52 protein-coding genes (1 of these 52 cut by a window edge) are annotated in these 57480 nt (G+C 60.4%); 25 read left to right on the forward strand and 27 right to left on the reverse strand.

Features of this window, described 5'->3' with window-relative positions; translation table 11 throughout:
• Positions 1 to 121: 121 nt before the first annotated feature.
• Positions 122 to 634 carry a glycine cleavage system protein R gene (locus tag LJX92_RS24505; protein WP_078822494.1) on the reverse strand — a complete coding sequence of 171 codons (513 nt, stop codon included), beginning with the start codon at positions 632 to 634 and terminating at the stop codon, positions 122 to 124.
• Between the two features lie 267 nt (positions 635 to 901).
• Between LJX92_RS24505 and LJX92_RS24510 the strand changes: the two genes are divergently transcribed.
• On the forward strand, positions 902 to 3079 hold the full coding sequence (locus LJX92_RS24510) for a malate synthase G (protein WP_228309050.1): 2178 nt from the start codon (positions 902 to 904) through the stop codon (positions 3077 to 3079).
• 162 nt (positions 3080 to 3241) lie between these two features.
• On the opposite strand, the gene LJX92_RS24515 is transcribed toward LJX92_RS24510, so the two are convergent.
• Positions 3242 to 3688, reverse strand: coding sequence for a response regulator (locus tag LJX92_RS24515; protein ID WP_032879104.1), 447 nt, complete (start codon positions 3686 to 3688; stop codon positions 3242 to 3244).
• Between the two features lie 245 nt (positions 3689 to 3933).
• Here LJX92_RS24515 and LJX92_RS24520 point away from each other — a divergent pair, with 245 nt between their 5' ends.
• The 8 genes from LJX92_RS24520 to LJX92_RS24555 all read left to right on the forward strand — a co-directional run bounded on the left by LJX92_RS24520 (position 3934) and on the right by LJX92_RS24555 (position 12919).
• On the forward strand, positions 3934 to 5856 hold the full coding sequence (locus tag LJX92_RS24520; RefSeq protein ID WP_323134845.1) for a putative nucleotidyltransferase substrate binding domain-containing protein: 1923 nt from the start codon (positions 3934 to 3936) through the stop codon (positions 5854 to 5856).
• Entirely contained in the window at positions 5853 to 6560 is a 708-nt protein-coding gene (locus LJX92_RS24525; protein WP_223019031.1) for a PolC-type DNA polymerase III, read from the forward strand. The genes LJX92_RS24520 and LJX92_RS24525 overlap by 4 nt, the downstream gene beginning before the upstream one ends.
• Positions 6561 to 6660: 100 nt before the next feature.
• Positions 6661 to 7179, forward strand: a complete 519-nt coding sequence (locus tag LJX92_RS24530) for an RNA polymerase sigma factor (protein ID WP_228309052.1) — start codon at positions 6661 to 6663, stop codon at positions 7177 to 7179.
• Positions 7176 to 8144 carry a FecR domain-containing protein gene (locus LJX92_RS24535; protein ID WP_103735250.1) on the forward strand — a complete coding sequence of 323 codons (969 nt, stop codon included), beginning with the start codon at positions 7176 to 7178 and terminating at the stop codon, positions 8142 to 8144. Before LJX92_RS24530 ends, LJX92_RS24535 begins: the two co-directional genes overlap by 4 nt.
• 207 nt (positions 8145 to 8351) lie before the next feature.
• On the forward strand, positions 8352 to 10781 hold the full coding sequence (locus LJX92_RS24540) for a TonB-dependent siderophore receptor (protein WP_228309053.1): 2430 nt from the start codon (positions 8352 to 8354) through the stop codon (positions 10779 to 10781).
• A 63-nt stretch (positions 10782 to 10844) separates the two neighbouring features.
• A complete protein-coding gene (locus LJX92_RS24545; protein ID WP_228309054.1) occupies positions 10845 to 11948 on the forward strand; it encodes a PepSY-associated TM helix domain-containing protein in 1104 nt (367 codons plus the stop codon).
• Positions 11945 to 12127: a DUF4175 domain-containing protein gene (locus LJX92_RS24550; RefSeq protein WP_228309055.1), complete on the forward strand. Its 183-nt coding sequence runs from the start codon at positions 11945 to 11947 to the stop codon at positions 12125 to 12127. Before LJX92_RS24545 ends, LJX92_RS24550 begins: the two co-directional genes overlap by 4 nt.
• 162 nt (positions 12128 to 12289) lie before the next feature.
• Complete coding sequence (locus tag LJX92_RS24555; protein WP_032879098.1) at positions 12290 to 12919, forward strand: glutathione S-transferase family protein; 630 nt, start codon at positions 12290 to 12292, stop codon at positions 12917 to 12919.
• 186 nt (positions 12920 to 13105) lie between these two features.
• Here LJX92_RS24555 and creD read toward each other — a convergent pair whose 3' ends face one another.
• The 4 genes from creD to LJX92_RS24575 are packed head-to-tail and all read right to left on the reverse strand — an operon-like array spanning position 13106 to position 17124.
• Positions 13106 to 14455: a cell envelope integrity protein CreD gene (creD, locus tag LJX92_RS24560; RefSeq protein WP_032879097.1), complete on the reverse strand. Its 1350-nt coding sequence runs from the start codon at positions 14453 to 14455 to the stop codon at positions 13106 to 13108.
• 52 nt (positions 14456 to 14507) lie between these two features.
• Positions 14508 to 15947 carry a two-component system sensor histidine kinase CreC gene (creC, locus tag LJX92_RS24565; protein WP_103735254.1) on the reverse strand — a complete coding sequence of 480 codons (1440 nt, stop codon included), beginning with the start codon at positions 15945 to 15947 and terminating at the stop codon, positions 14508 to 14510.
• Positions 15947 to 16615 carry a two-component system response regulator CreB gene (gene creB / locus LJX92_RS24570; protein ID WP_078822503.1) on the reverse strand — a complete coding sequence of 223 codons (669 nt, stop codon included), beginning with the start codon at positions 16613 to 16615 and terminating at the stop codon, positions 15947 to 15949. The genes creC and creB overlap by 1 nt, the downstream gene beginning before the upstream one ends.
• An 8-nt stretch (positions 16616 to 16623) precedes the next feature.
• Positions 16624 to 17124 carry an ATP-dependent zinc protease gene (locus LJX92_RS24575; protein ID WP_005792112.1) on the reverse strand — a complete coding sequence of 167 codons (501 nt, stop codon included), beginning with the start codon at positions 17122 to 17124 and terminating at the stop codon, positions 16624 to 16626.
• A gap of 173 nt (positions 17125 to 17297) precedes the next feature.
• Between LJX92_RS24575 and LJX92_RS24580 the strand changes: the two genes are divergently transcribed.
• Positions 17298 to 18206, forward strand: coding sequence for an acyltransferase (locus LJX92_RS24580; protein WP_228309056.1), 909 nt, complete (start codon positions 17298 to 17300; stop codon positions 18204 to 18206).
• Positions 18207 to 18298: 92 nt separating this feature from the next.
• Here the strand turns inward: LJX92_RS24580 and LJX92_RS24585 are convergent, their stop codons facing one another.
• Entirely contained in the window at positions 18299 to 19399 is a 1101-nt protein-coding gene (locus LJX92_RS24585; RefSeq protein ID WP_228309057.1) for a hypothetical protein, read from the reverse strand.
• A gap of 194 nt (positions 19400 to 19593) precedes the next feature.
• The gene (locus LJX92_RS24590; protein WP_032879089.1) at positions 19594 to 20166 is read right to left on the reverse strand and encodes a DUF2780 domain-containing protein; all 573 of its coding nucleotides are present in this window, start codon (positions 20164 to 20166) and stop codon (positions 19594 to 19596) included.
• Between the two features lie 136 nt (positions 20167 to 20302).
• On the opposite strand from LJX92_RS24590, the gene LJX92_RS24595 reads away from it, so the two are divergent.
• Complete coding sequence (locus tag LJX92_RS24595) at positions 20303 to 20761, forward strand: anti-sigma factor domain-containing protein (RefSeq protein WP_005792120.1); 459 nt, start codon at positions 20303 to 20305, stop codon at positions 20759 to 20761.
• A gap of 202 nt (positions 20762 to 20963) precedes the next feature.
• Here the strand turns inward: LJX92_RS24595 and fdhA are convergent, their stop codons facing one another.
• From fdhA to LJX92_RS24635, 8 genes are all read right to left on the reverse strand, one after another.
• Positions 20964 to 22163 (reverse strand): formaldehyde dehydrogenase, glutathione-independent, encoded by a 1200-nt coding sequence (gene fdhA, locus LJX92_RS24600; protein WP_005792122.1) that lies wholly within the window; start codon positions 22161 to 22163, stop codon positions 20964 to 20966.
• Positions 22164 to 22349: 186 nt separating this feature from the next.
• Entirely contained in the window at positions 22350 to 23207 is an 858-nt protein-coding gene (purU, locus tag LJX92_RS24605) for a formyltetrahydrofolate deformylase (protein WP_005792124.1), read from the reverse strand.
• Between the two features lie 10 nt (positions 23208 to 23217).
• Complete coding sequence (locus tag LJX92_RS24610; RefSeq protein WP_032879088.1) at positions 23218 to 23850, reverse strand: sarcosine oxidase subunit gamma; 633 nt, start codon at positions 23848 to 23850, stop codon at positions 23218 to 23220.
• A gap of 130 nt (positions 23851 to 23980) precedes the next feature.
• Positions 23981 to 26998 carry a sarcosine oxidase subunit alpha gene (locus LJX92_RS24615; RefSeq protein ID WP_032879087.1) on the reverse strand — a complete coding sequence of 1006 codons (3018 nt, stop codon included), beginning with the start codon at positions 26996 to 26998 and terminating at the stop codon, positions 23981 to 23983.
• Complete coding sequence (locus LJX92_RS24620; protein WP_027605979.1) at positions 26995 to 27297, reverse strand: sarcosine oxidase subunit delta; 303 nt, start codon at positions 27295 to 27297, stop codon at positions 26995 to 26997. The genes LJX92_RS24615 and LJX92_RS24620 overlap by 4 nt, the downstream gene beginning before the upstream one ends.
• Before the next feature lie 15 nt (positions 27298 to 27312).
• The gene (locus tag LJX92_RS24625; RefSeq protein ID WP_003176546.1) at positions 27313 to 28563 is read right to left on the reverse strand and encodes a sarcosine oxidase subunit beta; all 1251 of its coding nucleotides are present in this window, start codon (positions 28561 to 28563) and stop codon (positions 27313 to 27315) included.
• A gap of 22 nt (positions 28564 to 28585) precedes the next feature.
• Positions 28586 to 29839: a serine hydroxymethyltransferase gene (gene glyA, locus LJX92_RS24630; RefSeq protein ID WP_032879086.1), complete on the reverse strand. Its 1254-nt coding sequence runs from the start codon at positions 29837 to 29839 to the stop codon at positions 28586 to 28588.
• 235 nt (positions 29840 to 30074) lie between these two features.
• On the reverse strand, positions 30075 to 30803 hold the full coding sequence (locus LJX92_RS24635; RefSeq protein ID WP_228309058.1) for a TraX family protein: 729 nt from the start codon (positions 30801 to 30803) through the stop codon (positions 30075 to 30077).
• 90 nt (positions 30804 to 30893) lie between these two features.
• Here LJX92_RS24635 and LJX92_RS24640 point away from each other — a divergent pair, with 90 nt between their 5' ends.
• A complete protein-coding gene (locus tag LJX92_RS24640; protein WP_032879081.1) occupies positions 30894 to 31934 on the forward strand; it encodes a threonine aldolase family protein in 1041 nt (346 codons plus the stop codon).
• 193 nt (positions 31935 to 32127) lie between these two features.
• Complete coding sequence (locus tag LJX92_RS24645; RefSeq protein ID WP_032879079.1) at positions 32128 to 32328, forward strand: hypothetical protein; 201 nt, start codon at positions 32128 to 32130, stop codon at positions 32326 to 32328.
• A 94-nt stretch (positions 32329 to 32422) separates the two neighbouring features.
• On the opposite strand, the gene gbcB is transcribed toward LJX92_RS24645, so the two are convergent.
• Positions 32423 to 33523 carry a glycine-betaine demethylase subunit GbcB gene (gene gbcB / locus LJX92_RS24650; RefSeq protein WP_032879077.1) on the reverse strand — a complete coding sequence of 367 codons (1101 nt, stop codon included), beginning with the start codon at positions 33521 to 33523 and terminating at the stop codon, positions 32423 to 32425.
• A gap of 281 nt (positions 33524 to 33804) precedes the next feature.
• On the opposite strand from gbcB, the gene gbcA reads away from it, so the two are divergent.
• The gene (gene gbcA / locus LJX92_RS24655; RefSeq protein ID WP_032879076.1) at positions 33805 to 35100 is read left to right on the forward strand and encodes a glycine-betaine demethylase subunit GbcA; all 1296 of its coding nucleotides are present in this window, start codon (positions 33805 to 33807) and stop codon (positions 35098 to 35100) included.
• Positions 35101 to 35878: 778 nt separating this feature from the next.
• Here the strand turns inward: gbcA and LJX92_RS24660 are convergent.
• The 6 genes from LJX92_RS24660 to LJX92_RS24685 form a co-directional block, all read right to left on the reverse strand.
• Complete coding sequence (locus LJX92_RS24660; protein WP_005792147.1) at positions 35879 to 36649, reverse strand: electron transfer flavoprotein subunit beta; 771 nt, start codon at positions 36647 to 36649, stop codon at positions 35879 to 35881.
• A 10-nt stretch (positions 36650 to 36659) separates the two neighbouring features.
• Entirely contained in the window at positions 36660 to 37880 is a 1221-nt protein-coding gene (locus LJX92_RS24665) for an electron transfer flavoprotein subunit alpha/FixB family protein (RefSeq protein WP_032879074.1), read from the reverse strand.
• Entirely contained in the window at positions 37880 to 39820 is a 1941-nt protein-coding gene (gene dgcB / locus LJX92_RS24670; RefSeq protein ID WP_148854077.1) for a dimethylglycine demethylation protein DgcB, read from the reverse strand. The genes LJX92_RS24665 and dgcB overlap by 1 nt, the downstream gene beginning before the upstream one ends.
• Positions 39821 to 39994: 174 nt before the next feature.
• Positions 39995 to 42055, reverse strand: a complete 2061-nt coding sequence (dgcA, locus tag LJX92_RS24675; RefSeq protein ID WP_032879068.1) for a dimethylglycine demethylation protein DgcA — start codon at positions 42053 to 42055, stop codon at positions 39995 to 39997.
• Between the two features lie 15 nt (positions 42056 to 42070).
• Positions 42071 to 42601 (reverse strand): DUF5943 domain-containing protein, encoded by a 531-nt coding sequence (locus tag LJX92_RS24680; RefSeq protein ID WP_005792152.1) that lies wholly within the window; start codon positions 42599 to 42601, stop codon positions 42071 to 42073.
• A 52-nt stretch (positions 42602 to 42653) separates the two neighbouring features.
• Positions 42654 to 43631 (reverse strand): dipeptidase, encoded by a 978-nt coding sequence (locus LJX92_RS24685; protein ID WP_005792153.1) that lies wholly within the window; start codon positions 43629 to 43631, stop codon positions 42654 to 42656.
• Between the two features lie 218 nt (positions 43632 to 43849).
• Here LJX92_RS24685 and LJX92_RS24690 point away from each other — a divergent pair, with 218 nt between their 5' ends.
• From LJX92_RS24690 to LJX92_RS24700, 3 genes are all read left to right on the forward strand, one after another.
• Positions 43850 to 44251: a lysozyme inhibitor LprI family protein gene (locus tag LJX92_RS24690; RefSeq protein ID WP_005792155.1), complete on the forward strand. Its 402-nt coding sequence runs from the start codon at positions 43850 to 43852 to the stop codon at positions 44249 to 44251.
• A 94-nt stretch (positions 44252 to 44345) separates the two neighbouring features.
• The gene (locus LJX92_RS24695) at positions 44346 to 44960 is read left to right on the forward strand and encodes a hypothetical protein (protein ID WP_032879060.1); all 615 of its coding nucleotides are present in this window, start codon (positions 44346 to 44348) and stop codon (positions 44958 to 44960) included.
• Between the two features lie 37 nt (positions 44961 to 44997).
• A complete protein-coding gene (locus LJX92_RS24700) occupies positions 44998 to 45414 on the forward strand; it encodes a DUF3010 family protein (protein WP_148854078.1) in 417 nt (138 codons plus the stop codon).
• 31 nt (positions 45415 to 45445) lie between these two features.
• On the opposite strand, the gene LJX92_RS24705 is transcribed toward LJX92_RS24700, so the two are convergent.
• Entirely contained in the window at positions 45446 to 46624 is a 1179-nt protein-coding gene (locus LJX92_RS24705; protein ID WP_228309059.1) for an ATP-binding protein, read from the reverse strand.
• 68 nt (positions 46625 to 46692) lie between these two features.
• Entirely contained in the window at positions 46693 to 47637 is a 945-nt protein-coding gene (locus tag LJX92_RS24710) for a GlxA family transcriptional regulator (protein ID WP_005792161.1), read from the reverse strand.
• A gap of 193 nt (positions 47638 to 47830) precedes the next feature.
• Here LJX92_RS24710 and LJX92_RS24715 point away from each other — a divergent pair, with 193 nt between their 5' ends.
• The 5 genes from LJX92_RS24715 (at position 47831) to LJX92_RS24735 (ending at position 51736) form a co-directional block, all read left to right on the forward strand.
• Complete coding sequence (locus tag LJX92_RS24715) at positions 47831 to 48775, forward strand: choline ABC transporter substrate-binding protein (RefSeq protein ID WP_032879054.1); 945 nt, start codon at positions 47831 to 47833, stop codon at positions 48773 to 48775.
• A gap of 73 nt (positions 48776 to 48848) precedes the next feature.
• Positions 48849 to 49736, forward strand: a complete 888-nt coding sequence (locus LJX92_RS24720) for a 3-keto-5-aminohexanoate cleavage protein (RefSeq protein ID WP_078822523.1) — start codon at positions 48849 to 48851, stop codon at positions 49734 to 49736.
• Positions 49737 to 49777: 41 nt separating this feature from the next.
• Positions 49778 to 50743 (forward strand): L-carnitine dehydrogenase, encoded by a 966-nt coding sequence (locus LJX92_RS24725; RefSeq protein WP_078822524.1) that lies wholly within the window; start codon positions 49778 to 49780, stop codon positions 50741 to 50743.
• Between the two features lie 12 nt (positions 50744 to 50755).
• Positions 50756 to 51247 carry a thioesterase family protein gene (locus LJX92_RS24730; RefSeq protein ID WP_032879049.1) on the forward strand — a complete coding sequence of 164 codons (492 nt, stop codon included), beginning with the start codon at positions 50756 to 50758 and terminating at the stop codon, positions 51245 to 51247.
• Positions 51248 to 51472: 225 nt separating this feature from the next.
• On the forward strand, positions 51473 to 51736 hold the full coding sequence (locus LJX92_RS24735; protein ID WP_032879047.1) for a hypothetical protein: 264 nt from the start codon (positions 51473 to 51475) through the stop codon (positions 51734 to 51736).
• Between the two features lie 88 nt (positions 51737 to 51824).
• Here LJX92_RS24735 and LJX92_RS24740 read toward each other — a convergent pair whose 3' ends face one another.
• Both LJX92_RS24740 and LJX92_RS24745 read right to left on the reverse strand, forming a co-directional pair.
• Positions 51825 to 52928, reverse strand: a complete 1104-nt coding sequence (locus LJX92_RS24740; RefSeq protein ID WP_005792167.1) for a GlxA family transcriptional regulator — start codon at positions 52926 to 52928, stop codon at positions 51825 to 51827.
• Positions 52929 to 53373: 445 nt separating this feature from the next.
• Positions 53374 to 54750, reverse strand: a complete 1377-nt coding sequence (locus LJX92_RS24745; protein ID WP_032879045.1) for an L-serine ammonia-lyase — start codon at positions 54748 to 54750, stop codon at positions 53374 to 53376.
• A 416-nt stretch (positions 54751 to 55166) separates the two neighbouring features.
• Here LJX92_RS24745 and LJX92_RS24750 point away from each other — a divergent pair, with 416 nt between their 5' ends.
• The 3 genes from LJX92_RS24750 to choV form a co-directional block, all read left to right on the forward strand.
• Positions 55167 to 56114 (forward strand): choline ABC transporter substrate-binding protein, encoded by a 948-nt coding sequence (locus LJX92_RS24750; protein ID WP_032879044.1) that lies wholly within the window; start codon positions 55167 to 55169, stop codon positions 56112 to 56114.
• 69 nt (positions 56115 to 56183) lie between these two features.
• Positions 56184 to 57029 (forward strand): choline ABC transporter permease subunit, encoded by an 846-nt coding sequence (gene choW / locus LJX92_RS24755; RefSeq protein ID WP_003194913.1) that lies wholly within the window; start codon positions 56184 to 56186, stop codon positions 57027 to 57029.
• Positions 57026 to 57480, forward strand: partial view of a choline ABC transporter ATP-binding protein gene (gene choV, locus LJX92_RS24760; RefSeq protein ID WP_005792170.1) — the start only. It continues 724 nt past the right edge of the window; only the first 455 of its 1179 coding nucleotides appear in the window; the start codon lies at positions 57026 to 57028; its stop codon lies off the right edge, out of view. The genes choW and choV overlap by 4 nt, the downstream gene beginning before the upstream one ends.

Raw genomic sequence — 57480 nt, forward strand, 5'->3', positions numbered from 1 at the left:
CTTGAAACTGCTCGTTTTTTGCTCAGCTGACGGAGAAGTCCGGCCGACGTGGCCTGGCGCCGGGTCTCTACAGGTTATCCACAGGCCCATGCAAGATTTCCATGCATAACCTTGTGGGTGGTTATTCCTCGTTGCGCAGTTCCACCATCAAGTCGTCGGCCAAGGTCTCAAGCGATTCCTGCAAGCGCTCCAGAGACAACGTAGACGGCACCTGCAACAAAGCCTCGGCGTTGAACAACGGGTCCCCGCTCATGGGCGCCGGGCGTACATCGGTACTCAAGCGCTCCACGTTGACACCCTGCTGGCTCAACAGCGCAGTAATCTCGCGCACGATGCCCGAGCGGTCATTGCCCACCAGCGTCATCACAATCGATTTGGACACTGCCGCCTGCCCTGTACTGCCCTCGCCCACCAGCACGCGTATGCCGTGTGAGGATAAGTCTTCCAGCGCGCCCACCAGTGCCTGACGTTGCTCCGTCGGCACGCTGACCCGCAGGATCCCGGCAAACTGCCCAGCCATGTGGGCCATGCGGCTTTCCAGCCAGTTACCACCGTGGGCGGCAATGTTCTGCGCGATGCGTTCAACCAGGCCGGGTTTGTCGGCGGCGATAATTGTGAGTACAAGATGGTCCATGGCGAAGCCCTCTGGAATTCAATCTACAAGGTGGACCCGGGAGCCCTCGAAAACAAATCGTGTACCATTTTTATATTTATCTGGAACAATCCAATAGTTTTTTGAGAACATCCGGTTCTCCGCTGTGACCGTACGACCAAAGTGGGTCGCTAAACGACGTATTTAGTCTAATTTTCACAACCGCAAGTCATCATGTAGTATGCCCAACCGTGCACTACATAATGAAAATCTGAAAAAGCGCATAAGCTCCGCAGAGTGAGGCAAGCAATGACTGAACACGTTCAAGTCGGTGGCCTGCAGGTCGCCAAAGTCCTGTTCGACTTCGTGAACAACGAAGCCATTCCCGGTACCGGCATTACTGCCGACCAGTTCTGGGCCGGTGCCGACAAGGTCATCCACGACCTGGCACCGAAGAACAAAGCCCTACTCGCCAAACGCGACGATTTCCAGGCGCGGATCGATACCTGGCACCAGACTCACGCCGGCCAGGCCCACGACCCGGTGGCCTACAAAGCCTTCCTGCAAGACATCGGATACCTGCTGCCAGAAGCCGCAGACTTTGAGGCCTCGACGCAAAACGTCGACGACGAAATCGCGCGCATGGCCGGCCCGCAACTGGTGGTGCCGGTGATGAATGCGCGCTTCGCCCTCAACGCCTCGAATGCGCGCTGGGGCTCGCTGTATGACGCGTTGTACGGCACCGACGCCATCAGCGAAGCCAACGGCGCCGAAAAGGGCAAGGGCTACAACAAGGTGCGTGGCGACAAGGTCATCGCCTTCGCCCGCGCCTTCCTCGACGAAGCCGCACCGCTGAGCGCGGGCAGCCACGTCGATTCCACCGGCTACAAGATCGTCGACGGCAAGCTGATCGTGAGCCTCAAAGGCGGCAGCAACAGCGGCCTGCGTGACGATGCCCAGTTGATCGGTTTCCAGGGCCCCGCGGCCGAGCCGATTGCGCTCCTGTTCAAACACAACGGCCTGCACTTCGAGTTGCAGATCGACGCCAGCACTCCGGTCGGCCAGACCGATGCCGCCGGCGTCAAAGACGTGCTGATGGAAGCCGCGCTGACCACCATCATGGACTGCGAAGACTCCGTTGCCGCCGTGGATGCCGATGACAAGGTGGTGATCTACCGCAACTGGCTCGGGCTGATGAAGGGCGACCTGGCCGAAGAAGTGGCCAAGGGCGGCAAGACCTTTACTCGTACCATGAACCCTGATCGCGCCTACACCGGCATCGACGGTAACGACGTGACCCTGCACGGCCGTTCGCTGTTGTTCGTGCGCAACGTTGGCCACCTGATGACCATCGATGCGATCCTCGATAAAGACGGCAACGAAGTGCCCGAAGGCATCCTCGACGGCCTGATCACCAGCCTGGCGGCGATCCACAGCCTCAATGGCAACAACACGCGCAAGAACAGCCGCACAGGTTCGGTGTACATCGTCAAACCGAAGATGCACGGCCCGGAAGAAGCCGCGTTCACCAACGAGCTGTTCGGTCGCATCGAAGAGGTGCTGAACCTGGCGCATAATACGCTCAAAGTCGGGATCATGGACGAGGAGCGCCGTACCACGGTCAACCTCAAGGCCTGCATCAAGGCCGCCAGCGAGCGCGTGGTGTTTATCAACACCGGCTTCCTCGACCGTACCGGCGACGAAATCCACACGTCAATGGAAGCCGGCGCGATGGTGCGCAAGGCCGCCATGAAGGCGGAAAAATGGATCGGCGCCTACGAAAACTGGAACGTCGATATCGGCTTGAGCACCGGCCTGCAAGGCCGTGCACAAATCGGTAAAGGCATGTGGGCCATGCCCGACCTGATGGCGGCGATGCTTGAGCAGAAAATCGCCCATCCATTGGCCGGTGCCAACACCGCCTGGGTACCGTCGCCGACCGCTGCGGCGCTACACGCGTTGCACTATCACAAGGTCGACGTATTTGCCCGCCAGGCCGAACTGGCCAAGCGCGAACGCGCCTCGGTGGACGATATCCTCACCATTCCTCTGGCCAGCAACACCGATTGGTCGGACGAAGAGATCCGCAATGAACTGGACAACAACGCCCAGGGCATCCTTGGCTATGTGGTCCGTTGGATTGACCAGGGCGTTGGCTGTTCGAAAGTACCGGACATCAACGATGTGGGCCTGATGGAAGACCGCGCCACCCTGCGTATCTCCAGCCAGCACATTGCCAACTGGCTGCGCCACGGCGTCGTCAACCAAGACCAAGTGATGGAAAGCCTCAAGCGCATGGCGCCGGTGGTGGACCGTCAGAATGCCGGGGACGCGTTGTATCGTCCGTTGGCGCCGGATTTCGACAGCAATATCGCGTTCCAGGCAGCGGTGGAGTTGGTGATTGAAGGGACCAAGCAGCCCAATGGGTATACCGAGCCGGTGTTGCACCGCAGGCGTCGGGAGTTCAAGGCTAAAAACGGCCTGTAAATGAAAAAGCCCTGATCGAGAGATCAGGGCTTTTTAGTTGGGTTGAGGATGACTGAACCGGCGCAATCGGGAGCAAGCCCCCTCCCACATTCTAAAAGTGTTCGCAGTTCAAAATGTGGGAGAGGGCTTGCTCCCGATGAGGCCATCACAGCATCACAAAAATCAGGAAGCCATCCCCAACTCCCGCTTCACCAACTTCGCCAACTTCACGCTATCTATCGGCTTGAGCAAGAAATCCACCACACTCAAGTGCATCGCATCGATCACATCCGGCGCTTCGGCGTCACCCGACATGATGATGATCGGCAGCGCCGCCCGGGTCGACTCACGCACCTGACGGATCAACTCCAGGCCGTTGCTGGGCTGCATGCGCAGGTCGGTGATCAGCAAACCGATAGAGCCGCTCGATTTCAACAAATCCCATGCCGCCTCACCACTGTCGGCGGTCAAGCAACGAATACCGTCCAGCCCCAGGATTTCCGCCAACAGTTCACGCGCATCCTTGTCGTCGTCCACGATCAATACGCGTTGGGGCGGTAAATCAGGCTCGAGCATCACGGCGCTCAGCGCCTCGCGCTCGGCATCACTCAAAATATCGTGGTCGGACATACGTTTCTCAGCAGTTCTAAATCAATCTCCCAGCACTCGTCAGACATCTGTGCAAGGTCGAACAATGTGCACTTCGTCGGAAAGTTTGCCTAGTGGGCGTTCTACGGGGTTTGGACGATAGTCATGTAAGGTTTTTCCCTAGTTTTGCAGCGTTTTCACCGACCTAGACTTACGTCCAATGGGCACCCGCGGTGCAGGAGTCGACCATGCAGCACGATAACGACAAAAAAACTACGGTCACTGTTATGAGTAAAGCTGATGCATTCGAACAGGCGGGTAAAACTGCTGTGTTGCAGAACATCCACGGCACCTTGCAATTGCTGCAACGCTTCCCGCCGTTCAACCAGATGGAACCGGCGCACCTGGCCTTTCTGGTGGAACAGTGCCAACTGCGCTTCTATGGCCAGGGCGAGAGCATCCTCAAACCGTCGGGCGGGCCGGTCGAGCATTTCTATATCGTCAAACAGGGCCGGGTGATTGGCGAGCGGCCAGACTCGCCAGATCCCACCTTCGAAATCACTACCGGCGAGTGCTTCCCCCTCGCCGCATTGCTGGGTGAACGTGCGACCCGCACCGAACATAAAGCCGCGCAAGACACCTTCTGCCTGCAACTGAACAAGCCGGCGTTTATCAAGCTGTTTGCCCTTTCCAGCCCGTTTCGTGATTTTGCCTTGCGTGGTGTCAGTAGCCTGCTCGACCAAGTCAACCAGCAAGTGCAGCAAAAAGCCGTGGAAACCCTCGGTACCCAATACTCCCTGAATACCCGCCTGGGCGAATTGGCCATGCGCCACCCGGTGACGTGCAGCCCGCACACGCCGTTGCGTGAAGCGGTCACGTTGATGCACGAGCAACAGGTCGGCAGCATTGTGATCGTGGACGAACACAAGGCGCCCCTGGGCATCTTTACCCTGCGTGACCTGCGCCAGGTGGTGGCCGACGGCACCAGCGATTTCAGCCAGGGCATTGACGGCCATATGACCCAGGCGCCGTTCTTCCTGAGCCCGGACCACAGTGCGTTCGACGCCGCTATCGCCATGACCGAACGACATATCGCCCATGTGTGCCTGGTCAAAGACCAGCGCCTGTGCGGCGTGGTGTCCGAGCGTGACTTGTTCTCTTTGCAACGCGTGGACCTGGTGCACCTGGCCCGCACTATCCGCAACGCGCCCCGGGTCGACAACCTGGTGGCAATCCGCGGTGAAATCGGCCAATTGGTGGAACGTATGCTTGCTCATGGCGCGTCTTCCACCCAGATCACCCACATCATTACACTGCTCAACGACCACACCGTCTGCCGGGTGATCGAGCTGACCCTGGCGGAAAAAGGCGACCCCGGCGTGCCATTCAGTTGGCTGTGTTTCGGCAGCGAAGGCCGCCGCGAGCAAACGCTGTACACCGACCAGGACAACGGCATTCTGTTCGAGGCCAAGGACGCCGTCGAAGCTGCCCAGATCCGTGAGCGGCTGCTTCCCCTGGCACAGCACATCAATCAAAGCCTGGCGCTGTGCGGCTTCAGCCTGTGCAAAGGCAATATCATGGCCGGCAACCCCGAGCTGTGCTTGTCCCGGGTGGAGTGGGCGCGGCGCTTCGGCGCGTTTATTCGCGAGGCGACGCCGGAGAACCTGCTTAGCTCGAGCATCTATTTTGATTTGCGTGCAGTGTGGGGCGACGAGCGTGGTTGCGAGCAACTGCGTCAGGGCATTCTCGATCAGGTCGCGGACAACCGTTTGTTCCAGCGCATGTTGGCCGAAAACGCATTACGCCAGCGCCCGCCGGTGGGACGCTTTCGCGAGTTCGTGCTGACCCGCAAGGGCGGCGAAAAGGCCACCCTGGATCTCAAGGTGCAGGGCTTGACCCCCTTTGTCGACGGCGCACGCCTGCTCGCCCTGGCCAATGGTATCCACGTCAACAACACACTGGAGCGCCTGCGTCAGTTGGTCGACAAGCAAGTGATCGAGCCCCTGGATGGCGCGGCCTACGAAGAGGCCTACCACTTCATTCAGCAAACCCGTATGCAGCAGCACCAATTGCAGACCCGCGAGAACCAGCCCTACTCCAACCGCGTCGACCCCGACAGCCTCAACCACCTCGACCGACGCATCCTGCGTGAATCCCTGCGCCAGGCCCAGCGCCTGCAAAGCAGCCTGACCTTGCGGTATCAACTGTGAGTTGGTTCGGCTGGTTTCATAAGCAAAAACCGGGGCTGAATGCCGCGCAACAACAGCGCCTGGAACAACTGCCCAAGCCTTGCGCATTGGGCGATGGTTCGTTGCGCAACCAACGCTGGGTCGTGGTGGATCTGGAAACCAGCGGCCTGAACCTGAACCGTGACCAGGTGCTGTCCATCGGCGCCGTGGTGATCGAGGACGGTGCGGTGGATTTTTCGCAACTGTTCGAACGCACCCTGCAACGCACCGACACCAAGCTCAGCCCCAGCGTATTGATTCATGGTCTCGGCCCCAGTGCGATTGCCGCCGGCAGCGACCCGGCCGAGGCACTGCTGGATTTCATGGCATTCGTGGGCGACAGCCCGTTGCTGGCCTTCCATGCACCGTTCGATCAACACATGCTGGGCCGGGCGCTCAAGGACAGCCTGGGTTATCGCCTGGCCCACCCGTTTCTCGACGTGGCCGACCTGGCACCGCTCTTGTGCCCCGACGCCACGCTGCGCGAGGCCGGACTGGACGACTGGGTCAATCATTTCCAGCTGCAGGTCGGCGAGCGTCATCACGCCAGCGCCGATGCACTGGTCACGGCGGAGTTGATGCTGATCCTGTTCAGCCGTGCACGGCAGCAGCAGATCGATACGCCCCACGCGTTGCAAGAGCGTTTGGCCCAGTGGAAACGGCGCCAACAAGCGCCATCGTTTTAATGTCACCTCCCGACAGACGCTAATTGCGCCCACCCCACGCCTCTGACACAATCGCGAATAATTCTCGTTAGTTTAAACCTACTATTTATTCGGTGATGCCTTGTCGTCGGTTCAGACCCCACACAGTGAGCTTGTTGGCGCGTTGTATCGCGACCATCGTGGCTGGCTGTTGGCCTGGCTACGCCGCAATGTAGCCTGCCCGAGCCGCGCCGAGGACCTGAGCCAGGACACCTTCATGCGCCTGCTGGGCCGCGACGGCTTGCGCGAGCCCCGCGAACCCAGGGCGTTCCTGGTGGCTATCGCCAAGGGCCTGCTGTTCGACTACTTCCGTCGAGCCGCTCTGGAACAGGCGTATCTCACCGAATTGATGCTGATCCCCGAAAGCGAACACCCTTCGCCGGAAGCACAGCAACTGATCCTTGAAGACCTCAAGGCCATCGACCGCCTGCTCGGCAAGCTGTCGAGCAAGGCCCGCGCCGCGTTCCTCTATAACCGCCTCGACGGCCTGGGCCACGCAGAAATCGCCCAGCGCCTCGGTGTGTCGGTGCCCCGTGTGCGCCAGTACCTGGCCAAAGGTATACGTCAGTGCTACATCGCGCTGTATGGCGAGCCCTCGTGACAACCATTAGCTCCAAACCGGTTTCGGCACGGGTGCTGGATGCCGCGATTGCCTGGCAACTGTCTCTGGACTCGGGCGACGGCAGCGCGGTGGAACAGCAAGAGTTCACCAAATGGCTGGCCAGCGATGAGGAACATGCCCGCGCCTGGCGCCAACTGGGCATGCTCGATCAGCGCTTCAGCGTGGCCGCCGGCCCGGCCCGGGCGGCGTTGCTGCAATCGCGCCACGGCATTCGCCAGCGCGTACGCAAGTTGGGCCGTGGCCTGGCGAGTATCGTACTGGTGTGTGGCCTGGGCTTGTTTGCCGGCGAGCGTTACGTGCCGATCCACTACTGGCTGGCCGACCAGCGCACCGCCACCGGCGAGCAACGCACACTGAAACTGGACGATGGCACTTCCATCAACCTCAATACCCATAGCGCCATAGATGTGCGCTTCGACGAACAGCGCCGATTGATTGTGTTGCAGGAGGGCGAAATCCTCGTCGAAACCGGCCACGACGATTCACGCCCGTTCTATGTGCAAACCCGCGACGGCAGCCTGCGAGCGCTGGGTACCCGGTTTATCGTCAAGCGCGAAGACGACGCTACGCGCTTGAGCGTGTTGCAGTCCGCCGTAGCCGCCCAGCCTGAAGCGCTGCATCAGGAGCACGTTTTCAAAGCAGGCCAGCAAGTGTTGATGCGCAGCGATGGCCTTGGCCCGCTGCTGGCCGTGACACCCGCCACCGACGCCTGGACCCGCGGCATGTTGGTGGTCGACAACGCCCGCCTGGGCGATGTGATCGAAGAACTGGGCCGCTACCGCACCGGGCACTTGGGCGTGGATGACAACGTGGCCGACCTGCGCATCACCGGCAGCTTCCCCCTGCACGACACCACGCTGGCGTTGAATGCGCTGTTGCCGACCTTGCCGGTGCAGATCAAGCAGCACACGCCGTGGTGGGTGACTGTAGCTGCCAAGCCTTAGTTCTGTGGTGACCGGGCAATCGCCATCGGGAGCAAGCCCCCTCCCACATTGGAAGGTACTCACACATCAAAATGTGGGAGGGGGCTTGCTCCCGATGAGGCCCTGAAACACACCGCCAAAAAAATAGTTTCACCCAGCCCTATCACTTTCCGATTCTCGCTCGGCACCTAAGCAATTGAGAAATATTTCCATTCAGGAGCCGCCCTTATGTCCCGCACGCTAGACACCTTGTCGCGTCCCAGTCTGTTAGCCCTGGCCATCGCCCTCAGCGCCCCGCTGGCGAGCACTTCGCTGATCGCTGCTGAACAAGCCTTGAGCGTGCGCGCCTATAACCTGCCGGCAGCCCCATTGGCCAGCACCCTGAACCAGATCGCCAGCCAGGCTGGCCTGGCGCTGACCCTCAACCCGACACTCGCCGCCGGCAAGACCTCGGCCCCGGTCAAGGGCCAGTTCGATGCACAGAGCGCGTTGCGCGAGGCCTTGCGCGGTACTGGCTTGCAGTTGGAACAAAGCAGTACGGGCACTTACACCCTGGTGCCGGTTCCGGAGGGCGTCGTCGCCTTGCCGACTACCAACATCACCGGCCAGGGTAGCTATGAAAGCGCTTGGGGGCCGGTGGAGGGGTATGTGGCAAAGCGCACCGCCGCCGGCACCAAAACCGATACCGCGCTGGTCGAGGCGCCACGCTCGATCTCGGTGGCCACCCGCGAGCAGATGCAAGACCGCAACGTGCAGAACCTCGACGATGCGGTCAAATACATGCCTGGCATCGTGTCCGCCAGCTACGGCAGCGACACCCGCTACGACTGGATGCGCGTACGCGGCTTCGAGCCGACGCAATTCCTCGATGGCCTGCCACTGCCACGCGGGGTGTATGCCAACCCGAAAGCCGAAACCTGGAACCTGGATCGCCTCGCTTTGCTGCGCGGTCCGGCCTCGTCTGTCTACGGCCAGACCCCACCGGGTGGCCTGTTGGACATGGTCAGCCGCCGCCCCAGCGCTGAATCGAGCCACGCCATCCAGGTGCAATACGGCAGTGACAACTACCGCCAGATCAATTTCGAAAGCACTGGCAAGATCGATAATGAAGGCCAGTTTCTCTACAGCGTTGGCGGCGTGGTGCGCGATGCTGGTACCCAGGTCGATCACATCGACAACAAACGCTACAACATCGCACCGAGCCTGACCTGGAATATCGACACCGATACCAAGCTGACCTTGCTGTCACAGTTCACCCGTGACGATACCGGGGCTACCAGCCAGTTCCTGCCGATAGTCGGCACCAAGATCAAGTCGCCGCTGGGTGACGTTTCGCATCATAAGAACCTGGGCGATCCGGACTACGAGTTCTACGACCGTACCTATTACGCACTCGGCTACGCATTCGAGCACCGTTTCAACGATACATGGCAGTTCAAACAGAACCTGCGTTACACCAAATCGGAACTGTCGTTCCAGCAATTGACCGTGGGGGCCTATGGCTGGGCGCCGGTCGACGCTGAGGGCAATATCGATCGATCGTCCACCAACGTGGACGAGAACATCGGACAATTGGCGGTCGATAACAACTTTCAGGCCGACTTCGCCACCGGTGACGTCACCCACACCCTTCTCCTCGGACTGGACCACCAGCGTACCGATACCTCGTACTTGTCGATTTACGGGCAGGCCGGAAGAGTCAACATCTTCAACCCGGTCAACACCACGCCGGTTGAACGCCCCGCACGCTCCGGCGCTTTCTACGACTACAACCAGAAAACCATCCAGACCGGTCTCTACGTGCAGGACCAAATGGCGCTGGACAACTGGCGCCTGACCCTGGGCGGCCGTGAAGACTGGGTGCACCAAGGTACAACTTACTTCAACAAAAACGACGCGACCAATACTGACCGCAGCAAGAATTTCAGCGGTAACGCGGCACTGAGCTATGTGTTCGACTCGGGCTTCGTACCGTACATTTCCTACGCCGAATCGTTCCAACCGGCGAGCAACGCCAGCGCTTCACCTACAGAGTCCTATAAACCCACCGAGGGCAAGCAGTGGGAATTGGGGATCAAGTACCAACCGCCGGGCTCGAACACGCTGCTCAGTGCAGCGGTGTATGACCTGACCCAGAAGAACGTTCTGGTCAGCAGCTTCCAGTCCGGTGGTGTATCTGTCACCGACCAGACCGGCGAGGTGAAAGTCAAAGGTCTGGAGCTGGAAGCCATCTCTGACGTCACCGAAAACCTCAAGGTAATTGCGGCGTATACCCTGGCTAAATCCGAAGTGCAAAAAGGCGATTTCAAAGGCAATCGCCTGCAATTGATGCCCAACCAACAAGCCTCCTTGTGGACCGACTACACCTGGCACACCGGCGCCCTCGACGGTTTCGGTATCGGCTTCGGCGCACGCTACACCGGCAATACCTATGGCGACCAAGCCAATACCTGGGCCGGCAAGGCCAATGCCTACACCGTGTTCGACGGCGCCGTGCACTACGACCTCGGTCGCCTCGACAACAGCCTTAAAGGCGCGTCGGTGAAAGTGAACGCGACCAACCTGTTCAACAAGGACTACATTTCCACCTGTGATGGCTCGTACTGCTACTTCGGCGACCAACGCAGCGTCGTCGCCAGCGCCACCTACCAGTGGTGATCAGCTTGAGTTAACAACCAGGCCGCCCCACAGGGCGGCTTGGGTGCATCTGAAGGCTCGAAAATGAAAAGCAAAACCATCCGCCGCTGGTCCTTCATCCACACCTGGACCAGCCTGATCTGCACCGTATTCCTGCTACTGCTCGCCCTCACCGGCTTGCCGTTGGTGTTCCACCACGAGATCGACCACCTGCTGGGTAGCGAGCCCGAGCTGGCACATATGCCGGCCGATACGCCGCAGCTCAACCTTGAGCAGCTTGTGGCCAAAGCCCAGGCCCATCGACCCGGCGAGGCCATGCAGTACCTGGCGTGGGACGAAGACGACAAGAACGGTGTGATCGCGATCATGGCCGCCACGGCCGGCACCGAACCGAATTCGTCGCACACCTTCATGCTTGACGCCCGCACTGGCGAAGCAGTGGAAACCCCGGCGGCCAATGGCGGGCTGACCCTGTTCCTGCTGCGTCTGCATGTGGACATGTTCGCCGGCCTGCCGGGCAAGTTACTGCTGGCGTTCATGGGCCTTCTGTTCGTGCTGGCGATTGTTTCGGGCACGGTGTTGTACCTGCCGTTCATGCGCCGCTTGAAGTTCGCCACCGTGCGTCAGGACAAGTCCACCCGCCTGCGCTGGCTCGACCTGCACAACCTGATCGGCGTGGTCACCCTGACGTGGGCGCTGGTGGTGGGCGTGACCGGCGTGATCAGCGCCTGCGCCGACCTGATCATCGCCGCCTGGCGCCAGGACAGCCTCAGCGCCATGATCGAACCCTACCAGAACGCCCCGCCGCTGACCCACCGCGCACCGGCCACCGAGCTGCTGAGCATTGCCGCCCAGGCAGCGCCGGGCATGGAGCCGGACTTTATCGCCTTCCCCGGCACACGCTTCTCCAGCGAGCATCACTATGCGGTGTTCATGAAAGGCAGCACGCACCTAACCTCCCATCTGCTCACGCCGGTGCTGATCGACGCCAGCACCCTGGCCGTCACCGCCATCGCCGAGCGCCCTTGGTACATGGACGCCATGGGCATGTCCCAACCGCTGCACTTCGGTGATTACGGCGGGATGCCGATGAAGATCTTGTGGGCAGTGCTGGATGTGCTGACCATCGTCGTGCTGGTCAGCGGCATTTACTTGTGGATCGTGCGGCGCAAGGCGGCCAAGGTATGAAGCCTCGGCAGTCGAATTTCTGGAAAGTGTTTGGCGTACCAATGGGGATTGGCCTGCTCAGTGCCGCCGGGTTGTTTGCGGCGTTGCTGGGGGATGGGGTGTGGGATTCCTTGAGTTGGGTGGGGTTGGGCGTACCTGCTGCCATTGGCGCTTGGGCGTTGGGCAAGCGGCGCGGCTGAGGGCGCTATCGGGGGCAAGCCCCCTCCCACATTTGATTTGTGAACGCCGTCCACTGTGGGAGGGGGCTTGCCCCCGATGAGGCCCTCAGGATCACAAAAATCCCCCTCGCCAGCCACTGCGCAAGCATCTACGCTAGCCCCAGTCCATTTCGAGGAATGCCCATGTCCGCCCCCAGCATGACCTTGTTCCACAACCCCGCTTCGCCGTTCGTACGCAAAGTCCGCGTGCTGCTGAGCGAGACCGGCCAGCAGGACCGCGTGGCCCTGCACGCTTGCCTGCCGACACCGGTCAACCCGGATGCCCAAGTACTGCAAGGCAACCCGGTGGGCAAGATCCCGGCCCTGCGCCTGGCCGACGGTTCAGTACTGCACGACAGCCGGGTGATCCTCGATTACTTCGACCACCAGCATGTCGGCAACCCGCTGATCCCTCGCGATGGCTCGGCGCGCTGGCGGCGCCTGACGTTGGCGTCGATGGCCGACGGCATCATGGATGCCGCCGTGCTGGTGCGTTACGAGACCGCCATGCGCCCGCTGGAAAAACACTGGGATCAATGGCTCGACGAACAGCGCAACAAGATTCGTCGCGCTCTCGCCGAGCTGGAGCAGGACGCCATCGCCGAACTGGCCAGCCATTTCGATATCGCTTCGATCAGCGTCGCCTGCGCCCTGGGCTACCTCGACTTTCGCCATCCGGATATGCAGTGGCGCTCGGACAACCCCAAGCTCGCCGCCTGGTACGCCGAGGTCAGCCAGCGGCCTTCGATGCAGCAGACCCAACCGCCCGCCTGACATGCATACCTACCCCCTGTGGGAGCGGGCTTGCCCGCGATTGCGGCGTGTCATTCAGTACATCTGCTTCTGAACCACCTCTATCGCGGGCAAGCCCGCTCCCACAGGGGACGGTGGTGGTATTGAGGAAGGTGGCGATCCTTAAGGCCAACTGCGCCCCCGCTTGCTGATCCTCCCGCAACCCAATCATTGCACTTGCTCCACCTTGCGCTTACCCACCCCATACCAATCCAGCTTGCGCGTCAGCACCATGACCGTGCCCAGCAGGCCAAACAGCAACAGCGAGCCCATCAACAGCGCGTAATCCTCGGCACTGAGCAACCCGAACAACAAGCCATACAACGCCGCCAACCCTGCCGAGAACCCCAGCCCATGGACGACGCTGCGCAGCACGTGGCACACGTAGAAACCGATCAACAGCACACAGGCACTGGCCGATATCAGGTACGCCAAGGCAAAGCCCACATGCTCGGACAGCGACAACAGCAACAGGTAGAAGAACGCCAGCGCCACACCCACCAGTGCATACTGAATCGGGTGCACCGCCAGGCTCTTGAGCACTTCGAACAGGAAGAAGCCAGCGAAGGTCAGGGCGATAAACAACAGCGCGTATTTGATCGCACGGTCGCTCTTGAGGTACTGGTCCACCGGGTCGATGAAGTTCACGCCAAAGCTGCGGTTGTTGAAGTCTTCGCAGCCCTGGCGGTCCAGGCAGCTTTGCAGCGCTTGTTCAAGGTTGGTGGAGAAGAATGAGGTCTGCCAACTGGCACTGAAGCCCTGGTCGTTGACTTCCCGTTGAGCCGGCAGGAAGTTGCCGATGAAACTCGGGTGCGGCCAGTTGGACGCCAGGGACACCTGGCTGGTCTTGCCCACCGGCACCACTTGCAGTTGTTCGGTGCCTTGCAGACGCAGGTCGAAGGCGAAATCCAGCACGGCAGGTTTCTTGCCGTCTTGCGTCGGCAACATCACATGCACGCCCTCGCCCAGCCAGTCCACCTGCGAGCCCGGCGAGAACTCCAGGCGCTGATCACCCAGCTCCAGCTTCAAAGCGTTTTCAATGCCGCGAATATCGCTGATGCCCACCGCCAGAAACGCAGGCTCAAAGCGGTAATCGGCAAAGTCTTCGGTGATTCCCAACTGCGCAGGCAATTCAAAACGCCCGCTGATACGGTTGTCGGCATGGAACAGCCGCGCCTGGTAGATACCCCGCGCACGCAGTTCGGTTTGCACCTTGCCGTCGAGCTCGAAATGCTCCGGCAGGAAATACAACCGGCCACGCTCTTCACGGGTCTCTTCGTAGCGTTTATTGAGCTTTTCATTGAGCTTCCATTCACGCACCGTCTTGCGAAACGGCACCACCATCACCGGCCCGGTGAGGCGCTGGGCGTAACTGGAGCTGCGGGCGATGTCCATCAATACGCCATCGCGCAGTTGCTGGCGGTCGGTGATGATGCCGTTGATCATCAGCAACGGAATCAGCAACAGCAGGATCAGCAGCGCAATCGCGCCAAGTTTGAAAAGCAGGCTGCGGTTCATGGGTCTCTCCCTGTTTGAATGGGGGAGAGTCTGCCCAGCCGGTATGGGGGATTTATGTGGGCAATGTGGAGACTGTGTGGAGATGCAGCACCGCTTGCACGCCGCCTGGCACATTGCCGATCTGCAGCGAGCCGCCGTGCAGCTTCATCACCTCCTCGACAAAGTTGAGCCCCAGGCCCGTGCTTTTACGCCCGCTGGCCGGGCGTGGCAGCGAGTAGAACCGCTCGCTCAGGCGCGGCAGTGCGTAATCGGGAATCGCCGCGGCCTGGTTGAACAGACTGACCTGCACATCGTTATGCCGCACCTGGGCGCTGAATCTCAGCGTGCCGCCGGGAGGGGTGAAATCCAGCGCATTGTCGAGCAGGTTGCCCAGGGCCTGACGCAGCAGGAAGGGTTCGCCAAATACCTTCACATCGGCGGCGATGACCTGCTCCACCTGCAAGCCGGCACCTTCGATTCGCGCACATTGGGCCTTGAGCACCTCATCGACCAACACCGCCAGCGGGATGTTCGATTGTTCCTCCAGCCCCTGACGTTGCTCAACCTGGGCCAGGTTCAACAGGCGTTCGATCAACTGTTGCAGGCGCGCGCTTTCGCTGTCGATATTGCCGACAAACCGCTGCTGCTGCTCACGGCTCATATCGCCCTGCAACAGCTCCGCCGCACCGCGAATCGCCGCCAACGGGCTTTTCAATTCATGGGTCAGCGTATGCACGTAGCGCTCTACGTAAGCCTTGCCTTCCAACTGCGTGCGCATGTGTTCCACGGCGGTGGACAACTGCTTGAGCTCGCCGCCGCGATAATGCGGCAACTCGGCGCGGCGGCCCTCGCTCACGGCTTCGGCATAGGCGGTAAGGCGTCGAAGGGCAACGGTCAGCCACCACGACAATAGCGCCCCCAGCAGCAGGCCCAGAATGACCAGGCCCGCGCCGTACCACAGCAGGCGACGCTCAGTACGATCCACGTAGGGTTGCAACGAGCTGTTGGGCTTGGCCACGGTGACCACGCCGATGATCTGGCCGTTATCGCGAATCGGCGCCCCAACGTGCATCACGGATGACGCGGGATCGTCCACGTCGCTGCGGGTGGAGCGCGCACCGTATTCGCCGCGCAGGGTCAGGTACACGTCGTTCCACTTCGAATAGTCCTGACCCACCGCTTCACCGCTGGAGTCAAGCAGGACCCGGCCCTTGGCGTCGGTCACATAAATACGATGGTTGACCTGGTTTTTCGGCAGGCCCCAGATCACCGCACCCGGCTGGCGATTGCCGTAAGCCTTGAGCAGCGCTGGCCAATGACTCTGGCCCAGGGTGCCGTTCTTCACATCTTCGCGCAGGATTTCAGCCAGCAGGTTGGCGGTATCCACCAATGTTTCTTCGGTGGACTGGCGCACGCCGGGGCGGATTTCTTTCATCACGGTGTTGAGTACGAAGTAGCCGGTCAGGCCGATAAACAGCGCATACACCAGGAAAATCCGCAGCCCCAGGCGCATCAGCTGTGGCTCGGGCTGTAGCTGTAGCCCAGGCCGCGATGGGTCTGGATCGGCTCGGCTTGCGCCGCCACGCTACGCAATTTGCTGCGCAGGCTTTTGATGTGGCTGTCGATATTGCGCTCGTAGCCGGCATCGGCGGGCACACCGACGGCGTCCAGCAGTTGCTCGCGGCTGAACACGCGCTCGGGTTGTTCCAACAGGCTTTGCAGCAGGCGGAACTCATGGCGCGTGAGGCTCAGGGGTTGCCCGCGATAGTGGATCTGCATGCGCTCCAGGTCCACCTGGAACAGCATCGGGGCCGCACCCGGGCCAACACGCTTGAGAATCGCCCGGACCCGCGCCGCTACTTCCCGAGGGCTGAAGGGCTTGACTACATAATCGTCGGCACCGATTTCCAGCCCCACCACCCGGTCGATCTCGGCATCCCGGGCACTGAGGAACATCACTGGCACTTCGCTGAACCGGCGCAGGTGCTTGCAGGTTTCAAAGCCAGTGATGTCCGGCAGGCCGATGTCGAGAATGATCAGGTCGGCCGGGCTCTGGCGCTGATGCTCCAGCGCCGCCTGGCCGAGGGTCAGCCAGGTAGTGGTGAAGCCCTCGCCTTGCAGGGCAAAGATCAGCGTGTCGGCTATCGCCGCTTCGTCTTCGACAATCAGGATGTGCGGCATGGGTTCAATCAGCAGTCCGGTTTGTCGGCAGTGTAGCGACGTGCCGGGTTCACCGCCGCGCCAAATTCACGCAGGGCCTTGGCGCCGATCAACAGCGGGTAGTTGAAGCTGCTGCGGTCGGTGAGGTTGACCTCGACGGTGCGCTTGACGTCGCCCAGGCACATCTCCAGATCGATCACCGGACGCTTGGCCACGCTGGCTTCGTCCTTGTCGTCATCTTCGTCGGCACGGCTCTTGATCTTGCTGATGCGCGACACCTTGTGCTCGTAGACCTTGTTGCCGGCGTCCTTGCCGCCGAGGCGGAAGCGCACCCAATCGTCGCCGTCGCGGGTGAAGGTCTCGATGTCCCGGGCCGACAGCGAGGCGGTCAGCGCGCCGGTATCCATCTTGGCCTTGAAGGTTTCGCCGATCTCCGGCAACTGGATGTATTCGTAGCGACCATAAAGGGTCGGTTCGGCAGCCATGACAGGCAGGGCCAGCAGAGCGAGGGAGGCAAATAACAGTTTCACGAAGTGAGTTCCTCGGAAAGAAGTAGGCGGATTCTAGACCGCAAACGCGGCACTTGGTTAGTGACTGCCACCCTACACGGCACATTGTGAAACATTCGTCCGCTGATTTGCGATTTGGCCTCTAGACTCACCTTGCTTATCATGGCCCACCCACAAGATTCCAAGAGTTATTTATGCGCCGCCTGCTCACCGGCTGTTTGGTCACACTGCTGCTGTTACTCAACACGCTGATCCTGATCGGCCCCTTGATGGTGTTTGCCCTGCTCAAGCTGGTGGCGCCGGGCCGCTCGCGTGACTATGCGTCCTGGGCGGTGATGTGGATCGCCGAGACCTGGGCCGAGATCGACAAGTTGATTTTCTCGCTGAGCATCCCCACCCAATGGGATATTCGCGGCGGTGAGAACCTGCGCAGTGACACCTCCTACCTGGTCATCAGCAACCACCAATCCTGGGTCGATATTCCGGCGCTGATCCAGGCGCTGAACCGGCGCACGCCGTTCTTCAAATTCTTCCTGAAAAAAGAGCTGATCTGGGTGCCCTTCCTCGGCCTGGCCTGGTGGGCGCTGGATTACCCGTTCATGAAGCGCTACACCAAGGCATTTCTGGCCAAGCATCCTGAACTGGCAGGGCAGGATCTGAAAATCACCAAAGAGGCCTGCGAGCTATTCAAGCGCCAGCCGGTGACGGTGGTCAATTACCTGGAAGGCACGCGGTTCAGCGAGGCCAAGCGCGCGCAACAGGATTCACCCTTTACCCGGCTACTCAAGCCCAAGGCAGGCGGCGTCGCGTTTGTACTGGCGGCGATGGGTGAACAGCTGGACGCGGTACTCGACGTCACCGTGGTCTACCCGCAACACAAGATCCCGGGGTTCTGGGACTTGATCAGTGGCGCGGTGCCGAAGGTGATCGTGGATATCCGCACCCGCGAGCTGGACCCGGCGTTGTGGCAAGGGGATTACGAGAATGATCCGGCGTTTCGCCAGACCGTCCAGAACTGGGTCAACCAGCTCTGGGCGGAAAAGGACCGTCGAATCCATGAACTGCTGGAAAACGACGGCATGCAATGCGAAAGCCAACGATGATGGAACCTTCCAAGGTCATACACGAGACCTTGAAAGGTAATCCATAGTGGTGTCTTGCTTCCTGCAGCTCCCTACTGTTTCGACGCTACCGCTCAAGCCAGCTCATTTATGCTGTTGCGCAGAGCATCTCGTACCTGCGTAGGGTTGGTCCTGTCAAAAAGGGAATCCAAAGCAGTGCGCATCTTTGCTGATGCTTGCGAGATATCGCCTCCAGCGGCCTGGACGCCCAACACCTCAACGAGATTGGAAATCACTGCGTCAGCGGAAGCCTGCACAGACGAGGGCACATTTGCCAAATCGCTGCGCGGCACTCCGGATGCATCAACCTCTTTTGGTTGGCCGTCCTCACCCTTCACAAGGTGCACACCGCCTTCAGGCAACGGTTTGTCTACCGGCCACTCTTTAGCAGCAATGACTGCTTCTGGTTGACCGTCCGTACCCTTCACAAGGTGCACGCCACCTTCAGGCAACGGTTTGTCTACCGGCCACTCTTTAGCAGCAGTGACTGCTTCTGGTTGACCGTCCGCACCCTTCACAAGGTGCACGCCGCCTTCAGGCAACGGTTTGTCTACCGGCCACTCTTTAGCAGCAGTGACTGCTTCTGGTTGACCGTCCGCACCCTTCACAAGGTGCACGCCGCCTTCAGGCAACAGTTTGTCTACCGGCCACTCTTTAGCAGCAGTGACTGCTTCTGGTTGACCGTCCGCACCCTTCACAAGGTGCACGCCGCCTTCAGGCAACGGTTTGTCTACCGGCCACTCTTTAGCAGCAGTGACTGCTTCTGGTTGACCGTCCGCACCATTCACAAGGTGCACGCCGCCTTCAGGCAACGGTTTGCCTGCCGGCCACTCTTTAGCAGCAGTGACTGCTTCTGGTTGACCGTCCGCACCCTTCACAAGGTGCACGCCGCCTTCAGGCAACAGTTTGTCTGCCGGCCACTCTTTGGCCCGAGCATTGGTAGAACCCGAGATTTGTTGCAGCCCAGACATCAAGTTATTGAGTGCCCGCTCAGGATTCGATCCGTTAGCGACGGCACTCAGATCGTTGCGCAAGTTCTGCAGCAAATTCGCGCTCAACCCCAGGTTATGCAACACATTGTGGTCGATCAGCCCAGCCTTGCTGGCCGGCACATTGGCGCCAACCTGGTTGTATATATTCTGGAGTGTGGTTTGCAGCTGGTTAATAGAACTCATCAGGCACCATGTAGTTAGTTCGTCGATTGACCTTCGAACAGCACCACGTGATGCTGCGAAAGTTACTACTACGTGGCACCCAACTTTCCTGCCGTTCCTACTGGTTCACTACAATTTATTTCGTCCACATCCAACGCATCATGAAAGATGATTCAGAAATAACTATAGGAAACGCGATTCTTGGAGAAGGCCGCTTAACTGCTGGCCCCCCAAGCCTGGGCAAGCTTGCCCAGCACCGAGTCGCTGGCGCCTTGCCCGCCCAGGTATTTGAGGATCACCGGGGCAAACTGGCTTACCATGCCACTGTCCATGCCCAAGGCACTGAACGCGGTATTCAGGTCGTTGGTGTTCTTCACGTTACCCAGCAAACCATCAAGGCCGCTGGTCTTGCTGCCGCCGCTCTGGCCGAGCATCCCGCTTAAAGCGCCGAGACTGCCCAATGCGTTGTTACCCGACAATTGATCGAGGCCCGGCACGCTGTTGCCCAGTTGCGAATAGTCGTTGCCGCTCAGTTTGTTCTTGGCCAGGCCCAGCATGGCGCCCGTGCCGCCCACCGCTTGCTCGGGGGTGATGTTCAGTTGCGAGGTCAGGGCGCTCAGCAGGCCGGCCGTCTCGGACGAGGGTGCGGCGGCAGCGGCTTTGTTGTTGCCACCCTGCATACCGGAAATCGCGTTGGCTGCATCGCCAAGGCTGAAACCTGCGGCGAACACCGGGCCGGCGGCCATGGACAGCAGGCAGGAAAGGGCAAAACCGCGTGAAATCTTCATCAATACAACCTCAGGAGATGGATGCAAAAGCAAGCGTTGGACTAGGTATCCCGTCGGTTGTTCCAAGCCCTGCCCGGAACCCAATCGGGATAATCGGGTCCATGGACAGACTACAAAATTTGTCGAGACGAGACTTATGACTGCGATCCAACCCCAAGTGATTGAGCAAAAGCCTCCATTCTGGAGCCGCCCACGCCTGTTCATCGGCGCCTGTGTGGTGGTGGTTGCCGGTATCGGCGGCGCCCTCTACACCCAGGACAGCGTCAAATCCGCGGCAACGCTGGTGAACACTACCCAGCAGCCGGCCGCGCAAATCATGGCCCACAAGGATTATCTTGAAGTGCAGCCGATTGCCTCCACGGCGCCGGCGCCAGACCAAAGCCTGGAGCTGTGGGCAATCCCTAAAGATGGCACACCGGTGTCGCTGGGCCTGTTGCCGGAAGACGGCGAGGGCATCATCGGCCTGAACCCGCGCCAGCAGGAAACCATCAGCAAGCCGGTGGAGTTGATGGTGAGTTCGGAGACCAAGGGTGGCTCCATCAGCAAACAACCGACAGGCCCGACTGTATACCAGGGCGCACTGGCCACTCGCTGATTCCTAAACACCATAAAACCCTTGTGGGAGGGGGCTTGCTCCCGATAGCGGCAGGCCAGTCACAGCAGTACCGACTGACCCACCGCTATCGAGAGCAAGCCCCCTCCCACATTTGATCTTCATCAGCCGGCGTTTGCAGGCTTAAGCGCAGACGCAAAAAAGGGCGACCCAAGGGTCGCCCTTTGTCATTTGCCCAACGCTTTTACGCCGCACTGAACAACTTATGCGGATCAATCACAAACTTCTTCGGTACACCCGCGTCGAACTCGCCATACCCGCGTGGCGCATCGTCCAGGCTGATCACCTGCACGCCGACGATCTCGGCGATATTGATCCGGTCCCACATGATCGCCTGCATCAGTTGGCGGTTGTACTTCATCACTGGCGTCTGCCCGGTGTGGAAGCTGTGGGATTTGGCCCAACCCAGACCGAAGCGAATGCTCAGGCTGCCCATTTTCGCGGCGGCATCGACAGCACCCGGATCTTCGGTGACGTAAAGGCCAGGGATACCGATCTTGCCTGCCACACGCACCACGCCCATCAGTGAGTTGAGCACGGTGGCCGGGGCTTCGGCCTTGACACCGTCGTGGCCATGGCCGCGTGCTTCAAAGCCTACGCAGTCGACGGCGCAATCCACTTCCGGTTCGCCCAGCAACGCAGCAATCTGTTCGTGCAGCGGCGTATCGGTGGACAGGTCGACGATTTCAAAACCCTGGGCCTTGGCGTGGGCCAGGCGGATGGAATTGACGTCGCCAATGATTACAACGGCTGCACCCAACAGCCGTGCCGAGGCAGCAGCGGCCAGACCGACCGGGCCGGCACCGGCGATGTAAACGGTGCTGCCCGGGCCAACGCCGGCAGTGACGGCGCCGTGGTAGCCGGTGGGCAAGATGTCGGAGAGGCAGGTCAGGTCACGGATTTTCTCCATGGCCTTGTCGCGGTCCGGCAGTTTGAGCAGGTTGAAGTCGGCGTACGGCACCAGCACGTACTCGGCCTGGCCGCCGGTCCAGTCGCCCATGTCGACGTAGCCGTAGGCACCACCGGCACGCGCCGGGTTGACGGTCAGGCACACGCCGGTGTGTTGCTCCTTGCACGAGCGGCAGCGGCCGCACGCGACGTTGAACGGCACGGAAACCAGGTCGCCGATTTTCAGGTTCTCGACGTCGCTGCCCTTCTCGATCACTTCGCCGGTGATTTCATGCCCCAGCACCAGGCCGGTCTGGGCAGTAGTGCGGCCACGCACCATGTGTTGGTCGGAGCCGCAGATGTTGGTGGAGACCACGCGCAGGATGACGCCGTGCTCAATCTTCCTGCCGCGCGGGTCCTGCATTTTGGGATAGTCGATTTTCTGTACTTCGACCTTGCCGTTGCCGAGATACACGACACCACGATTACCAGACATGCTTTCACCTCGCTGTTGTTTTTATGGAACTGCGTTGCCGCTTGGGTGGGCAGCGCGTTAGTGCTCGGGTACAGATGCTGTTTCTTGTGTTGCTTGTAAGGGCCTCATCGCAGGCAAGCCAGCACCCACAGTGGATCGGGTTCATCCATCCTGGAATGTGGGAGCTGGCTTGCCTGCGATAGCGATCTAAAGAACGACGGTGCGATTGGCATTCAAGAACACCCGCCGCTCAATGTGATACCCCACCGCACGCGCCAATGTGAGCCCTTCGATATCACGGCCCTTGGCGATCAAATCCTCGGGATAGTGGCTGTGATCAACCACCTCCACACCCTGGGCGATGATCGGCCCCTCATCCAAATCGTTGTTGATGTAATGCGCCGTGGCTCCCACCAGTTTCACGCCCTTGTTGTACGCCTGGTGATACGGCTTGGCGCCCTTGAACCCCGGCAGCAACGAGTGATGAATGTTGATGGCCTTGCCATCCAGCTTGCGGCACAGCTCCGGCGACAGCACCTGCATGTAGCGCGCAAGGATCACCAGTTCGGCGCCGGTGTCTTCCACCACTTGCCACACCTGCCGCTCCTGGGACGGTTTGTCGTTGGGGTCGAGCGGGAAATGGTAGTAGGGAATCTGGTGCCAGTCGGCCAACGGCTTGAGATCGGGGTGGTTGGACACCACCGCGACCACGTCCATCGACAGTTGGCCGATACGCTGGCGGTACAGCAGGTCGTTGAGGCAGTGATCGGCCTTGGAGACCATGATCACCACTTTCGGCCGATAGTTCGGCGCCGTCAGCTCGAAGATCATGCCGAAGGCTTCACCACGGGTCGCCAGACCATCGCGGAACGCCTGCTCGTCAAAACCGTCAGGCTGACGAAACTCCACACGAATGAAAAACCGGCCCGAGAGACGATCATCAAACGAGTGGTGCTCAGTGACGTAGCAGCCCTGCTCGAACAGGTAGCGGGTGACCGCGTCCACCGTGCCGAGCACGCTGGGGCAGTCGGCGGTCAAAATCCATGTATCGGGTGCGCGGCTCATGGGCGATTCCTCAGGCTTGAACGCTCAGACCGAATTCGGCCGAGGCATCCTGCAGCCACAACCACCAGTAATCGGAGAAGCTGCGACGGATCAGCAGTTCCCAGGTGTCTTCAGCGGTATGGCGGATCACCAATTGCGACTTGGCGAACACCGTGCCCACCGCCTTGCCCACCGGGAAATTATTGGGGTGTACGTCGTAGCTGGTGGACTTCATCAGCACATCGCGCACGTTAGGGCCGCTGAGTTCGAGAATCTGCTGGCCGCCGCTGACGTTGACGATCTGGATGTGCAAATCCCCCAAGGCGGCACGCAGGTTTTGTTCAGCGGCAAATTCATCGCCGCTCGGCACGATCAGCAGCCACTCGTCCGGGCCAAGCCATTGCAGGCTGGTCTCGCCGTTGACGGTCACGCTGAGCGGGCCGGGCAGTTCAATGCCGACGGCCTGGAGTACGCCAGCGGCGAAGGCGGCATCATGGCCATCGCCACGGATAGTCAGGTGGCCGAGGAGTTTCTTTTCACGCACGGTCACGCCGGCGTTCTTGCGGCCCTTGCCGACCAGGCTGGCGAGGTCTGCATGGTGCAGCGACGACTCAGCCTTGGCGCTGGTGGTGGGGCGTTGTTGGTAAACATTGGCTGCTGTCATAAAGCACCTTTCCTGAATTCTGTTGTGAGGCTGATGGCCTCATCGGGAGCAAGCCCCCTCCCACATTGGAAGATATTCACAAATCAAAATGTGGGAGGGGGCTTGCTCCCGATGGCCGCGACGCGGTCTATCAAATGTTCTGGCGATCACCTTTCGGGTCAAAGAACACCGAGGACACAATCTCCGCCTCGATCACGCTGCCATCGGCCTGCGGTGAGAACACCCGCTCACCGATGCGCTTCAAGCCGCCCTTCACCACGCCCATGGCAAACGAATAACCCAGGGAGTTGTGCGCATAGCTTGAAGTGACGTGACCGACCATCTTCATCGGAATCGTCTGCTTTGGATCGAACACCAACTGCGCGCCTTCCGGCAGCCATACGTTTGGATCAATCGGCTTCAAGCCCACCAGTTGCTTACGCTCTTCACGCACACAGTCTTCGCGATTCATGCCGCGCCAGCCGATCCACGAGAACGGTTTGGTACGGCCTACACACCAGCCCATGTTCAGGTCGTCCGGGGTCATCGAGCCGTCGGTGTCTTGCCCGACGATGATGAAGCCCTTCTCGGCGCGCAGGACGTGCATGGTCTCGGTGCCGTACGGGGTCAGGTTGTACTTTTTGCCGGCCTCGACGATCTTCTCCAGCACGCCCATGGCGTAGTCGGCCTGCACGTTGACTTCGTACGACAGCTCACCGGTAAACGAGATACGGAACACCCGCGCCGGTACACCGCCGACCAAACCTTCCTTCCAGGTCATGAACGGGAAGCCATCCTTGTCCAGGTCGATGTCGGTGACTTCCGCCAGCAGCTTGCGGCTGTTGGGGCCAGACAGGGTCATGGTCGCCCAATGGTCCGTGACCGAGGTGAAGTACACCTTGAGGTCAGGCCATTCGGTCTGTTGGTAGATTTCCAGCCACTGGAGAACGCGGGCGGCGCCGCCCGTGGTGGTGGTCATCAGGAAGTGGTTGTCGGCCAGACAGGCAGTGACGCCGTCGTCGAAGACCATGCCGTCTTCCTTGCACATCAGACCGTAGCGCGCCTTGCCCACATCGAGCTTGGTCCAGGCGTTGCTGTAGATGCGGTTGAGGAACTCACGCGCATCCGGGCCCTGGATATCGATCTTGCCGAGGGTGGAGGCATCCAGCAGGCCGACGCTGTCACGCACCGCCAGGCATTCGCGCTTCACCGCGGCGTGCAGATCTTCACCGTTACGCGGGAAATACCATGGGCGTTTCCACTGGCCGACATCCTCAAACTCGGCGCCGTTCTTCACGTGCCAGGCTTGCAGCGCGGTGTAGCGCACCGGTTCGAAAATGTGCCCACAGTGACGGCCCGCCACCGCGCCGAACGTCACTGGCGTGTAGTTGGGACGGAACATGGTGGTGCCCATCTGCGGGATGGTCACGTTCAGCGAACGGGCGGCGATGGCCAGGCCGTTGACGTTACCCAGCTTGCCCTGGTCAGTACCGAAGCCCAGCGCGGTGTAGCGTTTGACGTGCTCGACCGATTCGAAACCTTCGCGGGTGGCCAGTTCGATGGCGGCTGCGGTGACGTCATTTTGCAGGTCGACAAATTGCTTCGGCGCCCGTGCAGTGGCTTTTTCGTGGGGCACCTGGAACAGCGCCAGCGTCGGCTCCTCCAGACGGCTCAAGGCTTTAGGCAGCACACCTTCCACCGGCGCAAAACCAGCTTCACTGGCCGCACGCACGCCGCCTTCAAAACCATCGGCGAGGGAATCGCCAAGGCCGTAGACACCGTTGATACCGCCGACGCACACGCGTTTCTGCGGCGCTTCGCCCGGCACAAAACCGAGGATATCTTCACGCCAGGTCGGTTTGCCACCCAGGTGCGAGGCCAAGTGGACCACCGGGCTGTAACCGCCGGAACTGGCGACCAGGTCGCAGTCCAGCCACTCGCCGGGGCTGGTGACTTTGTGCGCTTTCACATCGATCGCGGCCACGCGGGCAGCGGTCACATGCTTGCTGCCACGCGCTTCGATCACGGCGCTGCCGGTGAGGATGCGAATGCCTTTGGCGCGGGCTTCTTCCACCAGCGCGCCACGTGGGTTGTGACGGGCATCAGCCACCGCCACCACCGAAAGGCCCGCATCAAACCAGTCCAGCGCGACGCGATAGGCATGGTCGTTGTTGGTCGACAGCAGCAGTTTTTTGCCCGGCGCCACACCGTAGCGGCGCACATAGGTAGAGACCGCTCCGGCCAGCATATTGCCCGGCACATCGTTGTTGCCGTACACCAGCGGACGCTCGCACGCACCGGTGGCCAGCACCACGCGCTTGGCACGCACACGGTGGATACGCTGACGCACCACGCCAATCGGCGCACGGTCACCGAGGTGATCGGTGAGGCGCTCGTGAATGGTCAGGAAGTTATGGTCGTGGTAGCCGTTGACGGTGGCGCGGGGCAGCAGTACCACGTCCGGCAGGGCTTTCAATTCGGCAATGACGCTGGCAACCCACTCAGTGGCCGGCTTGCCGTCGAGGCTTTCACGGGAATCGAGCAGCGAGCCACCGAACTCTTCCTGCTCGTCGGCGATGATCACCCGCGCACCGCTGCGCGCAGCGGCCAATGCAGCCGCGAGGCCGGCAGGGCCTGCGCCCACGACCAGCACGTCGCAATGACGGTTGAAGTTGTCGTAGGTGTCCGGGTCGTTCTCGGTCGGCGAGCGGCCTAAGCCTGCGGCCTTGCGGATGTACTTCTCGTAGGTCATCCAGAACGACTGCGGGTACATGAACGTTTTGTAGTAGAAGCCCGGCGGCATCAGCTTGCCGCCGACCTTGCCGAGAATGCCCATCACGTCGTTGTTAACGTTCGGCCAGCCGTTGGTGCTGGTGGCAACCAGGCCCTGGTACAGCGCCTGTTGGGTGGCGCGCACGTTAGGAATTTGCGTGGCTTCGGTAGCACCGATCTGCAGCACTGCGTTCGGCTCTTCGGCGCCGGCGGCGAAGATGCCCCGTGGGCGCGAATACTTGAAGCTGCGACCGATGATGTCGACGCCGTTGGCCAGCAACGCGGCGGCCAGGGTATCGCCTTCAAAGCCTTTGTAAGTCTGGCCGTTGAAACTGAAAGTCAGGACTTTATTGCGGTCGATGCGGCCACCGTTGGACAGGCGATTGATCTGGCTCATACCTTCTCTCCAGAAGCCTTGGCGGTGAACTGGGGTTTTTCGCCAATCTTGTAGGTTTCAAGAATTTCGTAGGTGACGGTGTCGCGGGTGGCATTGAAGTACTGGCGGCAACCGGCGGCATGGATCCACAGTTCGTGGTGCAGGCCGCGAGGGTTGTCGCGGAAGAACATGTAATCGCCCCACTCTTCATCGGTGCAGGCATTCGGATCCAGTGGGCGCGGGATGTGCGCTTGGCCGGACGCGTGGAATTCCTCTTCGGAGCGCAGTTCGCCGCAGTGAGGACAGAAGATATGCAACATAGGGAATTTCTCCTGTTAGTGGGCGACGGCCGCAGCGCCGTGTTCGTCGATCAGCGCACCGTTGTGGAAACGGTCGATGGAGAAAGGCGCGGCCAATGGGTGCATTTCACCTTTGGCCAGGCTGGCAGCAAACACGTTGCCTGAGCCCGGCGTGGCCTTGAAGCCACCGGTGCCCCAACCGCAGTTGAAGAACATGTTCGGTACCGGGGTCTTGGAGATGATCGGGCAGGCATCCGGCGTGGTGTCGACGATGCCGCCCCACTGGCGGTTCATGCGCACCCGCGACAGCACCGGGAACATCTCGACGATGGCCTGAATGGTGTGCTCAATGACCGGGTACGAACCACGCTGGCCGTAGCCGTTGTAGCCGTCGATACCGGCACCGATCACCAGGTCGCCCTTGTCGGACTGGCTGATGTAGCCGTGCACGGCGTTAGACATGATCACGCTGTCGATAATCGGCTTGATCGGCTCCGACACCAACGCTTGCAACGGGTGAGATTCGATCGGCAGGCGGAAACCGGCCAGCGAGGCCATGTGCCCGGAGTTACCGGCAGTGACGACGCCGACGCGCTTGGCGCCGATAAAGCCCTTGTTGGTTTCCACACCGATGCACACGCCGTTTTCCTTGCGGAACCCGATCACTTCGGTTTGCTGGATCAAGTCCACGCCCAAGGCATCGGCAGCACGGGCAAAGCCCCAGGCTACGGCATCGTGACGGGCTACGCCGCCGCGACGTTGCACGGTGGCGCCCAGCACGGGGTAGCGGGTGTTTTTCGAGCAGTCCAGGTATGGAATCTCGTCAGCTACTTGCTGGGCATTGAGCAGTTCGCCGTCCACGCCGTTGAGGCGGTTGGCGCTCACACGGCGTTCGGAGTCGCGGATGTCTTGCAGGGTGTGGCACAGGTTGTACACGCCGCGCTGGGAGAACATCACGTTGTAGTTGAGGTCCTGAGACAAACCTTCCCAGAGTTTCATCGCATGTTCGTACAAATGCGCGGACTCGTCCCACAGGTAGTTGGAACGCACGATGGTGGTATTGCGCGCAGTGTTACCGCCGCCCAGCCAGCCTTTCTCGACCACAGCCACGTTGGTGATGCCGTGCTCCTTGGCCAAGTAGTAGGCGGTCGCCAGACCATGCCCGCCGCCACCGACGATGACCACGTCGTAGACTTTTTTCGGCGTGGGCGTGCGCCACATTTTCTGCCAGTTTTCGTGATGGCTGAGGGAGTGCTTGAAGAGGCCGAAGCCTGAGTAGCGTTGCATAGTCATTACTCCAAAACCGCGCTCAGCGATAAACCGGAAAATCAGCGCACAGGGCAGACACGTGTTTGGCCACGTTGGCCTCGACATCGGCGTCGCCGAGGTTGTCGAGGATGTCGCAGATCCAGCCAGCCAACTCGATGCACTGCGGCACCTTGAAACCACGGGTGGTCACCGCCGGAGTGCCGATGCGCAGGCCCGAGGTCACGAACGGCGACTGCGGGTCATTCGGCACGGCGTTCTTGTTGACGGTGATGTGGGCGCGACCGAGGGCGGCGTCCGCGTCTTTGCCGGTGAGGCCCTGACGGATCAGGCTGACCAGGAACAAGTGGTTATCGGTGCCGCCGGAGACCACATCGTAGCCACGCTTGATGAACACCTCGGCCATCGCCTGGGCGTTGTCGATCACTTGTTGCTGATACGCTTTGAAGCCGGGCTCCAGCGCTTCCTTGAAGCACACCGCCTTGCCGGCGATCACATGCATCAGCGGGCCGCCCTGGGCACCGGGGAACACCGCAGCATTGAGTTTCTTTTCAATAGCTTCGTTGGCCTTGGCCAGAATCAGGCCGCCCCGTGGACCGCGCAGGGTCTTGTGGGTAGTGGTAGTGACCACGTCGGCGTAGGGCAGCGGGTTCGGGTATAGGCCGGCGGCCACCAGGCCGGCGACGTGGGCCATGTCGACGAACAGCAGCGCGCCCACTTTGTCGGCAATCTGACGGAAGCGTGGGAAATCCAGGGTTTTGGAGTAGGCAGAGAAACCGGCCACCACCATCTTCGGCTGGTGCTCGACCGCCAGGCGCTCGACTTCGTCGTAGTCGATCAGGCCGGTGTCGGTGTTGATGCCGTATTGCACTGCGTTGTACAGCTTGCCCGAGGACGACACTTTGGCACCGTGAGTCAGGTGACCGCCGTGGGCCAGGCTCATGCCCAGAATGGTGTCGCCGGCATTGATCAGCGCCAGGTACACCGCGCTGTTGGCGGACGAACCGGAGTGCGGCTGCACGTTGGCGTAATCGGCGCCGAACAGCTGCTTGGCGCGCTCGATGGCCAGTGCCTCGACCTTGTCCACATGCTCGCAGCCACCGTAGTAGCGCTTGCCCGGGTAGCCTTCGGCGTATTTGTTGGTCAGGCCGCTGCCTTGGGCTTGCATGACGCGCTTGCTGGTGTAGTTCTCCGACGCGATCAGCTCGATATGGTCTTCCTGACGCTGCTCCTCGGCATTCATGGCCGCCAGCAGTGCGTCGTCATATCCCTGGATCTGGTCTTGTTTGCTGAACATCGCGTCTCTCCCAGCCTTTCGTATTGTTGAAGCCCTCGCAGGGCCCTTTGATGCGATGGTAGGGCTGGCGCGTACAGGTCAAATGCCTGCGCACGCCACGCAAAGGTGCGTTTACGACATGGACTGAAGAATGTGCAAAGCTTGTGTGGGAGCTGGCTTGCCTGCGATGGCATCGCTGCGGTGCAACTGGCAGACCGAGGTGTCTGCATCGCAGGCAAGCCAACTCCCACAGGGGTCAGGCGATGAGCTTGCGAACGAGTAGCAACAGAAGAAAATGCATGGGATACAGGGCATAGGCCCAGCGCCGCATGGCGGGTGGATTGGCGTTTTTGCCATGTCGCAATAAGACCAATCCTGCCAGCGGCGCAATCAGACATGCAGCCAACCCCAACTGCGCCACAGGCGTGCCGCTATTCAGCAGAATCTGCCATTGATTCGCGGCGACACAGACCAGCCCCGGCAGCACGCTGAAATACCAAGGCCGGCGAAACACCAACAGCATCGCCAGTGGCAGCAATACACCAAAGAAACCGAACATCAACTGGGTTGAAAACACAGCTGCTATTGTGACGGCGATCAGCGCCAATCCTCGATCAACCAACGCCTTCTGCTGCCAACCTCGGGCAACCAGCAGGCCCAGCGCCAGAGTCGGCAACACGTTCAAGGTATCGGCATCTTCGATGAACATCCGATAAGGCACTTCGCTGATCACGCTGAACAGCAGCAACCACCCCAGGTAGCGCCGATGGCCGGTCACCGGAGCGTTCCGGGCCCTGTGCAAATTGGCCGCAATCGCCAGGCAAAACCACGGGAACGCCAGGCGCCCAGGCACATACAGCCCATCCAGGCTCAACCCCACATAGCGCAGGTGATCGAGCACCATGCTCAGCAGCGCCAGCCACTTGAGTAAGTCCAAAGCGCCATCTCGGACACGTCCGACAGGCAAGGTATGAGTACCGTGCATAATTCCCCAACGACTTTGCATTTACAGAGCGTGCGCGCCCCTGACAATCTTGGTTAAAGTGCGCACCAACATCGACCACAGGAATGGGCCATGACCGACAAGAGCCAACAATTCGCCAGCGACAACTATTCCGGCATCTGCCCGGAAGCCTGGGCCGCCATGGAACAAGCCAACCACGGCCATCAACGCGCTTACGGTGATGACGAGTGGACCCATCGCGCCGCCGACGGTTTCCGCAATTTGTTCGAAACCGACTGCGAAGTGTTCTTCGCCTTCAACGGCACCGCCGCCAACTCCCTGGCACTGTCCTCGCTGTGCCAGAGCTACCATAGCGTGATTTGCTCGGAAACCGCCCACGTTGAAACCGACGAATGCGGCGCACCGGAGTTTTTCTCCAATGGCTCCAAGCTGCTCACTGCACGCACCGAGAACGGCAAGCTGACCCCGGAATCGATCCGCGAGATCGCCCTCAAGCGCCAGGACATCCACTACCCCAAACCGCGCGTGGTCACCCTGACCCAGGCCACCGAAGTCGGCAGCGTGTACACCCCGGAAGAAATCCGCGCCATCAGCGCCACCTGCAAAGAGCTGGGCCTGAACCTGCACATGGACGGTGCCCGCTTCTCCAACGCCTGCGCGTTCCTGGGTTGCTCACCGGCCGACCTGACCTGGAAAGCCGGGGTGGACGTGCTGTGCTTTGGCGGCACCAAGAACGGCATGGCGGTGGGTGAAGCCATCCTGTTCTTCAATCACAAGCTGGCCGAAGACTTCGACTACCGCTGCAAACAGGCTGGCCAGTTGGCATCAAAGATGCGCTTCCTGTCCGCCCCGTGGGTAGGCTTGCTGGAAAACGATGCCTGGCTCAAGCACGCACGCCACGCCAACCACTGCGCGCAATTGCTCAGCAGCCTGGTTGCGGACATCCCCGGCGTGGAATTGATGTTCCCTGTGCAAGCCAACGGCGTATTCCTGCAACTCTCGGAGCCAGCCATTGCGGGGCTTACAGCCAAGGGTTGGCGCTTCTACACCTTTATCGGTAAAGGTGGGGCGCGATTCATGTGTGCGTGGGACACAGAAGAAGAGCGTGTACGAGAATTAGCCGCCGATATCAGGGAAGTCATGAGGGCTTAACGTGGGAATTCGGCCAGCGAATACTGGCCGATTGCCAAGTCTGTTTTTTGATATTTCTGACAGCTACGCGCTGGATATTCGTTGACTAGCCTCTTGGTACCCGGAAGGAAAACGCAGTCATAACCGCCACTTTCCGGGTTCGCTACCCGCCGAATAATCGGCTGGAAACGTAAATCCAATGGAGAGCTTAATCATGGAATATCAAAGCAACGGCAACACCCTGCAAAGCGATGGCACTATCAGCACCACGGTGATTGACTGGGATGAGTTCAGGAAGTACGCAAAGATCGGCGATACGATCCGCGAGCCTTCAAGGACGCTGAGGATCTACGACAAGGTCTATGAACTGACAGCATCCGGCCAGCACTTCGTCGTGCATATCTACGCGCAGTAACTGTTAACCCTTGAAGCCCGCGCCGAAGACTCATGACCCTCGGCGCGCAGCCGACCGGCCATTCCCACGCTCCTGCGTGGGAATGTGCAGGGTATTAGAACTCGATGCGCACATCGCCCTTGGGCACGCTGCAGCACGACAGGATGTAACCTTCGGCTTCGTCTTCCTCGGTGATCCCGCCGTTGTGTTCCATCTCCACCTCCCCGCCCAGCTTCATCACCTTGCACGTGCCGCAGATACCCATGCCGCAGGCTTTGGGGATCAACAGGCCAAGCTTGGCAGCTGCTGCGTGGACAGTCTCGCCGGGGGCCACCCGAATGCTTTTGCCCGATGCGATGAACTCCACCTGGTGCAGATCCGCGAGGTCGATTTCCGGCGCATCCGCCGCTTGCTCGGCCTGCTCCACGGCGTCAGCCCGCGCTTCCGGCGGCGTCGCACCAAAGGATTCTTCGTGATAACGCGCCATATCGAAACCGGCGGTTTCCAGCAGGCGTTTCACTGCGCTCATGTAAGGCGTCGGGCCGCAACAGAATACTTCGCGCTCCAGGAAGTCCGGCACCATCAGTTCCAGCATCTTGTGATTCAGATAACCGCGGTAGCCGGCCCAGGGTTCACCCAGGCCATGCTTTTCGCAAATCAGGTGCAAGCTGAAATTGTCGATCCGCGACGCCATGTGCTCCAGCTCGCGGTGGTAGATGATGTCCTTGGGTGAACGCGCACTGTGAACAAAGGTCATGTCGACATTAGCGTTGGTGTCGTAGAACCAGCGCGCCATGGACATGACTGGGGTGATCCCCACCCCGCCGCTCAGGTACAGCACTTTCGGGCTGGGGAAGTCGATCGCGTTGAACAGCCCGACAGGTCCGTGCACCGCCAGCTCCTGGCCCTCGTGCAGCGTGTCATGCAGCCAGTTGGACACACGCCCGCCCGGTACACGCTTGATGGTTACCGAAAAGCTGTAAGGCACCGACGGTGAACTGGAGATCGTGTAGGAGCGCATGATCGGCTGGCCTTCGATTTCCAGCTCCAGGGTGACGAATTGCCCGGGCTTGAAGAAGAACAGGATCGGCTGGTCAGCCATAAAACAGAAGGTGCGCACGTCCCAGGTTTCCTGGATGACTTTGACGCAACGGACGATGTGCCGACCATTGGCCCAGGTCTGGGTGGTTACCGGATTCAGGAAATTGCTAGACATGTTGTTCTCCACCGCCGACGTCGGCCTTATGGTGGCGATTCTGCGTAACGCCGGGGCCACCCATTTACCTATCTGCGACATTCACATACTTACGGCGACCAGCCCCCAAAGACAGGGCCTTGCGCGTCGGGATCAGATTGGGCCATGTCGCCCATGGATAAGGTTCGACCCAACGCCGGGCCCACACTCGCTCCCAACAAAGACGCGTTCTTTACGCCTTGCTGCAAACCTGATCAGCCACTATTCGCCGGCCACACAGAATGGCCATGAGGACACACACGATGGACGTCACCGCAACCTTAAGCTTGGGCGATCCGCTGGAACCCGCACGCAAGGCCACCGCGCAAATGCTGCACGAGCGCGAGCGCACCTTTTCGCTGCCACAGCCGTTCTACTCTGATGAGCGGCTGTTTGATATCGACATGCAGGAGATCTTCCAGAAAGAGTGGTTGATTGCCGGCATGACCTGCGAAATCCCCACCAAGGGCAACTACCTGACCCTGCAAGTGGGCAAGAACCCGATCATCGTGATCCGTGGCGCCGAAGGCGTGGTGCATGCATTCCACAACGTCTGCCGCCACCGTGGTTCGCGCTTGTGCACCAGCGAAAAGGGCAAGGTCGCCAAACTGGTTTGCCACTACCACCAATGGACCTACGAACTGGACGGTCGCCTGTTGTTCGCCGGTACCGAGATGGGCGCCGACTTCGACATGAAGCAGTACGGCTTGAAACCGGTAAACGTGAAGACCGCCGGCGGCTACATTTTCATCAGCCTGGCCGAGACCCCGCCGGCCATCGATGACTTCCTGTCCACGCTCAGCCATTACATGGAACCCTACGACATGGAAAACACCAAGGTGGCGATCCAGACCACCTTGTTCGAAAAAGCCAACTGGAAGCTGGTGCTGGAGAACAACCGCGAGTGCTACCACTGCAACGCGTCGCACCCGGAACTACTCAAAACCCTGCTGGAATGGGACGACGTCACCGACCCGCGCGCCGACCAGGCGTTCAAGGACCACGTAGCCGCCTCCGCCGCCGCCTGGGATGCCGAGAAGATCCCTTACGCCCACGCCAGCTTCGGCCTGCGTAACCGCATCGTGCGTATGCCGCTGCTCAAGGGCACAGTGTCGATGACCCTGGACGGCAAGCAGGGCTGCGCCAAACTGATGGGCCGCATCAAGAACCCGGACCTGGGCTCGATGCGCATCCTGCACCTGCCTCATTCGTGGAACCACTGCATGGGCGACCACATCATCGTGTTCACCGTGTGGCCGATCAGCGCCCAGGAAACCATGGTCACCACCAAGTGGATCGTGCACAAGGACGCCGTGGAAGGCGTGGACTACGACGTGGAGCGCATGCGCCAGGTGTGGGACGCCACCAACGACCAGGACCGTCGCCTGGCCGAGGAGAACCAGCGCGGCATCAACTCCACCGCCTACCAGCCTGGCCCGTACTCCAAGACCTATGAGTTTGGCGTGGTGAACTTTGTGGACTGGTACAGCGAGCGCATGTTGAACAACTTGGGGGCCGCGCCTGCTCCGTACCTCAAAGGTGTGGCTGCACACGAGTAACTGACGCCCTATGGATCAAAAATGTGGGAGGGGGCTTGCTCCCGATAACGGAGTATCAGCCAATGCATGTGCAAGCTGAGCCATCCCTATCGGGAGCAAGCCCCCCCTCCCACACTTCAAGCAGACGCTGCCTACTATTTGATCAACTCTCGCGCAGACCGCTAACCCCCTGCCCTCCAGCCTTTGCCCAACAACTTATCCACAAAGCCACCCACAGCAATTGTGGGCAAGTCGGTGTGCGGCTTAAATTAAATCAAGAAAATCCGTGACTTATTTGAAACCAAGGTATCCATCCTTACCTGATCATTTATTGATCATATCTGTGCAGACCTTGATTCATATGGCCTACAGCACTAAGCGAACACCTTATCCACAGATGCACCAACAGACTTTGGGGGCAACTTTATCCAACCTGTGGAAAAGCGCACAAACCCTGCATAAATCGGGCTTCCCGGGGTTTCAATGCAGAAAAAAGCCGAAACTGATCGAATTTCGATCAACCTCCTGAAAGCCTTTGTTTACATGGCTTACAGAAGATAGCGAACATCTTATCCACAGATGCGCCAACAGACTTTGGGGGCAAGTCAGTACTGCCAACCGGGAAAACTCCTGGAAAAACCGCAGTTTAGGCTGGCTATTTTTCGTACAGAGGGCTGCAAGGCTTGATACATAGGGGGTGTGGACAACCGCGAACAGGTTATCCACAAGCGGATCAACAGCGATTGTGGGTAAACCGCAGAACTCATGCGGGAGGGAGCGCGCCCCCTCCCACAGCGGATCAGCGTACGACACCCTCTTCAATCAACAGCTTGAGAATCGCCTGAGCGCCCTCTTCAGCACTCACACCCTTGAGCACCTGCCCACCACCGCCACTGGCCTTGGCCGTGGCAGCCTTCATACGGTCGGCGCCGCTCTTGGCCTTGATCACCTTGAGACGCTTGGGCCTTGGCTTGGCCGGTTGCAGCAGGGCGCCTGTGAATAACTCGTCCTGTTCGATCTCCACCTCATGGGCCGCCAGTTCGCCACGTTGCGCCGGGCCGTATGCACTCTGGCGCGGTTTGGGCGCAGCGTTATCCACGGTGGCCAGAAACGGCAGGCGCACTTTCAGGCGCCGCCGCTGGCCGCGAGGCAAGGCTTGCAGTACATGGGCCACGCCGGCGTCGATGGATTCCACCTGGGCCAACCCTACAACCAGGGGCCAGCCCAATTGTTCTGCCAGCAGAAACGGCAACATGCCCGAGCCTTCACCGGTTTCCGCCTGACTGCCGGTGAGTACCACCTGGGCGCCGGCGTCATGCAGGTATTCACTGAGTACCGGCAAGGCATCGGCGCCGGGCGGTTGTTCCAGTACATGCAGTTGCGCCAGCCCCATCCCAAGGTAGCTGCGCAAGGTCGGCTCGTTGATATCGCCGGCGTGCAGCACCTGCAACTTATCCCCAGCCATTTGCAGGCCCAGCTCGACAGCGCGGGCGTCCTGCTCCGCACGGCGCGGGCGCCCGGAAGTGGGGTGGGCGCCGATGGATACCAAGCTGATTACAGTGGTTGTCATGGTCATGTCCCTAAGCTGCATCGCGCTTGGCGCCGTTGCGGTAGGCCTGCACCGCATCGATCAAGGCTTGCAGAATCGCGGCGCTTTCGCCGATCACCGACAGGTCGGCACGCTTGATCATGTCGCAGGTCGGGTCGAGGTTGATCGCCACCACCTTGTCGCAGGCCCCGATGCCTTGCAGGTGCTGGATCGCCCCGGAAATACCCACGGCCACGTACACCCGCGCCGTGACCCAGGTGCCGCTGGCGCCGACCTGACGATCACGCGCCATGAAGCCATCGTCCACCGCCACCCGCGACGCGCCCTCGGTGGCGCCCAGGGCTGCGGCGGTCTGGTGGAACAGCGCCCAGTCCTTCACGCCATTGCCACCGGAGAAAATGAATTCCGCTTCGGCCATGGGAATCGCCGCAGGATCCACCGCCACCGCCCCCAGGTCCTCGATACGCGACAAACTGCGCGCCAGGCTTGTGGATAACTCTACGGGCAGTACCTCATGCCGGGTCTCGCTGACCGGGTCGGCACACTCAACGGCCGCCAGGATCAGGCGCGGCAGCGGCCGGGCCAAATCTTGCTGGCCCGCCCCCGCACGGCCGATGCACTCATCGCCCTTGATTTGCCAAACGCGTGTCGCCGGGCGTTCCTTGAGGCTGGCGGCAAAGCGCCGACCCAATTCACCGCCGCCGCTGCGGCTGTCCGGCAGTAGCCAGTGGCGCGGATTGAACTGGTTATCCACAGCGCGCAGGCCTTGTACGCGTTGCTCCGGTGAATAACCGTCGAACGCGTGGCCGTCCAGTACCAGCAGGCGATCGACACCGGCAGTGGCGAAGGCGTTTTCCTTGTGTTCACCAAACACCACGGCCAGCACCGCGCCGTCGCTGCCAGCCAGTTGCCTGGCCAGGCCAAGCAAGTCACGGTCGTGGCTGCTCAAGCGGCCACCGACCATGTCCGGCACCACACTGATGTAGAACGCGGGCGTTGGCACCTGATGCAGTGGCAACTGTACCTCCACCGCCGCCGTACGCTTGGCCGCACCGCCCTGCTGGGCACCGCTGCGGTCAATACGCTTGATGCCGTTGGGGCCGATAAAACCGACACCGTGCACGTTTTTACGAATGATGCCGTTGGGCCCCATCCAGCTCTGCTGCACGGGCTGCATGGCCGCGTGCAAGGGGTGAAGACGGTTACGGGCGATCCATTCGGCCCGAGGGTCACGGCGAATAATGTCGCTCATCAATGCACCTCCGCGGGTTCACGTTTAGGCGCTTTTGCCGGCACAGGGTCTTCAAGCAAAGCGTCGGCCACAAGCTCGGCAATATCCTTGATCAATGGCCGCGGCTCGACCACACCTTCAAGCATCGCCGTACATTGCGGGCAGCCCACGGCCACCAGTTCGGCACCGGTTTCGCGGATGTCTTCCATGCGCATGTCGGGGATACGTTGCTTGCCGGGAATGTCAGTGATCGGCGCGCCGCCGCCACCGCCGCAGCAGCGCGAACGGAAGCCTGAGCGTTGCATTTCCTTGACCTCGATGCCCAACGCCCGCAGCACTTGGCGCGGTGCCTCGTATTCGCCGTTGTAGCGGCCCAGGTAACAAGGGTCGTGGTAGGTCACGCTGCTGCCTTTGTGCTGGCCCAGGTTGAGCGCGCCGTCGCCGATCAACTCGGCCATGAAGGTGCTGTGATGCTGTACGAAGTAATTGCCGTTGAAGGCGCCGTACTCGTTTTTCAGCACATGGAAACTGTGCGGGTCGCAGGTAACAATGCGCTTGAAGCTATATTTGCCCAACGTCTGGATATTGCGCGAGGCCAACAATTGGAAAGTTGCTTCATCGCCCAGACGCCGCGCTACGTCACCGCTGTCGCGTTCTTCCAGGCCGAGTACCGCAAAGTCCACCCCCGCCGCCTTGAGCACTTTGACAAACGCCCGCAGGGTGCGTTGGTTGCGCATGTCGAAGGCACCGTCGCCGACCCAGAACAGCACCTCGCAGCTGCCCTTGTCACTGAGCAACGGCAGGTTCAGGTCCGCCGCCCAGTTGAGGCGACCGCCCGGTGCGAAACCGCCAGGGTTGTCGGTGGCAATCAGGTTTTCCAGGACTTCGGCGCCCTTGTTCGGCGTGGCACCTTTTTCCAGGGTGAGGTGGCGGCGCATGTCGACGATGGCGTCAACGTGCTCGATCATCATCGGGCACTCTTCCACGCAGGCGCGGCATGTGGTGCACGACCACAACGTCTCGGCATCCACCAGGCCATTGACGATCGGCTGATGCGGGTTACCGCCGTGTTCGCCCACCGGTTTGCCTGGGTATGGGCTACCGGCGAACTTGGCATCGGTGCCACCGGCCAGGCCGACGACCATGTCTTGGATAAGCTTTTTCGGGTTCAGGGGCTGGCCGGCAGCGAACGCCGGGCACGCTGCTTCGCACTTGCCGCATTGCACGCAGGCGTCGAAGCCGAGCAACTGGTTCCAGGTGAAATCCTTGGGCTTTTCCACGCCAAGCGGCGCGGTTTTATCACTGAGGTCCAGCGGCTTCAGACCGGTGGAGCGGCCACCACCGAAGCGCTCGGCGCGGCGGTGCCAGGCCAGGTGCAGGGCACCCGCGAAGGCGTGCTTCATCGGCCCGCCCCAGGTCATGCCGAAGAACATTTCCGATACGCCCCACAGCACGCCCACGCTCAGCAGCGCAGCGAGCAGCCAGCCGCCAAAGTCAGCGGGCAGAATCCCGGCCACCGGCAAGGTCACCAGGAAAAAGCTCACCGAGAACGCCATCAGGCTTTTCGGCAGGCGCATCCATGGGCCCTTGGACAGGCGCGCAGGCGGATTGCGGCGGCGCAGGTACATGAAGATCGCGCCCACAAACATCAATGCCGAAGCCAGCAGCAAGGCATAGCCAAGAATGCGGTTCTGCAGGCCGAAGCCGTGCACCGCAATAGCCAGCAGCGCTGACAGCACAAAGCCCAGCGCCGTGGCGACGTGGGTATTGGCAATGTATTTGTCGCGGGCGACCACGTGGTGCAGGTCAACCATATAGCGCTTGGGCATGGCCAGAAGACCGCCCAGCAGATCGACTTTGGATGCACGCCCACGGCGCCACATGTTCACCCGGCGCAGGGCGCCGAGGACCGCAAGGCCCAAAGCGGCAAACAACAGAATAGGCAGCAAGGTGTTCAACATGATGAAGCTCCCACAGACCACACAGGTCTACTGTGAAACTGGCCTTGAAATGTGGGAGGGGGCTTGCTCCCGATGGCGGAGTGTCAGTTGATACTGTTGTAGCTGACCCACCGCTATCGGGGGCAAGCCCCCTCCCACATTTGAACCGAGTCCACTTTTTGGTTCGGTGTCGGCTTAGAAATCCTTGCACAAGCGCAGGGCGTCGTAGATTGCGGCGTGGGTATTGCGCTGGGCCACACAGTCACCAATGCGGAACAGCAAGTACCCTTCACCCGCTTCGCTCAGGCATGGCTGCGGCTTGATCGCAAACAGCGCTTCGACGTCGATCTGGCCCTTGTTGCGTGAGCCTTCCTTGAGCCCGTAGTAAAGGGCCTCGTCCGGGCGTACGCCGTTCTCTACCACCACCTGGTCGACCACACGCTCCTCTTTGGCGCCGGTGTATTCGTTTTCCAGCACTGCCACCAGCTTGTCGCCCTCGCGATAGACCTTTTCCAGCATCATGTCGCCGGTCATGATCACTTCCTTGGGGTACATGCTGCGGTAGTACGTCGGGAACGACGTACCGCCAATCGCCACACCAGGCTTGATGTCGTCGGTGACGATTTCCACCTGGCAGCCTTTGTCGGCCAGGAAGTCCGCCACCGACATGCCGGTGAACTCGCAAATGGTGTCGTACACCAGCACGTTCTTGCCCGGCGCGACTTTGCCGTCAAGCACATCCCAACTGCTCACCACCAAGCCTTCGGCGGCGCCCCAATGTTCGTTCTGTTCGATGAACGGATGCCCGCCCACCGCCAGCACCACCACATCCGGACGCAGGTCCAGGATGGTCTCGGCATCCGCCGCCACGCCCAGGCGCAGGTCGACTTTCAAGCGCGCCAACTCCAGCTGGTACCAGCGAGTGATACCGGCGATCTGGTCGCGCTGCGGCGCTTTCGAAGCGGTGGTGATCTGCCCGCCGATGAACTCTTTTTTCTCCAACAGGGTCACGTCGTGGCCGCGTTCGGCGGCGACACGTGCAGCCTCCATACCGGCGGGGCCTGCGCCCACCACGACCACTTTGCGCTTGGCCCCGGTGGTTTTCTCGATGATGTGCGGCACGCCCATGTATTCACGGGAGGTCGCGGCGTTCTGGATGCACAGCACGTCCAGGCCTTGATACTGGCGGTCGATGCAGTAGTTGGCGCCCACGCATTGCTTGATCTGGTCGATCTGGCCCATCTTGATCTTGGCAATCAGGTGCGGGTCGGCGATGTGCGCACGGGTCATGCCGACCATGTCCACATAGCCGCCTTCGAGGATGCGCGTGGCCTGGTTCGGGTCCTTGATGTTCTGCGCGTGCAGCACCGGAACCTTGACCACTTCCTTGATCCCGGCTGCCAGGTGCAGGAACGGCTCCGGTGGGTAACTCATGTTCGGGATCACGTTGGCCAGGGTGTTGTGGGTGTCGCACCCCGAGCCCACCACGCCGATGAAGTCGAGCATACCGGTGTCGTCGTAATACTTGGCGATCTGCTTCATGTCCTCATGGGACAAGCCGTCCGGGTGGAACTCGTCACCGCACAGGCGCATGCCCACGCAGAAGTCATCGCCTACTTCGGCACGCACGGCCTTGAGCACTTCCAGGCCGAACTTCATGCGGCCTTCAAAGCTGCCGCCCCATTCGTCGGTACGCTTGTTGACCCGCGGGCTCCAGAACTGATCGATCATGTGCTGGTGCACGGCAGACAGCTCGACGCCATCCAGGCCACCGGCCTTGGCACGACGCGCCGCCTGGGCGTAGTTGCCGATCACGCGCCAGATTTCTTCCGGCTCGATGGTCTTGCAGGTGGCACGGTGCACCGGCTCACGCACGCCGGACGGCGACATCAGGGTCGGCCAGTTAAAGCCGTCCCAGCGTGAGCGACGGCCCATGTGGGTAATCTGGATCATGATCTTGGCGCCATGCTTGTGCATGGCGTCGGCCAGGTTCTGAAAGTGCGGGATGATGCGGTCGGTGGACAGGTTCACCGAGCTCCACCACTCCTGGGGGCTGTCGATGGCCACCACCGAGGAGCCGCCGCAGATCGCCAGGCCGATACCGCCCTTGGCTTTCTCTTCGTAGTACTTCACATAGCGGTCGGTGGTCATGCCGCCGTCGGTGGCATACACCTCGGCGTGGGCGGTACTGAGCACGCGGTTGCGGATGGTCAGCTTGCCGATCTGGATCGGCGCAAACATTGCTTCGAAAGCCATGGCACGGTCCTCGGCTTACAACGGTTTGACGGTGAACAGGCCATCGTCGTGGCCCTCTTCGGAGCCTCCGTAGACTTGTTCGGCGACAGTGCGGATCTTGCTGCCACGGGCCTCAAGAATCTGGTCCATGGCACCGGCAAACCAGCCGGTGAACATGTAGTCGACTTTGCGCCCGACCTTTCCGTACACGTAGACGAACGCCGAGTGCTCAAGCTTGACGCTGGCGGTGCCTTTATCCAGGTCGATGTCCTGGATCTTGAACAGGCCCCAGCCACGTTGCGACAGGCGCTTCATGTAGTGTTCGAACACCGCGACGCCTTCCAGGCCGTGGCACTCGGCTTCTTTCTCACACCAGTGCCAGGCGGATTTGTAGCCGGCCTTGTAGAGGATCTCGGCGTAGGCATCAGCGCCCAGCACTTCTTCGATACCCATGTGGTTGTTGACGAAGAAATGGCGCGGCACGTACAGCATGGGCAGGGCGTCGGAGGTCCAGACACCGGTTTCGCTGTCGACTTCGATTGGCAATTGCGGGGCGATCTTGGCCATGGAAACTTAACTCCAGAAAAATTCGTTGTGGTGTTGCCGATAGGTGTCTGGCTTATTCGCCCCAGACGTCCTTCAAGACGTTGACCCAGTTCTCGCCCATGATCTTGCGTACCACGCGCTCGGGGTGGCCACGCTTGAGCAGGGTCTCGGTGAGGTTGGGGAATTCACCCACGGTGCGGATGCCCAGCGGGTTGATGATCTTGCCGAAGCTGGTCAGGCGGCGGGCGTAGCCCTTGTCATGGGTAAGCATTTCGAAGAAATCCTGGCCATGCCCCTGGGTGAAGTCGGTGCCGATGCCGATGGCGTCTTCGCCGACGATATTCATGGTGTATTCGATGGCTTCGGCGTAGTCGTCGATGGTCGAATCGATGCCCTTGGCCAGGAACGGCGCGAACATGGTCACGCCGACAAACCCACCGTGGTCGGCGATGAACTTGAGTTCTTCATCGGACTTGTTACGCGGGTGTTCCTTAAGCCCGGACGGCAGGCAGTGGGAATAGCACACCGGCTTTTTCGATTCGAGGATGACTTCTTCGCTGGTCTTGGAACCGACGTGAGACAGGTCGCACATAATGCCGACACGGTTCATCTCGGCGACGATTTCGCGCCCGAAGCCCGACAACCCGCCGTCGCGCTCGTAGCAGCCGGTGCCCACCAGGTTCTGGGTGTTGTAGCACATCTGCACCACGCCAACGCCGAGCTGCTTGAAGATCTCGACATAGCCGAGCTGGTCTTCAAACGCATGGGCATTCTGGAAGCCGAAGATGATGCCGGTCTTGCCCTGTTCCTTGGCACGGCGGATGTCGGCGGTGGTTTTCACCGGGATCACCAGGTCACTGTTCTCGCGGATCAGGGTCTGGCTGGCGACGATGTTATTGATCGTGGCCTGGAAGCCTTCCCACACCGACACCGTGCAGTTGGCGGCGGTGAGGCCGCCTTTGCGCATGTCTTCGAACAGGTCGCGGTTCCACTTGGCAATAATCAGACCGTCGATAACGATGCTGTCGGCGTGCAACTCGGCTGGGCTCATCAGGCGTCCCCTTATTGGCGATTCATGCGCCGAATCGTCTGCCGGCGCTTTGGGGCCAGCATATGCCCAGGGACAACCCGAGCCGGGTGCAAAAACGACAGGGGAATTGCCGAAAGCGTCAATCCACGACAAAGGCTGTGTAGACATGCCTGACGGGCGGCTGTTCTTTGTCTTACGCTTGAGCCAGAATTGCGCATCACGTGATATGAGACGGCGCAATGAAATCGATTTTCCTGGCTTTGGCACTCATCGCAACCGGCGTTCACGCAGCCGAAGACACCGACAGCACGCCGTGCGACGGCATCGAAAACGACAAACAGACCCTGGCCTGCGCCGCCTACAACAAAACCACCGCCGAGCAATTGCTCAAGGATAACTATCAGGGCCTGCTGGAGCGCATGGCTTCAACCTACGGCAGCGACAAGACCAAACTGGCCGACATTACCGCCCGTCTGAAGGACGCCCAGCAGAAATGGGAAAAACTGCGCGATGCCGATTGCGCGGTGGACACCTTCCCGGCGGTCAATGGCAGCAAGGAGTATGCGATTGCGCAGAATGATTGCCTGGCGCGGATGAGTGATGAGCGGTCGGAGTTTTTGGAGTCGATTGGGCAGGAGTGATTTGCGCACCCTATTGGCCAAGCAAGTCCCACGCTGCTTTTGCGCGCTCGTCAAATTTAACGATGCTTTCCCTCTCAAGGATGAGTACTGAACAATGCAATGGTTTCCTACCCCTCCCACCGACAACCTGTACAAATTTGCCGCTGTTTGCGGCTTGCTGATGCTCGGCGGCGCGCTGTTTGCCATCCTGTCATTGGCTTACCTGGATTATCGAATCGAAGTACAGACCAACGCGTCTCTGGACAACTTTTCAAACCAGCATAATCAGAGATTATTCGAAAACCGCATCACCGCTCTTAAAGAGGGTGACACCGAGAAAGACTATATCCCGCAGCTTTCAAAGAAATTAAATAACGATCCGGATTTTTTAGCAGCTGCATTGAAAATCCAGTCAGAGCTGAAGGCCGGCTACAAACCTGCTGATCCTGACACCCTCGATCTTGTATTTAACTTCGTACGTGCTCGAGAGGCGCTTTCATTGATCGCCCTCGTCATATACGCCCTCGTCGCATCATGGCTAACCGTATTTGGCCTAAGCGGCTGGCGCAAAAAAATCCACGGGCCAAACGAGCGCCAAAATGAACTCGACGAAGAAATCAAGAAAGCCAGTTTGTTGAAATTGCACATTGAGATCTCTCAAATGCAGCCCATGAGCGAAACCGTAAAGAAGCTGTTTGAGCTTGGCGGTATCATGCGCCCCGATAAATAACTTACCCATGAGCATTTTCTGGGGCGCGGAGCATTCCATGACTACTTGCGGCATCGAAATCAAAGGCAGCGAAGCCATCATCGCCCTCGCCGCTCTGGACAACCAGGCACTGACCCACATCGCCCTGGCCACCAAGAAAATCGCCCTTGATGACGACGATGAAGCGGCCAACGTCAAAGCCTTCGCCGCCCAGGTAAAGGCCTTCGTGCAGGCGAACGCCATTACCCGTATCGCGATCAAGAAGCGCAGCAAAAAAGGCGAGTTTGCCGGCGGCCCGACGACGTTCAAGATTGAAGGGGTGTTTCAGTTGCTGGACGGGGTGGAGGTGACGCTGCTGTCGCCGCAGACCATCAATGCACAGAACAAGAAGCACACCTTTGATCTGCCCGCGACGCTGAACAAGTACCAGCATGAAGCCTACAAGGCGGCATGCTCGGCTCTGGTAAAGAAATAAGCCACACCCGCTCTCTTTAGGAGCCGGCCTTTTAGCGCGGTGCAGGGTTCTTGTGTTGCAGCCAGTCACCGAAGGTTTTGTCCTCCAGGGCATAGCCGCCTCGGCTCGACTTCCACACCAGTTCCTTATCGCGCAGGGCATCGATGCAGGCCTGGATGGTCTGGGTACCCGGCACCACGTCGCTACCCATCTTTTCCAGCGCCTTGCTGACAGCCGTGAGGGTGCTATCGGTGAATGGCGCGAAGGGTTCGTTGTTTTGAGAACGCTCCACCATCACCTCCAGCACGGCGCGCTGAGGGATGGTCAGGGCGTTCCAGGCGCTTTCGAACTCGGTCCATACACCCGCGCGCAGCAGTTCTGCACGACTGTGCAGCAGTTGGCCCAGATTGCTCGCCTCGCCCAGCTCCAATGCGACTTCACCGATGATCGTGCGCAACATCTCGGGACGCCGACCTACCCGCTCAAACGCCTCATCAATATCAGCCGCGTTGAATTGGTTGTTCTTGGCCAGGTGCGCGTTGAGGTGCGCGGTGTAGGCCTGGGTGAACGCTTTGCCCAGCAGCGGAAACGGCGTGATGCTGGAACCGAAGAATGGCTGGCTTTTACCCAATACCAAATGGGCGAGCTTGTCGCGATTGGATCCGGTAAACACCAGGCGCAAACCGCTGCCCTCCTCGTAACGGCCTTGGTTGAGCTGATCCCGGGCAGCCTTCAACGCGAACATCGCATTGATACCTGATTCGGTGGTTAATGCGTGCTGTGCTTCGTCAATCACCAGCACAACGGGTTTTCCTGCAGCCCTATGGAGCAATTCCAACGCTTGGGTCAGCGTCGCACCGACAGGCAATTGTGGCTTGGTAAAGTCCCAGGAAAGCGTACGCAGAAAGCTTAGTTTCTCGATGCCAATGTTCTTTGCCAGTTTGCGAATGCCCTTTTCAAACGGCACCAACCCCCCCGCAATGGCACTCGCGATCAGCTCGGCGGGGTCTTTTTCCTTGTTGGCCCACAGGTCGACATACACCGCCAGCCAGCCCCGGAGCTGACATTCCGGAATCAGGTCCTCGCGCAGAAAGGTGCTTTTGCCCGTGCGTCGGGGCGCCGCAAGAAACAGGCCGGAGGTGAAATCCTGAATACCGGCCCCCACCAGGCCATCGGCAATACTGCTTGCCAGGGTGGGGCGGCGAAACACAAAGCCGCTGTGCGTGGACATGGTTTTACACTCAATTATGGAAAGGACTATAAATTATATCGATAAGTATAATTGACTATAATTGTCCGTCAAACCACCTCCCGTCGCCGATCCTCCCTAGGACACTTGGCAAACCTGGCGCGATAGCTGCGGGTGAAATAGGACGGCGACTCAAACCCACACGCAATGCTCACCTCCAGCACACTCATGTCGCTCTGGCGCAGCAGTTTCCGAGCTTTCTCCAGGCGCAGGCCGAGATAGAAGTTGCTCGGGGTGTCGTTCAGATGCAGACGAAACAGGCGCTCCAGTTGACGCCGGGTGACCTTGATCGCGTCGGCCAGGGCCAGGGTGCTCAGGGGCGGTTCGGTGTGTTGCTCCATTTCGCCGATCACGTGCACCAGTTTCTTGTTGTTGATGCCGTAGCGCGTGGCGATCTGCATGCGCTGGTGGTCTTTGCGTGGGCGTATACGGCCGAGCACGAATTGCTCCGAGACCTGGACCGCCAGTTCCGAGCCGTGGGCCTGGGCGATCAGATCGAGCATCAAGTCGATGGACGCGGTGCCGCCGGCGCAGGTAATGCGGCGACGGTCGATCTCGAACAGTTCCTGAGTCACGCTCAACTGCGGATAGGCTTCCTTGAAGGCGTCGATGGCTTCCCAGTGCAGGGTCAGGCGGTGGCCATCGAGCAGCCCCGCTTCGGCCAGCACACAGGCGCCGGTGTCGATGGCGCCCAAGGTCACGCCGTCGTGATCGAGGCGACGCAGCCAATGCTCCAGCGCCGGGGTGGAGCATTGCAAAGGCTCGAAACCGGCCACCACTAATAATGTGGCGCCTTTTTCCAGCGGCTCCAGCGCGGCGTCGGCGTTGACCGACATACCGTTGCTCGCCAGCACCGCACCGCCATCTGCACTCAATATGTGCCAGCGGTACAACTCGCCACGAAAGCGGTTGGCGACCCGTAACGGTTCCAAGGCCGAGATAAAACCGATGGCCGAAAAACCCGGCATCAGCAAGAAGTAGAAATCCTGGGACATGGTGGCGCTCTCGTGGGGCGGGCAGCGTGGCACTGTGATACTCCCGTTGATGCACGGATTCAAGGGGACAGGTCGCTGCAGTGCAAGAGCCGGTCGCCGTCGTGCGCTTTGTGGTTCGCCAAGCTGCGTAACGTGGCGTCACGGTGCACAAAGACACCGGCCCCCACAATAACGACCTGCCGAGGGACCCACCATGAACCGACTGATCCGCCGTTGCGTACTTGCACTCAGCGCCAGCGCCGTTTTGAGCACTAACGCCATGGCAGCGGATGCCGCTTCATGCCAGAACGTACGCATGGGCGTGGTGAACTGGACCGACGTGATCGCCACCAGCGCCATGACTCAAGTGCTGCTCGACGGCCTCGGCTACAAGACCAAACAAACCAGCGCCTCCCAGCAAATCATCTTCGCCGGTATCCGCGACCAACGCCTGGACCTGTTCCTGGGCTACTGGAACCCGCTGATGACCCAGACCATCACGCCGTTTGTCGAGGCCGGGCAGGTCAAGGTCCTGGATAAACCCAGCCTGGAAGACGCGCGCGCCACCCTGGCGGTGCCGACTTATCTGGCGGACAAGGGCCTGAAGACCTTCGCTGACATCGCCAGGTTCCAGAAAGAGCTGGGCGGCAAGATCTACGGCATCGAGCCTGGCTCGGGTGCCAATACCCAGATCAAGGCGATGATTGCCAAGAACCAGTTTGGCCTGGGCAAGTTCCAACTGGTGGAGTCCAGCGAAGCCGGCATGTTGGCCGCCGTGGACCGCGCCGTGCGCCGCAAGGAAGCCGTGGTGTTCTTTGGTTGGGCGCCGCACCCGATGAACGTGAATGTGGCGATGACCTACCTCACCGGCAGCGAAGACGCCCTGGGGCCGAACGAAGGCCGGGCCAGCGTATGGACCGTCACGTCGCCAACCTACGCCGAGCAGTGCCCCAACGTGCACACGCTGCTGACCAACCTGACGTTCACCGCCGCCGACGAGAGCCGCATGATGCAGCCGCTGCTCGATCACAAGGATGCCCTGGAATCCGCCAGGCAGTGGCTCAAGGATCACCCTCAAGACCAGCAGCGCTGGCTGGAGGGCGTGACCACGTTCGATGGCAAACCCGCAGCCGCCAACCTGAAACTCACCAGCAAATAACCTTCTCCGAATCACCGTTTCGCGGCCACTTGCGACCGCGAACGGCACCACCACGCCTGTAAGGAACCGCCTCATGAACCACGACGTCATCATCACCTGCGCACTCACCGGTGCTGGCGACACGACCGCCAGAAGCCCGCACGTGCCGGTCACCCCCAAACAAATTGCCGCCGCCGCAGTAGAAGCCGCCAAGGCCGGCGCCACCGTGGTGCACTGCCATGTACGCGACCCGCACACCGGCAAATTCAGCCGCGATGTAGCCCTGTACCGTGAAGTGATGGAGCGCATCCGCGAGGCCGACATCGACATCATCGTCAACCTCACCGCCGGTATGGGCGGCGACCTGGAAATCGGTGGCGGCGAGAACCCGATGGACTTCGGCCCCAACACTGACTTGGTCGGCCCACTGACCCGCCTGGCGCATGTGGAGGAGCTGCTGCCGGAGATCTGCACCCTGGACTGCGGCACCCTCAACTTCGGCGACGGCGACACCATTTACGTGTCCACCCCGGCGCAACTGCGGGCCGGCGCCAAGCGTATCCAGGCCCTGGGCGTAAAGGCCGAGCTGGAAATTTTCGACACCGGCCACCTGTGGTTCGCCAAGCAGATGATCAAGGAAGGGCTGCTCGATAACCCGCTGTTCCAACTGTGCCTGGGCATTCCCTGGGGCGCACCGGCCGACACCACCACCATGAAAGCCATGGTCGACAACCTGCCCGCCGACGCGGTGTGGGCAGGGTTCGGGATTGGTCGCATGCAAATGCCGATGGCCGCGCAAGCGGTGCTGCTGGGCGGCAATGTACGGGTGGGCCTGGAAGACAACCTGTGGCTGGACAAAGGCGTGCTCGCCACCAACGGCCAGTTGGTGGAACGCGCCCGTGAAATCCTCAGCCGGCTGGGTGCGCGGGTCATGACCCCGGCCGAGGGCCGAATCAAGATGGGCCTGACCAAACGCGGTTAAACATGTGGGAGGGGATCCCCGAACTCTTTAGGAATGTGCCAATGAGCTTTATCACTGACATCAAAACCTTCGCTGCCTTGGGCAGCGGTGTTATCGGCAGCGGTTGGGTATCCCGTGCCCTCGCCCACGGCCTGGATGTGGTCGCCTGGGACCCTGCCCCCGGTGCCGAAGCAGCCTTGCGCAAACGCGTCGCCAATGCTTGGGGTGCGCTGGAAAAACAAGGCCTGGCAGCAGGTGCCTCCCAGCATCGGCTGCGCTTTGTCAGCACCATCGAGGAGTGCGTCAAGGACGCCGACTTCATTCAGGAAAGCGCCCCGGAACGCCTGGAGCTCAAGCTGCAGTTACACAGCCAGATCAGCGCGGCGGCCAAGCCGAATGCGTTGATCGGTTCGAGCACGTCCGGGCTGTTGCCAAGCGAATTCTATGAAGGTTCGACCCATCCGGAACGCTGCGTGGTCGGCCACCCGTTCAACCCGGTTTACCTGCTGCCCTTGGTGGAGGTGGTGGGCGGCAAGCGCACTGCGCCAGAAGCGATCCAGGCGGCCATCAAGGTGTATGAATCCCTCGGTATGCGCCCGCTGCATGTGCGCAAGGAAGTGCCCGGTTTTATTGCCGACCGGCTGCTCGAAGCGTTGTGGCGCGAGGCGCTGCACCTGGTCAATGACGGCGTGGCCACCACCGGCGAAATCGATGACGCGATTCGCTTTGGCGCCGGCTTGCGCTGGTCGTTCATGGGTACCTTCCTCACCTACACCCTGGCAGGCGGTGATGCCGGTATGCGGCACTTCATGGCGCAATTCGGCCCGGCGTTGCAGTTGCCATGGACCTACCTGCCAGCACCGGAGCTGACCGACAAGCTGATTGACGACGTTGTCGATGGCACTAGCGATCAGTTGGGCCAACACAGCATTTCGGCGCTGGAGCGCTATCGTGATGATTGCCTGTTGGCAGTGCTTGAGGCGGTGAAAACCACCAAGGCCCGGCACGGCATGACCTTCGCCGAATAAAGGGAACCGATAATGCCCGCATTGACCACCTATACCACCCGAGTCCTTCCCGACTGGGTGGACTACAACGGCCACCTGCGCGACGCGTTCTACCTGCTGATCTTCAGCTACGCCACCGACGCGCTGATGGACACCCTGGGCCTGGACAGCGACAACCGTGAAGCCAGCGGCCACTCATTGTTCACCCTGGAGCTGCATCTGAACTACCTGCACGAAGTGAAACTGGGCGCCGAGGTTGAAGTGCACACCCAACTGATCGCCCATGACGCCAAGCGCCTGCACCTGTATCACAGCCTGCACCGGGTGGGCGATGACAAGGAACTGGCCGGCAATGAACAGATGCTGCTGCACGTCGATCTGGCCGGGCCGCAAGCTACACCGTTCACCGAGGCCACGCTGCAACGGCTCGACGCGATCAGCGCTGCACAGGCCGAGCTGCCAAGGCCCGCCCTGCTTGGCCGTGTCATCGGTTTGCCGGCAAAAAAAGCCCCGAGCCAGCCGTGACTGGATCGGGGCAGAGGGGCCTTGTGTGAGCTGTGCATCTGGAGGGTGACCAAACCGTCAAGCTGCGTGCCTGGGATCAGTGTGCCTATTAACCGTATTGCCAAGTGACCCGAAAACGACCTGTTCATAGCCATCCAAGCCATTGCTCGATTCTGCTCTTGCCCACCCAGCGGGGGCCAACCAGAATCCAGGTCAATCCCTGTTCCCTACACCAGGATAAACGTCATGATGCACGCGGATTTGATTGACCAGGATGACCTGCTGAGCCAACTGCGCTCGCTGGGTTTTGAAGTATCCAGCGGTACCACCGCCGAGCAGGCGTGTGAATGTGCGGTGCGCGGTTTGAGCGAGGCGCGGGCCAAGGCGCTCAAGGGCATGGTTGAAAAAATGTACAGCGGCAGTGCGACGATTTTACCGGCGGTACGCCAGGCGATCGACAAGCAGTTGTTGCCGGCGCTGATGCAATTCAAACAGAACTCCGGCGCCTGAAAATACCGCTATCGCAGGCAAGCCAGCTCCCACAGGAGAACGCATTCCAAGGTGGGAGCTGGCTTGCCTGCGATGCAGACGACTCGGTTTAGAGCCTTACACTGGCAAACGTCGACTCGTTTCTGGCCTGGCTCAACGCCGACATCGGCCCCGACAACGGTGACAACACCAGTGCCTGCGGAATCGGCATCATCGCCACTTGCTGGGTAGTGTTGGAGCCGACACGTTCATCGCGTGGCGGTATGCCGAAGTATTCGCGGTAGCACTTGGAGAAGTGCGGCGTGGACACGAACCCGCACACCGACGCCACTTCGATGATCGACATCGGTGTTTGCTTGAGCAACTGCCGCGCACGGATCAGGCGCAGCTTGAGGTAATAACGCGACGGCGAGCAGTGCAGGTATTTCTGGAACAGCCGCTCCAACTGGCGGCGCGACACGGCGACATACACCGCCAGTTCATCCAGGTCGATCGGCTCTTCCAGGTTGGCTTCCATGAGCGCGACGATTTCCTGCAGCTTCGGCTGGTTGGTGCCGAGCATGTGCTTGAGCGGCACGCGCTGGTGATCCTGTTCGTTGCGGATGCGTTCGTAGACGAACATCTCGGAGATGGCAGCCGACAATTCACGGCCGTGGTCGCGGCTGATCAGGTGCAGCATCATGTCCAACGGCGCAGTGCCGCCGGAGCTGGTGAAGCGGTTGCGGTCGAGCGTGAACAGACGCGTGCTCATCGCGACGCGCGGGAAGGCTTCCTGCATCGACGCCAGGCATTCCCAATGCACGCTGCAATCAAAACCGTCGAGCAAACCCGCGCAAGCCAGCGCCCAACTGCCGGTACACACGGCACCCAGGCGACGGGATTGACGCGCCTGGCTTTGCAGCCACGACACATGCTCACGGGTGACCGTGCGCTGGATACCCACACCGCCACAGACGATGACCGTGTCCAGCGCCGGCGCTTTGTGCATGGAGGCGTCCGGGGTGATTTGCAGGCCGTCGCTGGCCCATACCTGGTTGCCGTCCACGCTCAGGGTTGTCCAGCGGTACAGCTCGCGGCCGGACAACTGGTTGGCCATGCGCAGGGGTTCCACGGCCGACGCCAGTGAAATCAGCGTGAAATTGTCCAGCAGCAAAAAGCCGATGGATTGAGGCGCACGGTTCTGGGGTTGGGCCCCGGAGTTGAACGACGTCATCGCGGTATCTCCTCACACAAAGCGGGTGATGGCCTCAGGCGAGGCTCTTGTTATTGCGCTCATCCCCTGCGAGGGGAGAGAGGCTTTGAATTGACAGAGCAAATGCCATGCCGAAAATTGAATGGCTATTCAATAACTCCTGAAAACGACCTGTTGATGCGTCTATATAAGCCCGCGCGTGGGGTGCGGGATATGACGTGAGAAGGGTGCTACTCAAAGCGTGTGAGCAAATCGGTAGCACTTGTGGGAAGGCACTTTGCGGGCGTAGGACATGTCTGTCACCCAAAGCACAATGCGCAGGTGACGAGAGGGAAATCGTTTGGTAGCTACTTATCTGTTTGCGACGCGCTAAAAGGTGGCGTTTTTTGATCTGGTGTTCACTTTATGAGCAATTGTGTCTGCACTATTGCTATCGGGGGCAAGCCCCGATGCAGGCGACTGGGTCTCAGCACTCAACCGCACTCACCGCCAACCCACCGCGTGATGTCTCTTTGTACTTGTCATGCATATCGGCCCCGGTATCACGCATGGTGCGGATCACCCGGTCCAGGGAGATAAAGTGCTGGCCGTCGCCACGCAGGGCCATTTGCGCCGCGTTGATGGCCTTCACCGCCGCAATCGCATTGCGCTCGATACACGGCACCTGTACCAGGCCGCCGACCGGGTCGCAGGTCAGGCCGAGGTTATGTTCCAGGCCGATTTCAGCGGCGTTGCACACCTGCTCCGGCGTGGCACCTAGAATCTCCGCCAAGCCAGCTGCGGCCATCGCGCAAGCCGAGCCTACTTCACCCTGACAGCCGACTTCAGCACCGGAGATCGAAGCGTTCTTCTTGCACAAGATACCTACCGCCGCCGCGCCGAGCATATAGTCGACCACGTTGGCTTCGGTGACCTCCTCACTGAACTTCATGAAGTAGTGCAGCACTGCCGGGATGATCCCCGCCGCGCCATTGGTGGGCGCCGTCACCATGCGCCCACCGGCGGCGTTTTCTTCGTTGACCGCAAGGGCGAACAGGTTGACCCACTCCATGGCGCTCAAGGTCGAGCCGATCACATTGGGTTTGCCCAGCTCTTGCAAACTGCGATGCAACTTGGCGGCGCGACGGCGCACATTGAGGCCGCCGGGCAGGATGCCTTCGTGCTTGAGGCCCTGCTCCACGCAATCCTGCATGGCGCGCCAGAGTTTCATCAGGCCGCTGCGGATTTCTTCTTCGGAGCGCCAAGTCTTTTCGTTCGCCAGCATCAGTTCGGCGACGCGCAGGTTGTGGGTCTTGCACAGCTGCAACAGCTCCACCGCACTGGAAAAATCGTAAGGCAATTCGGTGCGGTCCATATCGGCCACGCCGCTTTGGGCCTGGGCCTCATCCACCACAAAGCCGCCGCCGACCGAATAGTAGGTATCGCGATGCAGTTCGCCGTCATCACCCCATACCACCAGGGTCATGGCGTTGGGGTGGAACGGCAGGTTCTCGTCGAGCAAGCGCATGTCCCGCGCCCACACAAATGGCACCGGCAAGCGGCTGTCCAGCAACAGGGTGTCGGTTTCACGCAAGGTTTGAATGCGTACGCCGATTTGCGAGGGGTCGATTGCGTCCGGCCACTCGCCCATCAGGCCCATGATGGTTGCGGTGTCACTGCCATGGCCGATGCCAGTGGCAGACAACGAGCCGTACAGTTGCACTTCGACACGCCGAACCCGTTCCAACAGTTCACGCTCACGCAACGCCTGCACGAACAACGCCGCGGCGCGCATGGGGCCCACGGTGTGAGAACTCGAAGGCCCGATGCCGATCTTGAACAGGTCGAAAACGCTGATAGCCATTAACGTGTAACTCCTCGATAAGCGCGGGCCGGGCTTGAACGAGGTGCTACGCTCAGATCGCCCAGATGGCGGCATCATCAAGCTTTTGTTGCTCGCCACGGCGTCTCACACCGACGCATCCATGCTCACCAGCGTCGCTCGCGTGCGAACGCCTGTTTTGGCCGTTTTTTGCGGTGCAGATGGGTAAAAACAGCAGTTTTACCTTGGGAAAAAGCTGTAAGCGACGTCATCGGTACTGGATGCGACCCTCCCTGTACTGGATACGACGCCCCCTGTAGGCGTCAGATTTTCACTGGTACATGATCAGTCTCGACTCGTTTGCAAGGCACCGCGCCAGAGCTGTTCTCGCACGCTCCAACCGCAACACTTATAAAGCGCGGCGAATGCCGCCAGAAAAGACACAGGAGTCTACCCCGATGAAAGGTTCACCCTCGTTGTTGTTGGCCGCCATGCTGAGTCTGCCCGTCATGGCACACGCCGCAGAACCGGAACAGTGCAAGACCGTCAACTTCTCCGATGTCGGCTGGACCGACATCACCGTCACCACCGCGACCACCAGCGAAATCCTCAAGGGCCTGGGCTACAAACCGCGCACCACGATGATTTCGGTACCGGTGACCTACAAGTCTCTGGCCGACGGCAAGAACATGGACATCTTCCTCGGCAACTGGATGCCGACCATGGAAAACGACATCAAGCAGTACCGTGATGCCGGCACCGTGGAAACCGTGCGCGCCAACCTGGAGAACGCCAAGTACACCCTGGCAGTCCCACAGGCGCTGTACGACAAGGGCCTGAAAGACTTCGCCGATATCGCCAAATTCAAGGATGAGCTGGGCGGCAAGATCTACGGCATCGAGCCGGGCAACGACGGCAACCGCACTATCCAGACACTGATCGACAAAGACGCCTTCGGCCTCAAGACCGCCGGCTTCAAGGTGGTCGAGTCCAGCGAAGCCGGGATGCTCTCCCAGGTTGAACGCGCCTCCAAGCGCAACCAGGCCATTGTGTTCCTCGGCTGGGAACCGCACCCGATGAACACCCGCTTCAAGATGAAGTACCTGACCGGCGGCGACGATTCGTTCGGCCCCAACTATGGCCAGGCCACCATCTACACCAACACCCGCAAGGGCTACACCCAGGAATGCAGCAACGTCGGCCAGTTGCTGAAAAACCTGGTGTTCACGCTGGACATGGAAAGCACCCTGATGGGTAACGTCCTGGACGACAAGATGAAGGCCGACGCCGCCGCCAAGGCCTGGCTGCAGAAGAACCCGCAAGTGCTCGACACCTGGCTCGCCGGTGTCACCACCGTCGATGGCAAACCAGGGCTCGATGCCGTCAAAGCTTACCTCGCCAAATAGCACCCGCTGACCCCGGGCCGGTGCGCTGGCCCGGGATGTTTTCCCCTTCGCATGTGGACATTCACTACCATGCTGACTGAACAGAAAATCCCTCTAGGCCAGTACATCGCTGCCTTCGTCGACTGGTTGACCCAACACGGTGCCAACTATTTCGACGCAATCGCATCGACACTGGAAACGATGATCCACGGCGTGACGTTTGCGCTGACCTGGTTCAATCCGCTGGCATTGATCGGTCTGATTGCGCTGCTGGCTCACTTTATTCAACGCAAATGGGGCCTGACGGTGTTTGTCATTGCCTCCTTCCTGCTGATCCTCAACCTGGGGTACTGGCAGGAAACCATGGAAACCCTCGCGCAGGTGCTGTTCGCCACCCTGGTCTGCGTGGTCATCGGCGTGCCGCTGGGTATTGTTGCCGCGCACAAGCCGATGTTCTACACCATGATGCGGCCGGTGCTCGATCTGATGCAGACCGTACCGACCTTCGTCTACCTCATCCCTACCCTGACCCTCTTCGGGCTGGGTGTGGTGCCCGGGCTGATTTCCACGGTGGTGTTCGCGATTGCCGCGCCGATCCGCCTGACCTACCTGGGTATCCGCGATGTGCCGCAAGAGCTGATGGACGCCGGTAAAGCCTTTGGCTGCTCGCGCCGCCAGTTACTCTCGCGCATCGAGTTGCCCCACGCCATGCCGAGCATCGCCGCCGGCATTACCCAATGCATCATGCTGTCGTTGTCGATGGTGGTGATCGCCGCGCTGGTGGGTGCCGACGGCCTCGGCAAGCCGGTGGTCAACGCACTGAACACCGCTGACATCGCCCTGGGCTTTGAAGCGGGCCTGGCGATCGTCTTGCTGGCCATCATGCTCGACCGTATCTGCAAACAACCCGACGCTAAAGTAGGGGGTGATGCATGAGCATTATCCGATTCGACAATGTCGACGTGATCTTTTCCAAAGACCCACGCGAAGCGCTCAAGCTGCTGGACCAGGGCATGAGCCGTAACGAAATTCTGAAGAAGACCGGGCAGATTGTCGGCGTTGAAAAGGCCAGCCTGGATATCGAGAAAGGCGAGATCTGTGTGCTGATGGGCTTGTCGGGTTCCGGCAAGTCGAGCCTGCTGCGCTGCATCAACGGCCTCAACACCGTCAGCCGTGGCCAACTGTTTGTAGAGCATGAAGGTCGCCAGATCGACATCGCCTCCTGCACCCCCGCCGAGTTGAAAATGATGCGCACCAAACGCATCGCCATGGTATTCCAGAAGTTCGCCCTGATGCCTTGGCTGACGGTACGCGAGAACATCAGCTTCGGCCTGGAAATGCAGGGCCGTCCGGAGAAGGAACGGCGCACGCTGGTGGATGAAAAGCT

Source organism: Pseudomonas sp. HN8-3, assembly GCF_020790195.1.
GTDB lineage: Bacteria > Pseudomonadota > Gammaproteobacteria > Pseudomonadales > Pseudomonadaceae > Aquipseudomonas > Aquipseudomonas synxantha_A.

What these genes read in the sequence shown, in the direction of transcription:
- LJX92_RS24740 (WP_005792167.1), bottom strand. Translation starts at nt 52,928, where the DNA reads ATGACGTCGTTCAACTCCGGGGCCCAACCCCAGAACCGTGCGCCTCAA.
- LJX92_RS24590 (WP_032879089.1), bottom strand. Translation starts at nt 20,166, where the DNA reads ATGAAGATTTCACGCGGTTTTGCCCTTTCCTGCCTGCTGTCCATGGCC.
- LJX92_RS24695 (WP_032879060.1), top strand. Translation starts at nt 44,346, where the DNA reads ATGCAATGGTTTCCTACCCCTCCCACCGACAACCTGTACAAATTTGCC.
- LJX92_RS24585 (WP_228309057.1), bottom strand. Translation starts at nt 19,399, where the DNA reads ATGAGTTCTATTAACCAGCTGCAAACCACACTCCAGAATATATACAAC.
- LJX92_RS24550 (WP_228309055.1), top strand. Translation starts at nt 11,945, where the DNA reads ATGAAGCCTCGGCAGTCGAATTTCTGGAAAGTGTTTGGCGTACCAATG.
- glyA (WP_032879086.1), bottom strand. Translation starts at nt 29,839, where the DNA reads ATGTTCAGCAAACAAGACCAGATCCAGGGATATGACGACGCACTGCTG.
- gbcA (WP_032879076.1), top strand. Translation starts at nt 33,805, where the DNA reads ATGGACGTCACCGCAACCTTAAGCTTGGGCGATCCGCTGGAACCCGCA.
- LJX92_RS24640 (WP_032879081.1), top strand. Translation starts at nt 30,894, where the DNA reads ATGACCGACAAGAGCCAACAATTCGCCAGCGACAACTATTCCGGCATC.
- LJX92_RS24685 (WP_005792153.1), bottom strand. Translation starts at nt 43,631, where the DNA reads ATGAGCCCAGCCGAGTTGCACGCCGACAGCATCGTTATCGACGGTCTG.
- LJX92_RS24715 (WP_032879054.1), top strand. Translation starts at nt 47,831, where the DNA reads ATGAACCGACTGATCCGCCGTTGCGTACTTGCACTCAGCGCCAGCGCC.
- LJX92_RS24680 (WP_005792152.1), bottom strand. Translation starts at nt 42,601, where the DNA reads ATGGCCAAGATCGCCCCGCAATTGCCAATCGAAGTCGACAGCGAAACC.
- creB (WP_078822503.1), bottom strand. Translation starts at nt 16,615, where the DNA reads ATGCCGCACATCCTGATTGTCGAAGACGAAGCGGCGATAGCCGACACG.
- LJX92_RS24700 (WP_148854078.1), top strand. Translation starts at nt 44,998, where the DNA reads ATGACTACTTGCGGCATCGAAATCAAAGGCAGCGAAGCCATCATCGCC.
- choW (WP_003194913.1), top strand. Translation starts at nt 56,184, where the DNA reads ATGCTGACTGAACAGAAAATCCCTCTAGGCCAGTACATCGCTGCCTTC.
- LJX92_RS24555 (WP_032879098.1), top strand. Translation starts at nt 12,290, where the DNA reads ATGTCCGCCCCCAGCATGACCTTGTTCCACAACCCCGCTTCGCCGTTC.
- LJX92_RS24735 (WP_032879047.1), top strand. Translation starts at nt 51,473, where the DNA reads ATGATGCACGCGGATTTGATTGACCAGGATGACCTGCTGAGCCAACTG.
- LJX92_RS24615 (WP_032879087.1), bottom strand. Translation starts at nt 26,998, where the DNA reads ATGAGCCAGATCAATCGCCTGTCCAACGGTGGCCGCATCGACCGCAAT.
- LJX92_RS24705 (WP_228309059.1), bottom strand. Translation starts at nt 46,624, where the DNA reads ATGTCCACGCACAGCGGCTTTGTGTTTCGCCGCCCCACCCTGGCAAGC.
- purU (WP_005792124.1), bottom strand. Translation starts at nt 23,207, where the DNA reads ATGAGCCGCGCACCCGATACATGGATTTTGACCGCCGACTGCCCCAGC.
- LJX92_RS24540 (WP_228309053.1), top strand. Translation starts at nt 8,352, where the DNA reads ATGTCCCGCACGCTAGACACCTTGTCGCGTCCCAGTCTGTTAGCCCTG.
- LJX92_RS24745 (WP_032879045.1), bottom strand. Translation starts at nt 54,750, where the DNA reads ATGGCTATCAGCGTTTTCGACCTGTTCAAGATCGGCATCGGGCCTTCG.
- LJX92_RS24660 (WP_005792147.1), bottom strand. Translation starts at nt 36,649, where the DNA reads ATGACAACCACTGTAATCAGCTTGGTATCCATCGGCGCCCACCCCACT.
- dgcB (WP_148854077.1), bottom strand. Translation starts at nt 39,820, where the DNA reads ATGTTGAACACCTTGCTGCCTATTCTGTTGTTTGCCGCTTTGGGCCTT.
- LJX92_RS24665 (WP_032879074.1), bottom strand. Translation starts at nt 37,880, where the DNA reads ATGAGCGACATTATTCGCCGTGACCCTCGGGCCGAATGGATCGCCCGT.
- LJX92_RS24690 (WP_005792155.1), top strand. Translation starts at nt 43,850, where the DNA reads ATGAAATCGATTTTCCTGGCTTTGGCACTCATCGCAACCGGCGTTCAC.
- LJX92_RS24505 (WP_078822494.1), bottom strand. Translation starts at nt 634, where the DNA reads ATGGACCATCTTGTACTCACAATTATCGCCGCCGACAAACCCGGCCTG.
- LJX92_RS24520 (WP_323134845.1), top strand. Translation starts at nt 3,934, where the DNA reads ATGAGTAAAGCTGATGCATTCGAACAGGCGGGTAAAACTGCTGTGTTG.
- LJX92_RS24730 (WP_032879049.1), top strand. Translation starts at nt 50,756, where the DNA reads ATGCCCGCATTGACCACCTATACCACCCGAGTCCTTCCCGACTGGGTG.
- LJX92_RS24750 (WP_032879044.1), top strand. Translation starts at nt 55,167, where the DNA reads ATGAAAGGTTCACCCTCGTTGTTGTTGGCCGCCATGCTGAGTCTGCCC.
- LJX92_RS24515 (WP_032879104.1), bottom strand. Translation starts at nt 3,688, where the DNA reads ATGTCCGACCACGATATTTTGAGTGATGCCGAGCGCGAGGCGCTGAGC.
- LJX92_RS24620 (WP_027605979.1), bottom strand. Translation starts at nt 27,297, where the DNA reads ATGTTGCATATCTTCTGTCCTCACTGCGGCGAACTGCGCTCCGAAGAG.
- creC (WP_103735254.1), bottom strand. Translation starts at nt 15,947, where the DNA reads ATGCGCCTGGGGCTGCGGATTTTCCTGGTGTATGCGCTGTTTATCGGC.
- fdhA (WP_005792122.1), bottom strand. Translation starts at nt 22,163, where the DNA reads ATGTCTGGTAATCGTGGTGTCGTGTATCTCGGCAACGGCAAGGTCGAA.
- LJX92_RS24510 (WP_228309050.1), top strand. Translation starts at nt 902, where the DNA reads ATGACTGAACACGTTCAAGTCGGTGGCCTGCAGGTCGCCAAAGTCCTG.
- LJX92_RS24545 (WP_228309054.1), top strand. Translation starts at nt 10,845, where the DNA reads ATGAAAAGCAAAACCATCCGCCGCTGGTCCTTCATCCACACCTGGACC.
- creD (WP_032879097.1), bottom strand. Translation starts at nt 14,455, where the DNA reads ATGAACCGCAGCCTGCTTTTCAAACTTGGCGCGATTGCGCTGCTGATC.
- LJX92_RS24720 (WP_078822523.1), top strand. Translation starts at nt 48,849, where the DNA reads ATGAACCACGACGTCATCATCACCTGCGCACTCACCGGTGCTGGCGAC.
- LJX92_RS24710 (WP_005792161.1), bottom strand. Translation starts at nt 47,637, where the DNA reads ATGTCCCAGGATTTCTACTTCTTGCTGATGCCGGGTTTTTCGGCCATC.
- LJX92_RS24595 (WP_005792120.1), top strand. Translation starts at nt 20,303, where the DNA reads ATGACTGCGATCCAACCCCAAGTGATTGAGCAAAAGCCTCCATTCTGG.
- LJX92_RS24645 (WP_032879079.1), top strand. Translation starts at nt 32,128, where the DNA reads ATGGAATATCAAAGCAACGGCAACACCCTGCAAAGCGATGGCACTATC.
- gbcB (WP_032879077.1), bottom strand. Translation starts at nt 33,523, where the DNA reads ATGTCTAGCAATTTCCTGAATCCGGTAACCACCCAGACCTGGGCCAAT.
- LJX92_RS24625 (WP_003176546.1), bottom strand. Translation starts at nt 28,563, where the DNA reads ATGCAACGCTACTCAGGCTTCGGCCTCTTCAAGCACTCCCTCAGCCAT.
- dgcA (WP_032879068.1), bottom strand. Translation starts at nt 42,055, where the DNA reads ATGGCTTTCGAAGCAATGTTTGCGCCGATCCAGATCGGCAAGCTGACC.
- LJX92_RS24610 (WP_032879088.1), bottom strand. Translation starts at nt 23,850, where the DNA reads ATGACAGCAGCCAATGTTTACCAACAACGCCCCACCACCAGCGCCAAG.
- LJX92_RS24635 (WP_228309058.1), bottom strand. Translation starts at nt 30,803, where the DNA reads ATGCACGGTACTCATACCTTGCCTGTCGGACGTGTCCGAGATGGCGCT.
- LJX92_RS24725 (WP_078822524.1), top strand. Translation starts at nt 49,778, where the DNA reads ATGAGCTTTATCACTGACATCAAAACCTTCGCTGCCTTGGGCAGCGGT.
- LJX92_RS24580 (WP_228309056.1), top strand. Translation starts at nt 17,298, where the DNA reads ATGCGCCGCCTGCTCACCGGCTGTTTGGTCACACTGCTGCTGTTACTC.